We start from the raw sequence: 57,671 nt of genomic DNA, 5'->3' as shown, positions 1-57,671 counted from the left end.
TTCCTCGTCGTCACTGTTCGTGGTCCGCTGCAATCGGGTCGACCGGAAAAGGACAGCAGCATTGTCGGAGCCTCGCGATACCGTATAGGTCTGAGCTTTTGCGGAAGGAGGTGGCTGATGAGCGCAATGGGCTTCGATCTCGATGTCAGTGTCGACCGGGCGTGGGCAGAATTTCAACGTCGCCTCGGCGATCACATTTCCATCATGGTCGACGGCGACGTTCTTGCCGTGGAATCGTCCATCGGCGACTTCGATCCAGCTGACGGCGCAGCGCCATGCGTTCAGTTCCTCGTGTGGGACGAGAACACAGTCCGCTGCGAGGTTCCTTCCAACGACTTCCTTCATCCGCGCTATCGACTCGAAGATGCCGACGAACAAAAGTTGATCGCACTCGGCTGGAATCCGCCTTCCGAGAATCTGGAGGATCCGAACAACTCCCCCGCCTTCTGCGTCGACAAGGCGCAGAACTGGGCCGATCAGCTCGCAGCGATGACTGTCGCTGCATTCCGTGATGTGTTCGGTGTGCAGCACCCGGCTTTTCTATCCAGCGATCTCACCGGCAACGAGCAGACTCCGGATTTCGATCCGTCGGTCGTCGAGTCGACAGAACTTCCGACCCTCGACCCCACCGCGGCCTACATGCCCAACGACATCGACCATCTCAAGGAGTTGGTCACTCTCGCTTTGCTTCCCATGCTCGGCACTCTTCCCGAGCGAGACAGCGACGGCGACATACCCATTCGTGTCGGTTCGACTGTCATGTTCGTCGGTCCACTTTCCGAGTCCATGGACGTGCAGTTGTTCTCGCCGCTCGTTCAGGACATCAGCAACCGCACCCGTGCAGCCGAGGTCATCGCCGATCTCAACCGCAAGTGGTCGCGCATCAAGTTCGTCTTGATCGACGACCGTCTGTCGGTGTTCCTCGAGGTGGCGGGTTCGCCATTCGTTCCCAAGCAACTCACCGATACGTGCGCCGCCCTGACGTCGTTCCTGCGTACCGTGGACGACGAGTTCGCCGCACGCGTCGGCGGAGACCTCTTCTTCGCGAACAAGAGCGGTGACTCCTCCTCGCTGCAGCCCGATCTGACGGCCGAGGACCTGCCTCCCGAACTCGAGACCCTGCTGCACCTCGATCTGGACGTGGCCGAGGATCTCGACGCGGTAGCCGATGTCTGTGGTCGTGATCGCGATCTGATTCTTCAGCTCCTCCACATCAGCAACGAATGGCAGATTCAGCTGCGTAGTCAGGCTGTGGACGCCCACAGTCGCGGAGACGCCGAAGAGGCTGCGGGATACGAGGATCAGATCGGCGGGTGGGAACTCATGGTCGACCGTCTGCGCGGGGCCTTGCGACTGGTGGTCCTGCCCAATTCTCGAACCGAGACGCCGGCAAAGCCGCAACCTGAGCAGATGGGCTTGTTTGCCGATCCCTTGCAACAGAGCCTCTTCGACGATCCGTCCTGACAACACGGATCGGCTTTCCCGCTATTCGAAGTGGGATTTGAAGATCTGTCCGTGGACGCCCACGGTTCGATCGACTACCTGCGAGACCGTGAAATCGGCTGCGGCAGAAAGATACGCGTAGGCCGTCGCTCGATCCATACCGCGATCATGCTCGAGGAAGTCGAGTGCGTTGACCACCGCGCGCCGCATGGCACCGTTGAGGTCACTGTTCTGCCCATCGACCGAACCGTTGGGGTCGGACAGGCCGATCGGAATCCACGCCTCCTCGGTCTCGGCGAACGGGTATCCGAAAGCCACCGATGGAGCGTCACCGGAATCCTTCTTGCACACGCTGAGTCGGAACGTGCCGCGCAGCGATCCTTCCATCGCCGTCAGCGCCGCCTCACCGTCACCCATGGCCATGTGGGGGTCACCGACGTAGAAGAGGGCGCCTTCAGCGAATACCGGCAAATAGAAGGTTGATCCGACACCGAGATGCCTGATGTCGATGTTTCCGCCGCCCAGGGTCGGAGGAATCGAGTTCGACGACGGGGATGTCGGGTCTGCATCCGCAGAATAGGCAACTCCCATCATTCCCATGAAGGGCCGCAGGGGAAACCGCACCTTCGACTGTCCGAAAGGCATCACGCCCTTGCCGTCTTCGATCGCCGTGAAAGTGGAAACACCGCCGTACTTCAACGGGTCCTTTGTTGCGCGCCCGTCTGTGGCGACCGGCGGCATGACTTCGTCCAGAGTGATTCCCGCTGGAGCGGTTCCGTCTGCTGTGACGGCGAGAGCGCCCTTGCCGTGTCTGCTCGACACAACGCCGTACGGCACGCGGGGAATGGCTTCGAGAGTCTCGATCTTGAGTACGTCTCCAGGCTGGGCGCCTTCGACGAAGACCGGGCCGGTGACGACGTGCGGTCCGTCCTTGTCGAAGTTTCGTTCGGTTCGGTTGTATTCGGCCGCAACGGCAATCGCATCCTCGAGCACGTCCTTCTCGGAAACGCCTTTGCTACCGAAGTATTCGAGAGGATTGCGCCCTTGATCCTCGAGAATTCCCTCGTGCGAGAGGGCGTCGATCGTGACGGTCTGGCCCGACTTCATCCGCATCACCTCGCGGGTGTGGATGTTGGGCACATAACCCCACATGACGTCCGACGGATCCGAACTCAGATAGTGATCGCCACTGACGTTTCCGCTGCCCGGTTGCAGAATCGGAATGCCATCGGCGAACGGTAGTGCAGAGGAGGACGATCCAGCCGGTGACGCGTTCGAGTGCGCGCATCCCGAAGCCACACCGGCAACTCCTACGCCCGCACCGAGGGCAGCGACTGCCCTCATGAATCCGCGTCGGCCAAGACCTTTCGTCAGGTCTTCGGCTGCGTTGCGGGCAAGCGTGTTTTCCATCGAGTTTCCTCCGGAGTGCGTGACGATGTGCGACTGCGAAGAAAGCTAGACCCGATTTGTTACTCGTTCATTACCATTTCATGGCAGGAAAATACAGTTGACTGAGAATGAATTCAGCGACGGCGAAGCCGCCACAGCGACGTCGTTTCACGTGCCCGGGCGGCGTGAAGCGCATCGGTTCGGTCACTGACCTTTGCGTGCGTCGGTTTGACGTCCATGCGGTCGACAACAGTGAGCCCACCGGCCGCAATCAGATCGTGTAGTTCGGATCGCGTTCGGAGACCGAGGTGTTCGGCAATGTCCGAGAGGATCAGCCACGCTTCTCCCCCGTCGTCCAGATTCGCTGCGACACCAGTCAGGAAGCCCTTCAGCATCGCTCCAGCGGGGTCGTAGACGGCGTATTCGATGGGCGAGGTGGCCTTGGCCGGAATCCAGGGAGGATTGCAGACCACCAACGGAGCGGTGCCTTCGGGAAAGAGATCGGCTTCCACCACGGTCACCTGATCGCCGTAGCCAAGCCGCGACAGGTTGGTGCGCGCGCATTGCAGTGCCCGGGGGTCCTGGTCGGTGGCCGTCACCGTCTGAACTCCACGCCGCGCCAGGACGGCAGCAAGAACGCCGGTGCCGGTGCCGATGTCGAAGGCCGATTCCGTCGACGGCAGTGGCGCAGACGCGACAAGATCGACATACTCCCCGCGGACGGGTGAGAACACTCCGAAGGCGGGATGCACTCGTGCGTCGAGAGCCTCGATGAAAACACCTTTGCGGTGCCACTCGTGAGCGCCGATCGCGCCGAGGATGTCACGCAACGAGCGAACCGAAGGCTCACCGGTAATCCCGAAAGCTTCGGTCAACGCGACTTGCGCGTCCGGGGCTCGCCGGAGTGGAATCGACAGATCTGCATCCAAGGGAATTAGCAGCATGCCGAGGATCTGCGCGCGGCGTCCTTGGGTCTGCCGGTGGAGATGGAAGGCTTTGGCTGGGTCGGCGGACGCTCGGCGCGGCTTGCGGTCGATGCGCGACGCGACGGCCTTCGACAGTTGGCGAGCGTTCTGAAAATCTCCGCGCCACAACAACGCCGTGCCTTCGCATGCCAAGCGATAGGCGTCGTCGGCCTTCATCGTGTCGTCGGCGACAACGATGCGCTTGGGCACCGGGGCGTTGCTCGTCGAACCCCAACGGGCCGATTGCTCGACGTCGTTCTCGGTCCACACTGCGAATTGTTCAGTCATGTAAGCCCTTCCGGCGTCCGACGCATAGCGGCCGGTCTACCGGCTGATGTGGTCCAGATCTGCAAAATCTGCTCGTCTGGTGTCCACACTAGTCGGGACCGGCCGCGCTACATGACTGCGAGAGGGATGTCAGCCCTTGGCTACGCGAGCTGCCTCGGCGATCCGAGCCTCGGCGACCGCGTCAGCAGCCTCGCCGGCGAGGATTCCGTCGTTCTTCGACTTCGCGAAGATCTCGGTGACCGTGTCGAAGATCGTCTCGACCTTGAGCTTGACTTCTTCGGCCGAGTTGCCCTTCAGCTCGCCGGCAACCTGGATGAGGCCGCCGCCGTTGGCGACGTAATCGGGGGTCCAGGTGATGCCGCGGTCGCGGAGAATGTTCTCGACCTCGGGCACGGTGAGCTGGTTGTTGGCAGCGCCGCAGACAACCTCGGCCTTGATCGAGCGTGCGGTCGTGTCGGTGAGGGTTGCGCCCATCGCGCAGGGTGCGTAAACGTCGAGATCGGCGTCGATGATGCTGTCGACGATGCTCACCTGCGGGAAGTCAGCCTTGACGCGGTCGAGCGCTGCGGCGTTGACGTCGGTCGCGAGAACGGTCGCGCCGTCTGCGAGGAGGAGCTTGATCAGCTCGTAGCCGACCTTGCCTGTGCCTTCGACACCAACAGTCTTGCCTGCGAGCGACGGAGTGCCCCAATGCGACTGCGCCGCGGCGCGCATCGACTGGAATACGCCGAGGGCCGTCATCGGAGCGCTGTCGCCGGAACCGCCGACCGTAGCGTTGCGGCCGACGACGAAGTCGGTGTTACGACCGATGATGTCGAGATCGTTGGAGTTGGTTCCGACGTCACCAGCGGTGATGTAGCGGCCGCCGAGGGTCTGGACGAATTTTGCGTAGGCGCCGAGCAATTCGTCGGTCTTGGCCGTTGCGGGGTCGCCAATGATGACAGCCTTGCCGCCGCCGAGGTCGACGCCGGCAACCGCAGCCTTGTAGGTCATGCCGCGCGAGAGGCGCAAAACGTCTGTGACTGCGGCGGATTCGTCGGAGTACGGGTAGAAGCGCGTTCCGCCGAGCGCGGGGCCGAGCGTCGTGGAGTGGATGGCGACGATGGCCTTGAGGCCGCTCGCGGGATCCTGGAAGAAGCTCACCTGCTCGTGGGGGTAATCGCGCAGGTAGTCGGCGCGATCGAACACGCCCGCAGTGTCGTCATGGGAAACAACGGAGTTCACGGGCTCGGCGGTGAGAGTCATTGTGGGATAGACCTTTCCGAAGGATAAACGGGGCGCAGTCGAAATATTGGGGCGAATTGGCCATTGGGTACTATTAGGGACAAATAACCCAAAGAGAATCCCGCTGAGCAATTCGTGGAACCAATGCTCTGCCTGAGTTACGATTTGGTCAATGCAAATCTCTTGAACTAGTCAATTCGATCATCCAGTGACTCATATCACTGAGGAGAGGTTCACAAAGTGCTCAGCATCGACAAGCTCGACGTCCAGTTGCTCGGTCTGCTCAGCAAGGACTCGAGGATGAGTGTGGCCGAGTTGGCCAACTCGTTGGGCGTCGCCCGCAACACCGTCCAGTCGCGAATGAAGCGCATGGAATCCAACGGACTTCTCACCGGGTTTCGGCCGAATCTCAATCTCCCCGAGGTCGGTATCCCGATTCAGGCATTTGTCGGTCTGGAACTCGAGCAGGGCAAGATCAGTGCAGTCGCTCGGAGTCTGACCGAGTTGCCCGAGGTGATCGAAATTCACGCCACGACCGGTCGCGAGGATTTGCTCGTTCGCGTCGCCACCTCGACGCACGCGGCCCTGCAGAAGTTGGCCGAGCAGATCGTGTCACTTCCAGGCGTCACGCATTCGACCACGACCATCGCTCTGACCAATCCCCTTCCGTATCGAATTCAGCCTCTCCTCGAGCACCTCACCAATGACGCCGGCTGGGGTCGTTCGACCGCCTTCCCCCGTCAGCAGGACTAGGACGGGTGGTCGCGTCGATGCTTCCAAGTGCGCTAGTTTCATGGTTATGAGTGAGATCCAGGGACAGCGCATCGCGTTCATTCAGGCGACGTGGCATCGCAACATCGTCGACCGTGCACGCGACGGATTCACCGACGCGATCGTCGAGCTCGGCTACCCCAAGGACACGGTTGATTTCTTCGAGGTACCGGGAGCTTTCGAGATCCCGCTGCACGCCCGGCGGTTGGCCAAGACCGGCCGCTACCAGGCGATCGTTGCCGCAGGTCTGGTCGTCGACGGCGGTATCTACCGGCATGACTTCGTGGCAACGGCCGTTATCGACGGTCTGATGCGCGTGCAGCTCGACACCGATGTTCCGGTCTTCTCGGTGGTTTTGACGCCGCACCACTTCCACGAGCACGCCGAGCACGTCGACTACTTCAGCACGCATTTCGTGAAGAAGGGCGCCGAGGCTGCTCGCGCGGTCGACGCCACCGTCAAGTCGTTGAAGGCCCTGCCCACCAGCTAGTCGTTACCCAAGTCTCGCTGAGTCGAATGCCATCGACTCAGCGAGATTTTTTGTGTCTATCGAGGGGTGTCGACGCTTGCCAGTGCGGAGACATTCGAGTCGTCGACTTCGCCGTAGCGGTCGACGCATTGCTGGAAGAAGTCCCGCATCTCGGTGACCACCTGGATGTGGCTGTTCAATGACTTCTCCAACGAATCTTCACCATCCTTAGCTTTCTTGGAGAACTTCTCGGCCAGGTTGATTCCAGATTGGAGCGTTCCCATTCCAGAAACATTCGCAATCACGAACAGATTTCTGCGCATCTGATCGAGTTCGCCAAGAAACCCTTCGCATGCCGCAACCACATCACGTGCGATGTCTGGCTCAACTTCCAGTCGCGAGTCGTCAGACCCATTGCTTCGATCAGACCCACTCACCGAGACCTCATTTCGGTAGCGTCGGTTCAAGATTGACCGACAGACGCTGCACAACAACACAACTGGACTCTTGCCGAGCCTCAGACAGCTTTCGTTCTACGTTGAACCAGATTGAGCCGTGTTCGACCGAGAAAGCAAGGTAGCAACCATTGTTGTCCTCGTTGTCGACGCGCTGATACTCGATACCACGCCGCCCACCGACAGTGAGTTCCTCGAACCCTCGGAAATCAGGATTCCGTCGAACATCGTCGACGGTGTACGACGATGAATACACGGTCAAGAAATACCAGGACCCGCTCCACCCACAGATCTTCCATCCTGGCTGCTCCACGCCCGCCGCACCAGCTTCCTCAGTAGCCGGATCAAGCCCCACTTCTTCCAACACCGAGTCCGGAATGTCCTTGCACGGATCGAACAATCCCTCTTGGCCGGATGCAGGCTCAGCCGCCCCCTCCACGACTGAGCTGCATCCTGCCGCAGCCCACACCAACACCCCAGCCATGAGCAGTCGCCCAACCCCCACCGACCCCCGCATGACACCCCCTGTTGATGTGGACCCACTGTATTGGATGCACCGGAGGCTCGATCGGTTCCCGCAATCACGAAATTCCCAGTTCAGGTTCGCCGGTTCACTCAGAGCGCATCTTCAGCGATTGACGCTCAGCTCAGCAGTCGCATACTGGAGAGGTTGACTACGACTTCGGGAAGGCACCGAGTGAGCGCACCGAAAGCCCCGGCCAAACCAGCGATCCTCAGCGTCGACGACGATCCTGGTGTTTCGCGTGCCGTCGTTCGAGACCTTCGCAAACGGTACGGAGAGAAGTACCGAATCATTCGTGCGGAGTCCGGCGACCAGGCTCTCGAAACCTTGCGTGAAATGAAACTTCGCGGCGATGCAGTCGCTGTGATCGTCGCCGATTACCGCATGCCCGGTTTGAGTGGAATCGAGTTCCTCGAACAGGCAATGGACCTGTATCCCGTAGCTCGTCGCGTTCTCCTCACCGCGTACGCCGACACCGATGCTGCGATCGACGCCATCAACGTCGTCGACCTCGACCACTACCTCCTCAAGCCTTGGGATCCGCCGGAAGAGAAGCTGTACCCCGTCATCGATGCGCTGCTCGATGCCTGGGCAAGTTCGAGTCATCACCCCGCCGAGGAAACCAAGGTGATCGGCCATCGTTGGTCCGAGCGATCATCCGACGTCCGAGAGTTCTTGGCACGCAACCAACTTGCCTATCGCTGGTACATGTCAGACGAGCCGGAAGGCCAACGACTGCTCTCGGCTGCCGGTACCGACGAACTGCGGCTTCCCGTCGTCATCGCATCCAATGGGGATGTCCTTGTCGAGCCCACTGACGCCGAACTCGCCGACAAACTCGGGTTGAGTACCACCCTCTCCGAAGACTTTTACGATCTCGTTGTCATCGGCGGCGGCCCTGCGGGTCTGGGCGCTGCTCTGTACGGCGCTTCGGAGGGACTTCGGACGGTCCTCATCGAACGGCGGGCGACTGGCGGTCAGGCCGGCCAGAGTTCACGAATCGAGAACTACCTCGGCTTCCCCGACGGAGTGTCCGGCGCACAGTTGGCCGATCGGGCGAGGCGCCAGGCAACCAAGTTCGGCGCCGAGGTCATCACCGCGCGAGACGTCACCGGTTTGGAAATCAACGGCTCGGCCCGCACAGTGCGTTTCGACGACGGTTCGTCGGTCGACGCCCATTCGGTCATCTTGGCGACCGGTGTTTCCTATCGCCAGCTTTCGGCGCCGGGACTCGATACATACACCGGCCGAGGGGTCTACTACGGATCGGCCGTCACCGAAGCCGCTCGGTGCAGCGAGCAGGATGTGTACATAGTCGGCGGCGCCAATTCGGCAGGGCAAGCTGCGGTCTATCTCTCCCGCGGAGCTAGGTCCGTCACCATTCTCATTCGCGGCAACTCGCTCGAAGCCTCGATGTCCTACTACCTGATTCAGCAGATCGAAAAGAATCCGAAGATCACCGTGCGCACGTGCACGGAGGTAGTCGGCGCTGAGGGTGACGATCACCTCGAACGAATTACACTGCGTAACAGAGCCACCGGAGAAGAAGACACTGTCGATGCTCAGTGGTTGTTCATCTTCATCGGTGCCGCTCCCCTGACCGACTGGCTCGGAGACGTGGTGGTCCGCGACGGAAATGGCTTCGTTCTTGCCGGCCCGGACCTTCCGTCCGAAGGCGTCACACCGGACGGGTGGCCGCTCGACCGCGCACCACATCATCTCGAAACCAGTGTCCCCGGAGTGTTTGTCGCCGGGGACGTACACGCCGAATCGGCCAAACGCGTCGCGTCGGCCGTCGGAGAGGGCGCGATGGCCGTGATGTTCGTCCACCGCTATCTCGCTCAACAATAGGGAGATTCGATGTCCATTCCTGAATGCAGCCCAGACTTGCTCCGCACCCTGTTCCTGTTCGAGAAGCTCACCGACGATCAGCTCGAATCACTCTGCCAGGCAGGCCATATCACCGAAATCGATCGAGGTCAGGTCTACCTCGAAGGTGAGCCTGCCACCTGCTTCTACGTCCTCATCGAGGGCGAGGTGGTGCTGTCCAAGCTGTCGGGCGGCGAAGACATCGAGATCAACAGGACCACCCAGCGCGGCGTCTACTCGGGAGGATGGACGGCGTATCTCGGCGATCGGGTACCGCAGGTGTACGCCGGTTCGATGCGGGTGACGACGCCCTCGACGTTTTTCGTCCTGGACGCCGACAAATTCGGCAATGCGATGCGCGAGTGGTTTCCGATGGCGGTTCATCTACTCGAAGGTGTTTTCTTCGGCAAGAAGAACACCCAGCAGATCATCGACCAACGAGAACGGCTATTGGCGCTTGGATCACTGTCGGCGGGATTGACTCACGAGCTCAACAACCCTGCAGCTGCGGCGGTTCGAGCGACGGCGTCGTTGCGTGAGCGTGTCGCAGGCATGCGCCACAAACTGGGAATGGTTGCATCGGGCACCTACGACCGCGATGCCCTCGTCACTCTCATGCGACTTCAAGAGGAAGTTGCAGAGGTTGTCGCCAAGGCGCCGACGCTCACTCCCCTCGAAGCCTCGGATCGAGAGGATTCGTTGGGTGAATGGTTCGAGGATCATTCGATTCGAGAAGGTTGGGACCTGGCTCCGACCTTCGTGCAGGCTGGACTCGACACCGCTTGGCTCGAGAACGTTGCTGCAGCCGTTGACGAGTCCGTACTCGAAGGCGCAATTCGCTGGCTGAATTACACCATCGAATCCGAACTCCTGATGAACGAGATCGCCGACTCCACAACGAGGATCTCGACGCTCGTCGGTGCGGCCAAACAGTATTCACAGATGGACCGCGCTCCCTTCCAGACCATCGATGTCCACGAATTGCTCGACAGCACGTTGATCATGTTGGGGCAAAAGATCGGAAGCGGAATCGAAGTCGTCAAGGAGTACGACCTTGCGTTGCCTCCGATCGACGCCTATGCCGCCGAACTCAATCAGGTGTGGACCAACCTGATCGACAATGCGGTGTCTGCCATGGACGGATCGGGAACACTCACCGTTCGGACAAGCCGCGATGGCGACCGCGTGTGCATCGAGATCTGCGACACCGGCGCCGGGATTCCCGATGACGTCATCGACAGGATCTTCGAACCCTTCTTCACGACTAAGCCTGTCGGTGAGGGAACCGGTCTCGGCCTTGATATTTCGTGGCGAATTGTGGTTGGCAAGCATCGTGGTGAGCTGCGGGTCACGTCTGAGCCCGGTAACACCCGGTTCAGAGTTTTGTTGCCAATCGCGGGCCCACCGCGGGACACGCGCGACGACTAGTCGCCCTTGCACGGCCGGTAGGCAAAGCGCACGATGAAATGACCGACTTCAGTCAGCGAGAGGGTGGACCATGACCGACGGACTTCCAGCGGGGATCGATCCGAGCGTGCCGCCTAGTGGCGCGGGATGCGTCGAATGCGATGCGAGCGGCGGTTGGTGGGTGCACCTGCGTCGATGCGCGCAATGCGGTCACGTGGGGTGTTGCGACTCCTCACCGTCACAGCACGCGAGCAAGCATGCGGCCGCGACAAAGCATCCGTTCATGCAGAGCTACGAACCCGGTGAGGATTGGTTCTGGAGCTTCGAAACCAACGAGGCGTACGACGGACCTGAATTGGCGGCGCCCACTTCACATCCCGTAGATCAGCCGACGCCGGGGCCTAAGGGTCGTGTCCCAGCCGATTGGCAGCAACACATCCACTGACTCAGTTCGGTTGGTCGATCGACCTCAAAGTCGAGACGTTCGACGACTCCTGATCCAATGCGTTGTCGATGCAGGCTTGAAACTGAGCCTGCATTGCCTCCACGACCGCGATATGACTCGCCAACACATCGACGAGCGCATCGTGGCCACCGACGGCCTTCTCCTCGAACTTAGCCTGTAGCGCCTGTGCGGATCCTAGGGTTCCAAACCCTGTCAATTGACCGAGTAGTGCGGCGGAGTTCAGTGCTGCCTCGAACTGCGCGCGGAGTTCAGCGCAAGCCGCGATCAGCTCGCCGGCGACTTTGGCATCGAGATACAAATTCGACATGTGACTCCTGTGTTCGAGGGTGTAGCTGCAATCAGGACCGCTGTCACGGGAGCAATGGAATCACTGTCTCGGCAATTCGTTCCACCAGCGTGCACGGCGTCTCGGCGCGCGCCGCACCGACCTTGGCGCCGACGCGGATCATCGCGGTGGATTGAGAGGTCGCGAACGCGACGTTGCAAGCAGAATCTGTTTTGTCATTGCGTTCCTGGTATATCAGGACTTCGCGCCCGGCGATTTGGGCTCGATGAAGGTCGCGCATGACTGGATTCTGTTCGACCTCTACGAGCGGATGATCGGTCGATGTCAGAGACAAGAAGTACCACCCACCGTTCCACGAGCAAATGTTGAAACCATCGATATGCGTGTCAACGATGTCAACCTCTTTTGTTGCCGGGTCGACTCCGACTTTCTCCAATTCCGCATTGCCGAGAACCTCACACGGATCAAACATCCCAATCACATCGACAGGGAAAGCCTCACCGTCGACCGTCGACGAACAACCCCCAACCAACAGCGCGGCCGCGACCAAGACCACTGCACCCCTCACTCCCACAGCACTCCCCCTCATTCGCTGCCCGGACACTCCAGCGACACTTCGCTGCCTCAATTTGGCAGGTCGACCGACCTCAAAGTCGAGACGTTCGACGACTCCTGATCCAATGCGTTGTCGATGCAGGCTTGAAACTGAGCCTGCATTGCCTCCACGACCGCGATATGACTCGCCAACACATCGACGAGCGCGTCGTGGCCACCGACGGCCTTCTCCTCGAACTTCGTCTGAAGCGCTCGACCTGATGCGAGCGTCCCTAAACCACCAACCCAACTCAGTTTCGCAGCAGCAACAGACAAATGCTCCAACGTCATTTGGTATTCGCCGCATGCCGTAACTAGCAATCGCGCCGTGTCCGGATCCAGCGAGAACGAAACCTCGGTCCCGGAGTCCTCATTTGAACCCATGCGTAGCACCACCTTCATCAAGCGAGCGATTCATCTGGGGAGCTCCGGGAAGAGTTTGTCGGTAATCGTCGAGGCGAGGTCACACGGGTCGATCGGCGTCTCACCGAAATCTGGGGCGATCCGAACGATCAGCACCCCCTGATTGGTCGGCCAAGCTACTGAGCAAATCTGTCCGGTCGCATCGTCACGCTGCCCGAATTTGATAGCAGGGCCGCCATGAACACTCGCAGCCCTTACATCGGCATTGTTGGTGTTCGCTTCGACTTCGTCGAGAGTGTGGTCAGTTGACCAGACGCTCAGCGAGATTCCCGTCCCATCCCATGAGCAGATTTCAAATCGTGGAATCTGAACTCCAAGAATCCCGCCTTCCTCAGTCGCCGGATCAACGCCGACATACCGCAAGGCGCTGTCGCTAATGCCGCTACAAGGGTCAAATAGCCCAACAGCCTCGTCGGCTCGTACTGCATGCCCCTCGACCGTCGAGGAACAACCCCCAACCAACAGCGTGGCCGCGACCAAGACCACTGCACCCCTCACTCCCACAGCACTCCCCCTGATTCGCGACCCGCTCACAGTATTGGACGCTCCCCAGCACAGATCGGTTCCACGACATTGCATTCCGTTGCAACCCTTCACCCACGCCGATAATCGGCCTAACGTCGATCTACCAGGGGATTCACAACGAAGTGAGGTGCGGATCAATGAAGGCAGCACGGTTCCACGGGCAGAAAGACATCCGGATCGAAGAGATCCCTGAGCCCGAATTGCGGCCAGGAACAGTCAAGCTGAAGGTCGCATGGTGCGGAATCTGCGGCACCGATCTCCACGAGTACCTCGAGGGACCGATCTTCATCTCCGCACCCGGACACCCGCATCCTCTCTCACACGAGAATGCGCCGGTCACGATGGGCCACGAGTTCTCCGGCACCGTCGAAGAGGTCGGCGAAGGTGTCACGGACGTCGAGGTCGGCGAAAATGTTGTCGTCGAGCCGTACTTCGTCTGCAACGAGTGCGCCCCGTGCAAGGCGGGCAACTACCACCTGTGTACGAAGATGGGGTTCATCGGCTTGGCTGGCGGAGGTGGCGGGCTCAGCGAGAAGGTTGTCGTCGACCGTCGCTGGATCCACAAGATCGGCAACATCCCGCTCGACGAGGCAGCTCTCATCGAACCGTTGAGCGTCGCCCATCACGCCGTCGTACGCAGTGGAGCCGAAAGCGGCAACGTCGCCATCGTGGGCGGAGCCGGACCGATCGGACTCCTCGTTGCGGCAGTCCTCAAGGGTCTGGGTGTCACGACGATCGTCACCGAACTCAGCGAAGCCCGCAAAGCCAAGGCCCTCTCCAGTGGAGTCGCCGACTACGTCATCGATCCCACCACCGAAGACGTCAAAGCGCGCGTCCTCGAACTCAGCGGAGGCATCGGCGCAGACATCGGTTTCGAGTGCGCAGGCGTCAACGCAGTACTCGACACCATGCTCGACACGGTCAGGCCTGCTGGAGTTGTTGTCAACGTGTCGATTTGGGGCAAGCCCGCGACCATCGACATGCAGAAGCTGGTCCTCAAGGAGATCGATCTACGCGGAACCATCGCGTACGTCCGTGACCATGAAGCGGTCATCAAGATGGTCCAGGACGGTGTCGTCGATCTGGCGCCATTCATCACCGGTCGTATTCAGCTCGAAGAGTTGATCTCCGAAGGATTCACCACTCTGATCGAGCACAACGACACTGCGGTCAAGATTCTCGTCAGGTCGTGACTGGACGGGGCACCTCGGGACCCACCGCAGTCAGCGACCCAGGTGCGCGCCCCTTGCCCCATCCGATCTTCTCTCGGTAGCGGCCGATGTGATCGTTCTCGATCGCATCGGCCGTTTCCAACGGTGTGGATTGCGGATGCACATACAGCGCATCCGTCGGGCAATATGCCTCACACATGAAGCAGGTCTGGCAATCCGATTGGCGCGCAATCACCGGGACGCCCGAGGGTGTCCGGTCGAAAACATCTGTAGGACAAACGTCTACGCACTTGTCGCAACCGATGCAGTCAGGCGCGGACACCAGCTCGATCATGACGCCACCAATGCAGACCCGACAGGTTCCGACGTTCGGGTCCACACCGAATCCAAACCTCCGGTGAGAACGTGATGATGCTGCGTTCCATCGAGTTCGGGATAATCGTCACGCTTGCTCATTCCCCGAGTCTCGGTCCGCGCCAACGTCGAGTGGTACATCCAGCGACCGACGGCCGTGATCGCGGCAGCCTGCCGCGCCGCCATCCGACCTGCTGGATCCGCGCCCAGATCCGCACTCACTGCACCCCACAGCGATTCGAGCTCAGCGAGCGCTGCGGATACCCGATCACCGCTGCGGAGGTAGTTCTTGTCGAAGGGAATCAGCTGCGCCTGAGCAGCTTTCACCACATAGTCGGCAGTAAACCCGGTTCGTGCCGGATTACGCAATCCGACGGTTCCGGCTCCGCGAAGACCACTGGTAGACCCACGTCCGACCGACAGCGCATAGCGCGCAGCACCGGTTCCCGCCCACGAACCAGAAGACATCGCCCACGCGGCGTTGTGACTTCCCCCGCCGGTAAACCCTCCGCAGATTCGCTCTCGGGTCGCAGCGTCCCCGGCGGCAAACAGACCTGGAACGGATGACGCGCAATCGTCATCGACGACGTTGATTCCCCCAGTCCCGCGAACAGTGCCTTCAGCGAGCATGCCGACCTCGAATTTGTCGGTGAAGGGATCGATTCCGCGGCGATCGAATTGCAGGAAGAAGTTGGGTTGCCCCAGCCTCATTCGACGCTGCACCTCAGCGTCGGCCCGATCGATCTGCGCGAAGACCCGCTCGTTCCGCAACGTGCTGGCGATGACGGACCTCCCCTTAGCCGAACCGGCACCTTCGAGCACGCTTCCGTCTGCGTGAAAGAACGTCGCGTACGCGTAGTAAGCCGTCTTGGTGATCGTCGATCCGGCCGCTGCGATTCCGTACGCGTTGGAGAACTCCATGCCGGAGAACTCGGCTCCGACTTCGGCTGCCATCAATGCACCGTCACCGGTATCGACGTTGGTGCCCAACGCACCGGACAGAAACGCACAACCTCCGCTGGCGACCACTACCGCGCCTGCCGAGACTCGGTAATCCTGTTGCTCGTGGCGTTGGTAGCCCGCAGCTCCGCGAACTCGCCCGGCGTCGTCCACCAACAACTCCAGCGCCGGCGAATGGTCGAGGATTCGCACCCCGGCTCGACGAATCCAGGTGCGCATCCGCCGCATGTACTCAGGTCCCTGCAAGCCGGTGCGTATCTGCTTGCCCGTGGTGGGGTCGACGGGGAACGGATATCTGCCCTCCGCCGCGAGGAGATCCATGTTGGAGTAGGTCTGCTCGAGGACGCGGTCCATCCAATGGTGGTCGGCCAGATATCCGCCGAGCGCCTCGCGTCCGGCCTTGGCCAGCTCACGGGCAGTCGTATCCGGTTCGACGTACCAAACACCCGTTCCGGAGGGGGCCGTTGCGCCGCTCGTTCCGCAGTAGCCCTTGTCGACCAGGACGACGTCTGCACCGGCTTTGGCCGCGCGCAACGCTGCCCACGCGCCGGCGGGGCCACCACCGATCACCAATACATCGGTGGAGAGTTCGAGGACGTCCGTCACTGGCCAGCTCCTGTCAGAGGTCTACGCAACACTTCTGTTGCCGTAATATTCCTCGGACGAACTACCCAGCGCCACAGTCAGAATCACTGTGAACTCAACCGCTCACCGTTGCATCGACAGAGCGCTACGACGCTTCCCGCTCCTCGTCGGTGCACAACGCGGAGTACTTGGCGAAGGCTTCCTGCAAGGTCAGCGATTTGCGTCGCTCGGCGATGTCGCGGGGCTTTCCCTGTGCAACACATCGACGAGCATGCTCGATCACAGCTTCACGAATGACGCTGGAAATGTCCGCGCCCGTGAGCTCTTGGAGGGTCTCTAGGGCCCTCAGTTCCTCTACGTCGAATCTCACCGTTACCGATCGTCTAGCCACGCTCAGGATGTTACTTGCGGGTACACCAAATTTGGTGAGTTACATATGCGTCGAGTCGAATATCTTTGGGCGCCAAAACCTTCGAATTCCGATCTACGTGGGTAAATAGTTTTCCACTCACGGCACTCATGTAATGCAACGCACACGGCGCTAGCCAGCGTGCCGACAGACACTGTCGCTGTCTATGCTTGCGAAACACTGCCTTCGATCGGAGATATACAGCGTGAGCATCGACCATATCGTTTCCGCAGTCGACGGCGATGCTGCCGAGCGAATCAAAACGGCCCTGACCCAGAGAGCCGCAACCTCGACGGACACGACCACGCTGGTGTTCGACGGCGTCCGGATCGAGATTCCACCGTCGGTCGGCGACGCCGTCGTGCAGCTCCTGACCTACCTCGCTGCCGGGGACAGCGTCGCCCTCGGGCCCGTCGCAGAACTCCTCACCACCTCGCAGGCAGCAGAGATCCTCGGCGTTTCGGACACGTATGTACGTAAGCTCGCCGACGCCGGGAAACTCCCGATCGAACTACGCGGCACCCACCGCAGGTTCCGCCTCGATGACGTGATGGCTTACCGCGAGCAGTTCCCCAAACGCGCCTAGCTCTTCGCGTACATTCCTTCGATCTCTTTCGAGAACCGATCGACGACGACATTGCGCTTGATCTTGAGCGTCGCTGTCATCTCACCGTCTTCCTCGGTCAGATCGCGATCGAGAATGACGAACTTCTTGATCGACTCTGCATGTGAGACAGCGGCATTGGCATCGTCGACGGCCTTCTGCAGCTCCGCTCGAAGGTCCTTGTCGTCACGTAGTTCGGCGACGGTGGCACCAGAAGGCTTGCCGTTCTCGGCCTTCCACTTCTCGAACACCTCGGGGTCGACGGTCAACAGCGCCGTGATGTAGGTCTTCCCGTCGCCGACGACGACTGCCTGCGAGACGATGGAATGCGAACGGATACGGTCTTCCATCGGGCCGGGCGAGACGTTCTTGCCGCCCGCCGTCACCAGAAGATCCTTCTTTCGTCCGGTGATGGAAAGGTAACCTTCGCTGTCGAGTTCACCGAGATCACCGGTTCGCATCCAGCCGTTGACGAATGTCTCTTCGGTGGCCTTGTCGTTCTTCCAGTATCCCTTGAAGACGACTCCACCGTTGAGTTCGATCTCGCCATCCTCGGCGATGCGAACCCCGTTGCCGCCCATCGGCTGTCCGACGGTTCCGATCTTCTGAGCACCCGGGACGTTGACGCAGTGCGCCGCTGTAGTTTCGGTGAGGCCATAGCCCTCGTAGATCGGAACTCCGAGCCCACGGAAGAAGTGCCCCAGCTCAGGAGTGAGGGCGCCGCCACCGGAGATCGCGAACCAGCACTCGCCGCCGAGAGCCTCACGAAGCTTCGAATACACGAGCTTGTCTGCCACTGCGTGCTTCGCCTTCAAGATCAGCGAGGGACCGCCCTTGTCGAGAGCTTGGCTGTACTCCTTGGCGGTAGCTTCTGCGAAAGCGAAGATCGCGCCGGGGACCTTCCCACCGGACTCCGCCTTGCGTGCTGCGCCGTCACGAACTTTTTCGAAGACACGCGGAACACCGAGGATGGTGTTGGGCTTGTACCGCTCGAATTGAGTTGTAATGGTGGCAAAGTCGGACCAGTGCGCCTGCGACGCGCCAGCTTCGAACGTCGCGAGGGACACCGCGCGAGCCAGCACGTGAGCGAGCGGCAGGAAGGTCAGGACTCGGTTTCCCGGAACCGCCACCTTGCCGATCGATGCCGTGAGAATCCCGCGCACCTCGGACAGGAAGTTGCGATGCGTGAGGATGCATCCTTTGGGGCGGCCTGTGGTGCCGGAGGTGTAGACGAGTGACGCCAGATCGTCGACCTTGATGCCCGCGAGTCGCTTCTTCAACTCGGTGCCGTCAACGTCGGCGCCCTGTGCGGTCAGCTTTTCGACTGCTCCGTCGTCGATCTGCATGACGGCCTTGAGAGAGCTTGGCGCGTCCTGGAACAGCTGCTCGTGCGCGCCGGTTTCGACGATCGCGATGACGGCCTCGGAGTCTTCGAGGATCCAGCTGACCTGCCCCTGAGACGACGAGTCGTAGATCGGAACGGTAGCGGCGCCGGCAGCCCAGATGGCGAAGTCGAAGAGCGTCCACTCGTATCGGGTCGCGGAGAGGAGTGCGACGCGGTCGCCTGCCTGCACGCCAGCGGCGATGAGACCGTTTGCGACGCCGGTGACCTGCTCGGCGAACTCTTTAGCCGTTACATCTACCCAACCCTCTCCCTTGGGGCGGGAGAACACCGTCAGTTCGGGCGTGCGCTCGGCGTGAGTGAAGACGGTGTGCACCACGGACTCATTGTCGGAGATGGTGAACTGGGCTTTGGCGCTGTACTCACTCACAGGGTGTCATCTCCGTTGGTCTGCGATTCGATGCTGATTCTGAAGCGGTGGAGTGCGCGGGCGAAGTCTGCGACCTCGGACTCGGTCCAATCGTGCAGCCTGCCGGCGACTTGGTCGAGCCGACGCGCGTCGGCGGCGTCGAGGTATTTGCGGCCCGCCTCCGTCAGGTGCAGCGGATTGCCCTGGCGAACGGATCCCGGATCGGCATATACCCAGCCTGCCTCGATGCAGCCGCGCACTTGGCGCGAGATGGTCGAGCGGTTGACGCCGAAGACTTCGGAGATCTCCGTGGCCTTGCAGCCGTCGTTGCGGCCGATAAAAGAGAGGAAGGAATGCTGCGCGATCGACGGGTGGTCATCGGAATGCCGATCCCCCGTCATCAACTGCCGCGTCAGGTGCACCAGCTCGTCATGAACGGCTGGTGGACCGGTGAGCGCCATTGCTCCGTCGTGTTGCACTGGGCAACTATAACGCTGCCCCCAGTCCCGATTGCAATATGACCGCCGCCACCGACAAGAAGTCCGTCGGTGGCGGCGTGAAAAGTTAGACCAGATCCTCACCGTTGCGGCGAGCAGTTGCCCAATCCTTGAAGAATCCCTTGCTGATGACTCCCAGCACGACCAAGACCAACGCCGGCCAGATCAGAACATAAATGGTCAGTAGAGCTGTACTCATTCGTATTCCTTTCACTTGTCTCGACGGTTACTTTCCGGACGCTCCCACGGCAGGAAGCTCGTCATCGTCGAAGTCTCCCGTCCGCTGCTTGATCAGTTCGAAATCGAACGTCTCACGCTGATTGACGGACATCGCAAAGCACACGACGGTACTGACGGCATAGGCCACCAAAGATCCGCTGAGCGTTGGGTAGTCGTGGAGGAAGCCGATTGCGAACGGCGCGGACAGCACGATCGCCAGGCCACCGACGATCTGCGCAACCTTCAGGCCGAAGAATCCAAATGCCATGAGCCCCAGCACCACTCCGATACCGACAACGGCAACGATGTCGGAGAAAATCCCGAACATCCCATCCATCGGCACCCAACTGAATCGGACGGGCAAGAAGGCTACAAGCGCCACCAGCACCGACACAGTGAAGGCCTTGTTGGTGACCTTTCCCCAATAGAAGCTCGCGATAACCGGGAACACCAGCGCGCCCCACAGCGCGCCGACGAACACCAACAGATCAAGAATGCTCAGTTGCAGACTTGCCAAGGAGATAGCCGCCGCCGTGGCAACTATCATCGTTACTCGGCCGATGAGCAGCATCCGTCGAGGGTTCGCATTGGCCTTGCCTGCGACGGCTTGGCCGTAAACGTCGGTCATCACGATGGATGAGAGCGCAGCAAGGTCCGAGTCTGCCGTCGATGACAGCGCGCCGATGATCATGACAAAGAAGACGGCCAGCAAAATTCCGGGCAGGTACGACGCGGCCATCTGCGGAATCAGATTGTTGACGTCACCATCCATCGGCTCGATTCCGAGGTATAGAGCGAGAACACCCAGCATTCCGACACCAATGACCGTTGCGCCGTATCCGACGGTTGCGGTGATGAAGGTGGGCTTGATCAGGTCTTCGCGGACCGCGAACAGACGTTGGGCAATGGTCTGGTTGCCGATTGCGTAGGCAAGAACTGCTGCGATGTACGGCGCGCCCTGCTCGAAGAAGGCAACGCTCGAGAAGAAGTTGCCCTGCTCAGCAGTGAGGTTGCCTGCCCCGGATTCGAAGGCTGCCGGGAACCCTGCCGCAAAGAAGATGAACGGCACCAAAACCGCTACCGCACCGAGCATTCCGATCAGCTGAACGAAGTCGGTCAACACCGAAGCGCGGAAGCCCGACCACAGTGTGTACAGCAAAACGCCCAGCGCAACGATGAACACACCCTGGATGAAGTTGAACGGCGAAAGTAACGCGATCAGCAGACCACCAGCGAGGAAGTTCGACATCAAACTGATGAGACTGCCGACGATATTGGAACCCGCGAGCATCAGCTGACTCGAGCGTCCGTGCCGCGCGTACATGACCTCAGCCAGCGTGTGGGCTTTCGGTGCCACTTTACGAATTCGCTGGCCGAACGGATAAATGAAGAGAATCATCAACGCGCCCCACAAACCGTAGTGAATGGGGCCGGAGATTCCGTAGGTGTAGCCAGAAGTGGCAGATGCGTACATCGACGACGCCCAAATCCAGGTGGCCGTCATACTCGCGGCCGAAACACCAAATCCTAATTTGTTTCCGGCGGTCATAAAACCGTCGGCATTTTCCTGTTTCTTACCAATACGAAGAGAAATCAGAAATGTTCCACCATAAAAAGCAACAAGCAGTGAAACAATTACCAAGGTACTGAACTGGACCATGTCGGACCCCGTCACATGCCACATCCTTCGCACATAATCGGCAGAGCAAAGCACAAAACCCCTGTTCAGGATCTTTGCGCTTCGTTTCTGCACGCCCTAGGAGCGACCGCCATACCAACACCGGTCACATATTCAATTGACTAGCAACACGCACTTCGTCTTTTCGGAAACCCAACCTCCACAAAATAAATCTTCTGCGCAAGCTTTTGGCTCGACCACGCAATTCAACAACTGAGAATCGACCATAGCATGATGGCAATTTCGAAGAAAAACTCCGATATTTTCCCACCCGAAAATATTCATGTTTCCGCCGCAGTAAAATCGTGCGCTTCCAGCGCATATAACAACTCCGCATCGATTGAAATCGATGCTCGATTCGATCGCATACCTACATCGACAGGACCATCCTGGCAAACCGTCGGCCCCACTCGGGATCGGCGGAAACATGCTGGTCCAGCGGATTGGAGACAATCGCCCCGATCATTCGCAAGTACACGAGAGTGTCTCGCACCATCCACGTCCAATCGTCGTCCCCGAGTCGTGTTCCGTCTGTTGTCGACCAACCCAATGCCGTGAGGCCTTCGATCATCACTTCACTACGTTCGGACTCCGACAAGCCGGCAGCCAACGTAAGGAACAGAATTCGGCCGGCTTCCTGCGCCAACTCACCCTTTCCCAACGGCATGGCCGACACGATGTGACGCCACAGCTCGCCTTCATATGCAAGCACTGACGCGCCGAGTCGAGTCAGAAGCAATGTGCCTCGGAGTTTCCGGACAAATCTCAGTGTCTTTGCGACTTCAACGAGTACTGCTAATTGCGAGTCACTCCCTGCCGTGACACCGATCCAGTCGCTGCCCCAATCGAGTTCGTCTCGGGCGGCCGCAACATGGTCCGAAGGAAGTGCCCCGGACGCCGTCAAAACAATCCCACCACCTCGCGCGGAGTTCAGCAGCCACAGCAGTTGGCGGGTTGCTCCTTCACGCATCACCTCGAAATAGTTGTCATATCCGCCACGAAGCTCCGATTTGGCAACTGCGGCAAACAGTTTCGGCGCGGAATGAACCGACAGGCGGCGCAAGAACTTCTCGAACACCGAGCTTCCCACAGGTGGTGACTTATGCAGTGCCACTGCAATGGTGACTGCTGCATTGGACTCTGCGGGAACAAAACGTTCGGGATCGAACAGTCCGGTACTCGCCTGCACATTCAGGAACTCGCGATACCCGATCGGACCGCCAGAATCCTCCGGCGGGCACGCTCTCTCGCCGTCGAGACAGGATGGCTCAGGAATCGGCTGGTCTTCGACAATCTGCTCGAGAACCAACGTGTGACTCCACCTTGCGCGGGCGTTGTACTCATAACGGACGTACTCCCCTACCGCGGTAACTGCCTCGTCGATCCGGACTTCGTCCTCACCAAACTCGTCTTCCTGGTATCCGTCGCGCTCGATCACATCTGGCGCGATATACCGATCTGGGCCATTGTCCGTTGAATGATGGACACTCACCCACTGATGAGCGTGTTGATCTCCCCACCCCATCACCGCCTGCACAATCGAATGAAGTTGGTCCAGTTCGATATTCGACGGAACCGAAAACCGTCTCCAAATAGGCGGCGTGATGCAATCGAGTTCGATCCGCATGACAAAGTTCGCCACCTCCGGCCGTCGACGCTGATTCCGCATCTGCCTCGGCGTAAGGACCTTCATCTGGCTTTGCGTCGCTTGATATGCAGGTACCAAACGCAGATGTGAAGCTCGCCGAACTCGCTGACCCGTCATGTATGGAGGCTAGATCTACCTACCGACAGCCGAGATACTCACTGCCACAAGGTTGCCCGATTTGTCGGGGCTCGCATCTCGTCGCTGGTCGGCTGTCAAGTCCAGATCAACACGGACCTACCCAGGCATCTTTGATCATCCACTGCGCGGAAAATAGTGTGCGCCGATTACCGTAGACCTGACAGCTACCGCACGAAAACAGTGCCCAGCGCCTGCTCGGACTGGCACAGAACATGAGGATCCATGAGCGACCAAGACACGACCGCCGACCAGCCCCTCCACATCAACGGCGCAATTGCCTTGGTGACGGACGAGCGCGACGAGTTGGTTCACCTGTGCGTCCAGACCCTCGCCGAACTGCTGGGCAGTGAGCCTGCCACCGATGACGACGGCGACATTGTCGTGCCGGTTCACGGATTTGTCGCCTACGTGACCGTCGCCGACGACGGACCCCAGATCAACGTTTGGTCTTCGGTTCTGACCGGCCTCGGCAATCCCTCGCACGCTGCGACTCGACTCATCGAACTCGCGCAGGAATGGCCGCGCCTCCGCTTCGCCTTCAGCGGCGACCACCTACTGGTCTCCACGATGCTCGACGCCGATCCCTTCGCTCCGCAGCATCTGCTGAACCTGATCGACGAGGTTCACGACTTCACTCACGAACTCGACGACGATTTTGCTGAATCCTTCGGCGGAGACCTCGACTGCGACGCCGATGACGACAGCTACGCCGGAGACTGCAATCCCGGCGGTTGCGGCGGTGACTGTGACTGTGCGTGCGGCGATGATGCAGACGGCGTCGACGGTGATCTTGGTATTACACAAGTTAAGTAGTCTGGCTCATCTTCGATCTGCTCCGCAGAGCGCTCGCTGGCGAAGTCACGAAGCGACATAGATCTGCGTGCGGTGCCAGTCCAGATAGACAACATCCGGACGCTCCGCCTTGTCCGGCAAGATCAATCGGTCTCTCAGAGGTGGCTTCCCGAGTGCGGCGCGAAGCGGACCTTCGATCTCCATATCGCTCTCGACGCCGGGCGCGTAATGGAGGTTCAAGTCCTCATCGACGGTGATGAGCCCCGTATCGAAGGCAATGTCATGTGTCGGACACGCGGTGAAGCCGTTGCGACGGTCAAGTCGCTCTTTGTCAGTGCTGTCTCGCCAGGGCTTGATATGGCTTGCAGTAAGGAGGCGCGGCCGGCGTCGGCCACCGATGTTCGCGCTAAGGCCACAGAACACGCAGCGGTGCTCGTGATTGCTGAGTACGCCAGCGGCGAACCGATGCTGGCCGATCCGAACCCTCGAGGTCAGCAATCGCTGGGTGGTCGCGATGGGGATATCTTTACGCTCGCTAGACCACTTTTCGAGCGACTGCTCCAAGGATCTCTCGATCTCACTTTGGACTAACTCTTCTTGTCCCGCCAACCACAGCGTTTCGCCGTTTTCCAATTCGAGGAAGTCTGGCAACGCATGTTCGTCAATTCCGTGGGAACGCGCCGACCGCAGAATTCGAAGGTATACGTCCTGCATCAACACGCTGTCCGAAAGCATCAACGACGCGACTTCGACCTCATATCGCCCGCCATGACTACGTGTTCCATCCAGGTTCGCCATCTTTGCGATAAAGCTCGTGGGCGGACGTTTGAACAAACTCGCAAGATGCTGGACCGGCATTCCCGCTCGATGTGCAGAAGAGCTACCGAACCGGCGATGGTCAACCAACAGCGATGCGCAGAGCGACAACACGACCTCGCTCGGAACGAACGGCACCTGTCGGCTTCCCTTCGGTACCTCCTGACGTGCGAGTACCGATTTCCACTGCGCCTCCAGCGCGGCGGGCGATGGGTCAAGAAACTCGGAGATCACCGAAGGTGCCACTATGCGCCTTCCTGGTAAGCGTCCAACCCGCAAGTTCACACACTAGCCGGCGCCGCGCGGAATCATTCGAAGCCACTCGTGTGGTATCGCCATCCACTGATGAAGGAGTCGGGCGAACCAGTGCGCCAATCTGGCGGCCCCAAGGACCACAACGGCGCGCTGAGAGGAGGAGCCCCTACCGGAACGCACTGCCCTTCGAGGTCAGTGCCTTCACCCGCTCGACGGTCCAGACCGCCAGCACATCGACCTTCCGTTTACGGCCGGTCTCCTTGTGCGTGTCGATCTCCTGCTCCGCGATGATGTCCTTGATCCCGTCTGCATCGAGGGCTGAAAGACGCTCCAGCAGCGCTGCTTCCCCATCGACCTTGAAGACATCGAACGGGTCGAAAGCCCCCGGCTCCCGCTTCACCTTCGGTACAGCAGCACGACGACGCGGCGCCGGCGCAGAAGCAGGTACCACAACGGCGGATCCATCCGACGGAACTGCGAAAGCGCTTTCGATTGCCTTCGCGAAGCGCGGGGTACGGGCAGCTTCCTCTGCAACTACCTGAACCAGTTTGGCCAGCAACACCGATGCCGAGGCATTGGTTGCTCCCAACTTGAGGAGCGCTGCACCGGTTTCCTGCACCTGCACGCGACGACGCGCCTCATCGATACCCGCACTCATAGCTTCGCCTGCGCTTCCGTGAGAATGTTCTGCGTAATTGCACGCATCTGATCGAACTGACCTGCATTGCCGTACTTCACCTTCAAAGTGCTGTACGGGTGAAACTCCGCCGACGCGGCAATCTGATTCGACTCCGCGAGATACTCCGGCAATACGTGAGGGACGTTGGGATCGCGTCGAAGATTTCGCACAGTCGTGCGGTGCACCGCCGAGTTGGACTTGTACTTGGTGATCACCAACCCGAGTTCGAAGAGTTCACGGCCGAGTTCTTTGCCGAACTTCGCGATGTGCGTCTGGATCTGCGGAATGCCGTACGTGGAGAGCACATCCGGGATCGTGGGGATCACGTAGCCGTCAGCCATGGCCAATCCGTTGAGTGTGATCGGCCCGAGATTCGGCGGGCAATCGATCAGAACGTAGTCGTAGTACGGCATCACCGGGGCGACGGCATCCCTCAACAATTCAACCGGCTTGGTGGAGTTCCGATCAGCAACCCGAAGGGCACTGATCTCCTCCTGTAGCTCGATCAAATCGAGAGATGAGGGAAGCAGATCCACACCCGTCACTCGCTTGACCGGAGAAACTCCGCGCTGAATCGAGGCTTCAAGATCGAAGTTCGACGTGCCATCGACGGCGTCGCGGAAAATGGTTGCGCTGGTCAGCCCTTGCTTGTTGAGTTCGAGCCAGTGATCCTCACTGATCATCATCGTCGTCAGATTGATCTGCGCATCGAGGTCGATCAACAGCACGCGCTGACCGAATTCGAGCGACATGAACTCGGCCAACCCCGCGGTGATCGTCGTCTTACCGACGCCGCCCTTGAGGTTGATCGTCGCAATCGTCTTAGCCATCAGAACCCATTCCTGTCTCCCACCACAACACACCTAGTTCGCATCGACGATCGCCCCTGTCCCTGACTGCTTCACCCGAAAACCGATTCGCCCCAACGGCTCCGCCGCGTGCGGAAGCGCGTACGAGAACAACGTCGCAAAATCGCGCGAGTCCACGGGACCAGCCTGTGCCCGTTTCAACTGACGAGGAGCCGGATCGTTCGCCAATACCAGAATCAATGCACCGCGAGTCTTCCGATGAAGAGCACCCGCAAGCGGTCCACCGTTCTTCTTCGGGCTGCCCGCAATGTGCTCGATCGCATCGCGCTCACGGACGGCCGTACCGGTGAAACCTGTTCGGTACTCGCGTTCCTGACGCTTGCGATTGACGATCGGAAGTTTCTCGTGCCAACCCTTGATCTCGATCGGCTCCCGGGTCTTGGGGTACGGCAGCAGAACTGCAAAATCCTCGAGCAATCCGGATTCGATTGCGGTCGAAAGCGCTTCGCGGTGGGGACCGAAATCCCACCCGTTCGCCCACTCGAACTGGTCGACTGCCTCCAACACCACATGGGCAGGGACAATGCCGTATCGCGCAGTGAACGATCGCGAAACATCATCCTTGTCAACGAAATTGAAGGACCCTGTTTCGCCCAACGACTTCAATAATGGTGCAACCGCGTCGAAGTGCCGAGCGTTGATCGAACCGTCACCTCGCGGGGGCTGCATCGTGAAGCTGAAACTTTCACCGCCCATGCCTCGATAAACCAGATCGGCGTTGAACATCTTGTTTCGAGCCGTTGGCCTCAGCCACGGCAGCTGCTGAAACACCATCGGCGGCACATCGCGTGGAGTGACCCACGGTTCGCCCTTCTCGTTCACGCCGCTGAACCGAGTGAGCTCGTTCCGGAACTCCTGCTCGTCCCGAACGATCGCCTCGAACGCCTTGTACATGTCGTAGTCCGCGCCGGCGGGTCCGCCAACCGTGCGGCCGATGAACAGGCGCACCAAGTCTCGGTACCCGGGGCGGAATCCGAACCATCGTCCCATCTGCATCAATGTGTCAGCTTGGCCCGTTCGACGCGTGTAATAAGTGATGGTCAGGCCCTCGACCGTGAAGCCGCGACTCAGCTTCGTGCCGCCGACCAGAATCTTCCACACGCCGCGTTCCTGGAAATCGAGGGAATCCTGTTTGTAGTCCTTCTCGGCCGCGCCGTTGACCACGATAACGGGGCTAGTTCCCTCGGAAATCTTGTCGTAGGCAGCGCCGATGAATTCCTCCAACTCGGCAAACGAACCAGGATTCTCCAGTTCACTGCCCCGAGCCGCACTCACCACCGCAAAGTCTTCGGCCCAGAGCTTGTCCAGCCGGGAAAGACTCTTGGCCTGGCTGTATCCGGCCGATTTCCACAAGGCCTTGAAGTCGTCGGCTACGGCGTCATGCTCGGCCTGCTTCACCGATTCGTGCACCAGCATCGTGTGGTGCCGATACGGCTTGGCGCCCTTCGATTCCCGGAATAGCTTGATCGCCCCCGTCAGGACAAACGAGTCGAGCGCTCGCAACTGCTCGGCTGAGCGATCCTCGTCGCACTCGGCCCGGAGATCCCGTACGTACGCTTTCTGGTTCGAATTGGCCGGAGTCTTGTCGTCGTCTTCGAGATCGTCTAGATCGTGGAAGTCCGCACCACCCATGTACGGGCCGGGCCGCTCGAGACTGACGATGAAGTCCGAAGGAAAGACGTTGACGCTGTCTTCCGGATCGACAAACACATTGGCAAAAGGTGTTGCGGTGTAACCGATGTACTGGGCACGCTCGAGTAGACCGAGGATCTCAGCAATCTGACCGTTGATCGCCGTCCGCTCGACCTGCTCGGTTTTCATCTTCTTCGGATCGATCGTGTTCACCGATGCCTGATCGGCTTCGTCGTCGATGATCAGGGCAGGAATCTGATCGAGTTCGGTCGGCACTTTCTTCAGATCGGCCACCAGCTTCTTGAGGCTGGAGACGTTCTTCTTCACGACCGCGATGCGAATATTGCTGGGGTACAGATTCTTCGGATCATTCAGCGGAAGGGAGTGATCCACGGTTTCGAAGTGCAGTGCGCTCAGGCCCGCGAGCAGGCTCTTGTAGTCAAAGGTCGAGGTGGTGAGTCGACGGATAGCCGGGATTTCATTGGTCTTGTTCGGATCGATTTCGTGTTCGAGAAAGTTCCCGTTTCGCCAGTCCTCGTCGTTGGCGTAGTCGTCGTCCACGCCTGCACTGATGTTTTGACGACCGACCAATTCCATGTCGAGGCGTCGCTGAGTCTGGCTCCGGAGAATCTCGATAGTGCCGGTCAGAACGATGACCAAGCGGTACCCAGCGTCGATCGCCTTGGCCACTACGCCACTGAAATTCGCCGTCTTCCCGCTCTGGACGTAGCCGACCACCAAACCTTTGGACTGATACGGCTCGGGCCGCGTCGGATCCGCAAGCCGGTGCACAACCTCAGTGGTTGCAATGTCCAGCTTTCCGATTGTCGCCTCGTCCCAGTTCTTGTCGGCTAGAATTCGCTTGTAAGCGCGCCAATAGAAGTCGTGCTCGCGGCGGCGTTCGGAGGTGTACCAGGGGTCCCACGGCTGCTGAGCCGCAATGACAACGGGCCCACCTTCGCGAGGGAAGTGCGCATCCATCTCGGCGTGGGCGTCGACCGGCAATCCCAACGAGTCGTAGATCCGAGCCCGCCGTTCCGGACTTTGCGGAACAGTCGAGCCTACCCACGTCTCGACACTTTCCGCATCCCACTGCCGTAGACGCGAGGTGAGCGCCGTTCGTACACCGACAGCACTCTCATCGAGGAACACATCGATGATGTCCGCGATGGTCAGGCCATCCGGATAGCTCGCTCGCAGGCGCGCGTTGACCGGGTAGAGCACGTTCTCGGGCGGAAACCCGTCACCGAGTTCACGCGCAACCGCACGGAATACTTCATCACTCACTGCACTACCTGCTCCCGGTGCGCTGCCACTGCGGAAATCAACACTTCCTGCCACGCCTGCATCTTTTCCCTCTGACGAGCGCCGATTCTCGTTCCTTCGAACATCTCACTCACCAACAGGAAGACAAGAGTCTTGAGCACCGGAGCATCAGCCGGGTCGAGACTGCGACGTCCGAGCAGATCACGCCGAAAACGCGCATTGATCCACAAAGTCCGAGTCTTGAGGTCGACTTCGAAGAACTGATCACGCGCCAAGGCTCGCCAACCCACAGCAACAGGATCATCACCGACGCTGAATTCGAAGGCGTCGCTGAAGGAATCGAGCACGTCTTCCGGAAAGCCGGACGCCGGCTCGATGACGCTGATCGGCCGAGGTGCAGAACTTCGGGCTGCCCGCACGACGCGCTCGGCATCGGTCAGATACGAACGGAATCCACCGTTGCAATCCGTGAAGACGGCCCCGTCGACGGCAGCCGACGCAGTGGCGTCGAGCGTCACCCCCGATTTCTCGGGATTGATGGTGATGTGCTGCAGCAGAGAATCGTTCAGATCGACAGCAATTCGTGCCAATCCGTAGTCCGGTCGGCCCCGCACTATCGCGTTCCAGCCGCCGATCTGCAGGAGTCGATCGTGCCGATAGAAGTAGAGCCCCTGCTGGTCGCGGCCGGGGGCGCCGTGGATGCGAAATTCCGGTGCATTGCTCCGGGCGGGCCACATGTGAGCTTCGGCGGTTACTGTGGCACCGGCGATCGACACGGTAAGTGTCCGAGGGTAGTTGGGGTCGCCGGTGCGCGGATACCGGAACGGGTCGATGGCACTGACTGTGCGCAGCGCGCCGGCGCGTCCCGCTTCGACGTCGAAGACATCCACAGTCAGAGCGATCCGGCCGGATTCGATGAGACGGTGAAATACGACGCCGAGGTGACTGCGCACGTCGTTGATGGTCTGTTCGAGCCAGCTGGTCTGCTCGTCCGCGTGCGCGGACATGAGAAATGTTGTGATGCCGCGCCATTCGACAACAGTTCCGGTGTCGAAGGGAAAGCGGGGCGTGACTGCGTCGAAGAATTCTTCGGCTTGCCGGTCCTCGATCACCGAAACTGACTGACGCCCCTGCACTGAGGCCGAGTCGATCTCGCGGCCCTGCGTCGGGTGCCCGGACTTTCGAGACCACACTCGGAGCAACCGAGCCTGACTCAACGACGCCGCCTTCATCCCTACACCGAAATGACCCAGGTCCCCGGCGGCATAGTCGCGTCGGCGGCCGTAGGTCATCGCGGAATCAATGGTGTCACTGTCCATGCCGGAGCCGTTGTCGATCACCATCATCGACACGATCCGTGTGCCGTCCTGAACGAACCTGATCAGCACGTGGGAGGCCTCGGCGTCGAGGCTGTTGTCGATCAGATCGGCGAGCGCTGTCGCGATGGTGTGGTGCAAGCCGATGGCGCCGGCGAGGGACTCGTCCGCAGCAAGGATCTTGGTGCCCACTATGCGGGTGTCCGCGACGTCAGTCATGGGAAGCATCCTTACCCTCTACCTCGTCGATTTCGGATGCTTCGCCGCGCCTCCATGCCGCCTCCAGGAAGTCCAAAACCACGTCTTCACCACGATCTTCGTACGCGCGCAGTATCTTTCGTGGACGGTCTTCGCCGTCCAGACACACGGCTTCGGCGAGAATCCGCACCACATGTCTCTCGGCAGTTCGCAATGGCTCGCGATTGCCAACCTCTGCAAGTGCCTGACGTAGTGGGTCGATGTCAGAGTGAACGATCGCCGGTCGGACCACGCGGAAGGTTCCGTCTTGCCACAGCTCGAGCAACACGTCTTCGCCCTCCACAGCGGAGAGTTCACGCAGGAATCGGCGGATAGTGCCGAACGTCGGCTGCGCTCCGGTCCACCGAACTGCTTGAACGCCGAGATGGCTCTCCAACTCGATGGTCTCACCGCGCACACAGCCGGCAGCGACTGCAACACCGGCGGGTACAGCAAATCCGGAGCCCCGCAGATGATCTGCGGTCACAGTCAGTCGATACCGCCACGTACTACCTGACCGGTACAGGCGGCGAGTCAACTCTGGCGTCTTCGCAGTGTTGCGTGTCCGCTTGCGCCGGACTATCCCGTCACCACCAATGTTGAACTCACTGGCTTCTTCAGCCTCTCCCGAAGAAACCGGTTCCTCCCCAACGGAATCCGCGCTTCCCCAGGCGTGCAGCCGCCACACTGCGCCGTCGAGCGCCACGCGATCGTCGGCCTCGAGCGCGCGCTCGATCGACCGCTCACTGCGATCGGACTTCAGTAAGTCCACTAGCTCGACGACGGACTTCGGCGATCCGACGGCTTCGAGCGCGCCGACTGCCAGATCGGAGATCCGACGCGCACGCGTCAGCGCAGACTCCGCCACAACGACAACGCCGCACCACGCAAGCCACTTCTCCAGTTCGCCGCGTGACATCGACACCACTTCGGCGACGTCGTCGAGTGCAACCACACCGTTCGGGGACTCAAAGTCCTCGAGCAAGGTCTGAGTCCGTTTCTTGGCCTCCGCGACGCCCGGAGCGGCTGCCCAACCGTCAGTCACCTCGAAGTAGTCGTCGAGACGGTCCAGAACCAACCACAGCGGAACTCCGTAACCAGGCACCTCCGCCGCGATGCTCGGATGCACGTCGAGGAGGCGATCAAGCGAAGCTACCGGCTGAATCTCGACGCGCAGGCTGGCAAGCAGGTTCCCCACGGCTGTCCCGAATCCGCACGCCGCGTTGAGTTTGGCTTTCACGTCGGCCTCGATCTGCCCGACCCGCCCCGAGCCCACTCCGAGCTTGGCTCCGATCGCTCCCCTACGCTGCGGCACTCGCGCTACGATCCGCTCACGCAACACCAACGACTCCCGCTCGTCCAACTGGGAGAAGAGATTGTCGATTTCGTCAATCGCGTCGGTACGGTCGGTGTCGGGCAAGTCGTTCGGCGTCAGAGCCGAGATCCGGGCGGCGACTTCCTGAATCGAGGCCGGAGATTCGTCGTCGATCTCGACGGTGACGAGTGGTCTGCTGTCCTGACCTCGGACCCGTCGCCACATAGCAAGCTGAGCGAGATCGTCGAGCAGCGCTGTGATCGCGGGTGGGGCACCTGCTTCCTCAGTGGCCTCGACGCGGGCGAGCGGAGTCGTCATGACCGCACAGACCAACAGGTTGAGCACTATGTCGTGCACCGTCTGTTCGCTCGTTCCGCGCACGCCGAAGATCTCAGCGGTCGTGTGCATCAGCAGTCCGCCGATTGCTTTGTCGGTGGTGAGCCGAGACAGTGCAGTCACTGCGCGAGTATCCAGACTCAACGCCTCCAGCGGGAGATCTTCACCAAGTAGCGGAAAGCTCGCTCTTAATACCGCTGCCGCGTGGTGAGCGATGTAGAGGGACGCCAGCTCGGAGAGAACCTTCTCGAGATCGACCTCGAGAACAGTGAACGACGGCGCTTCGCTGAACCACCAATCAGGTGACGGTGCCAGCGGCTCGAGCAGCGCAGCACGATCGGATACGTAGTCGTCCAGCCAAGGAAACAGATCGACCCACAGCGTCTGACTCAGCTCGTTCGCGGGAAGCGAGTTCACACCCAACGTCAACGCACTACTCCCACTCACGGATACCTTCATTGCGGTCAAAACCGACCGCGATGTCGGTAACAAGTTACTGCAGCTCGTGAGCGGTCGCAGCGCCGGACCCGCTTACCCGACAGTCAGACTTCTCCGCTCAGTCGACGGCGGTGAAACCCTTCGCCCGATCTTTGTCGGCCGAGGTCCACAGCGTCGTCGACAGTTCGGCCTTCACCAGCGGGATAACCTCTTCCGCAAATCGGCGCAGGGTGTCCTTCTGCTGCTCGAAGTCGAGCACGTGATTGACCGACACCGATTGGAAATCGTGGCCGTAGCTCTCGTGATAATCGAGGATCTTCTCGGCGACTCGCTCCGAAGACCCGACCAATGCCGGCCCACGGTCGACGGCTTCCTCGATGGTCCGGAAGCTTGTCGACTTTCCGACCGCTTTGGGATCGTGCTTGCGTTTGTCGGCCTGCGCAACGGCGCCCTCGTAGATCGGACGGAACTCTTCGATGGCCTGCTCGGTCGTGTCGGCGAGGAACAATCCGCCCGAACCCGAACCGACATACGCCTTGGCCGGGTCATGTCCGTACGCCAGGTACTGCTCGCGGTAGTGGTCGATCAGCACTTTGTAGTTCTCACGAGGCTGGAAGGCGTTGGCGGTGACGATGGGGTCGCCCCACTTCGCCGCGAGTTCGACGGCCTCGAACGAGGTAGCCGATCCGTGCCAGATACGGAACGGGCCGTCGAAAGGACGCGGTAGCGTCGTCGCGTCCTCGAGCGAAGGCCGGTGCGTTCCCACCCACTTGACGTTTTCCTCGCTGATCAGCAGTTTGAGGAGTTCGTAGTTCTCGGTGAGGTACTCGTACTGCTTGGCGATGTCCAGACCGAGGAGCGGGTATTGAAGAACCTCGTTGCCCTTGCCGATCACGATCTCGAGGCGTCCCCGGCTGAGTTGATCGATGGTTCCGAAATCTTCGGCGACTCGGATCGGATCAAGTAGCGAAAGGACCGTGACACCTGTCGACAGCAGGATTCTGTCCGTGGCCTGCGCAATCGCCCCCAAAACGACGGTTGGCGCCGACGAAAGAACCGGCCCGGCATGGCGCTCACCCACCGAGAACGAATCGATACCCAGTTCTTCGGCGAGAACCGCCAGTTCGACGACGCGGTTGAGCCGATCGGACGGGGCAACTTCCTCGCCGGTCACTGGATGGGGTGGGTTGAAAATGATGTCCAGAACCTGAAAACGCATGACCCGTCTTTCTCGATAACCGCACAGCGCGCCTGTCCCTCGGAGGCTAGTGCGCGACTCGTCGACGGATTCACCATCCGAGGACGCCCCTGACACGACGAGATCACGAAAAACCCTATTCAACAACTACTTTCGAATCAATGACACTATTCGGTCGATAAAACTCTCCCCGATCCGAAGTCGCCCGAAAACATGCCGAACTCCCGCCAGGCAGGACCTGTGTCACCAACCAAACGAGCGCACGGTAAACATGAAGTACTAAGAGTGCGTTCCCTTATCGTTAAGAGGTACTTGTTATGAACGGTGCGGCGGCCATCGGTGATGGCATATTCCAGATTCCTGTCCCGATCACGGACAACCCGCTCGGGCACACGCTCGTCTACGCCATGGAATCCCCCGGCGGACTGATCTTGGTCGACGCCGGATGGGGCGACGACAACGGCTGGCAGGGCCTCAACGCGGGGCTCGCCGAGATCGGGCATTCGGTGACCGACATCGAGGGCGTCGTGGTCACGCACTTCCATCCGGACCACACCGGACTGTGTGGACGGGTCCGCGAGGCATCCGGCGCCTGGATCGCCATGCACGAGGACGACCACTACTTGTTCGATCAGATGGCCACTGCGCGTAACGAGGAGTGGATGGCGTACCAGCTCGACAACATGGAACGTGCCGGAGCGCCCGCAGCTGACCGTGATGCATTCCGACTGGCTGCCGCGGGTGAGTCTCCGGTGGGCCCCGAGTCCGCTCCCGACCGCCTTCTCGCGGACGACGAAATCATCGCGCTCACCGGCCGCGGCCTCCGCGTTGTCTACACCCCCGGCCACACGCCTGGTCACGTCTGCTTCTACCTCGACGACGCCGACGTCATGTTCACCGGCGACCACGTCCTGCAGAAGACGACACCGCACGTCGGCAACTTCGTGTACCCCCTCGACGAGCGTGATGCCCTCGCCGATTTCCTCGACTCGCTCGCACGGGTGCAGAACATGAACATCACCCGCGGTCTCGGCGCACACGGCATTCCGATCGACAACGTCGGAGGTCGCGCCGGCGAGCTGATCGAGCATCACCAGGAGCGACTCGATCACCTGCTGCAGGAGTTCGCCGACGACAAGCTCACCGTGTGGGACGTCGCGGCAAAGATGAAGTGGTACAAGCCGTGGGCCGAGATCTCCCCGATGGGAAAGACGATGGCGTTGTCCGAAGGTGCAGCTCACCTTCGCCATCTGGTTGCCCGAGAGCAGGTCTCTCAGGTTCCCGGCTCCGAGCCCGCGCTCTTCGCTCGCTCCGTCTGAAAGATCAGGGCCGACAAGCACTCCGCTCGTCGGCCCTGATCTCTATTCCGCTTCGGCCTGATCGACTATTCGGGTCGACGCCGATCGCGGGACCACCACCACCGGAACCGGTGAGTACCGCACGATCTTCGCTGCCCGACTGCCGAGGAACACCCGCGCCAGTGGACCTGCCTTGCTCGAGCCGACAGTCAGAACGTCACCTCGGTCCCACTCGACGCCCTCGAGCGCCTCGGCCCAGTTACGACCATGGCTGATAACCGATTCCATGACGTCGGGTATTTCGGGCAGTGCACGCACGCGCTCGAAGGCAGCGTTGGTCTCGCGCTCGACCACCTCGGCCCACTCAGAGATGATCGGTGAATCCCCCTCGGTCCCGAGTGTGGTCGTGTACTGCGCGTTTGCGCGAACTGCAAACGCCGCCAGTCTGAGTCCGGCATCGACACGCGCAGCCACGGTCGCGGCGGCGAGCACCAGATCGTCTTGATCGGGTGTGCCCGAGTAGGCGGCGGTGACGCGGCGAACCACCTCACCGGGCTTGCTTCGAAATCCCCTCGGCGCCAGCGCGACCGGGACGTCGGAGCTATGCAGCAAGCGGGAGGTGACACTGCCGAGAGCCACGTGACCGAACACCCCGGCCGTAGACGAATCCAGGACGATCATCTTGGCTTCGTGCTCGTGAACGAGATCGAGCAGGCCACTCGACGTCGACTGAGCCTCATGCACGACATAGGTTACGTCGACGTCGGAGGGCATGTCTGCCCGCGCTTTCGCCAGTGCCGCTTCGGCTTCGGCTCGCAATTGCTGGTGGTATTCGGCGTCGACCCGCGCCATTCCGGGCGGTGGCGGCGAGGGAATCACCGCGCAGATCACCAACGGTTCACCGGACGAGCGCGCCAACAGCGTTGCCAGATGGACGGTTCCGGAGCTGTCACCGTCGGGTGCGTATCCCGCGAGCAACGTCATGACTCGGACTCCGATCCCAGTTCGGCGCGGTTCTTCGCCCCGAGGCGCGAGTGCTTCATACCGTAGGCGAAGTACCAGATGATCGCGACGGTCACCCAGATGAGGAACACGTAGATCGTGACGGTTCGGAGGTCCTTGATGATCCACAGACAGCCCAGGATCGAGAGGATCGGCGTCACCGGATAGCCGGGAACTTTGAAGCTGCGCGGCAGGTCCGGGTCACTGCGCCGCAGGATGATGACCCCGATCGAGACCACAAGGAAGGCCACCAGGGTTCCGATACTGGTCATTTCGGCGAGGAAGTTGATGGGAATGAAACCGGCCAGAATGCTGATGACGACGCAGACGATAATGGTGTTGGGCACCGGCGTCAGAGTCCGCGGGTTCACCTTGTGGAAGATCGACGGAATCATGCCGTCGCGTGACATCGCGAACAGGATGCGGGTCTGACCGTAGATGACCACGAGCGTGACGCTGCAGATCGAGATCACCGCACCAGCGGCCAGAAGTGTTCCCGGCCAGGTAGATCCGGTCACCTGTTCGAGGATGGCGGACAGTCCGGCTTCCTGACCTTCGAACGATGCGGAATCCTGTGCACCGATCGCGACGGCGACAACGGCGATGTAGATCGCGGTGACGGACACGAGCGCAATGAGGATCGCGAGAGGGAGATTGCGACGAGGGTTCTTCACTTCTTCGCCGGCGGTGGACACGGCGTCGAGGCCGATGTACGAGAAGAAGATGATTCCGGCGGCGGACATGACGCCACTGAATCCGAACGGTGCGAAGTCGGCGAAGTGATTGCTGTTCCATCCGGCGATGCCGACCACGATGAAGAGCAGCAGAATTGCGAGTTTGATCGAGACCATGATGGCGTTGGCCTTGGCCGATTCACTGGCACCGCGAATGAGCAGAACACCGCACAGGCACACCAGGATCACTGCGGGCAGATTGATGATGCCGCCCTGCTCCGGCGCTTGTGACAGCGCGTCGGGGATCTGGAACCCGAAGAGGTTGCCAAGTAGCTGGTTCAAGTACTGCGACCATCCGACGGACACCGCCGCGGCCGAGACTCCGTACTCGAGAAGCAGACACGCGCCGACGGCCATGGCCGGAAGCTCTCCGAGCGTCGCGTAAGCGTAGGAATACGACGAGCCCGACGCTGGGACAGCTCCGGCCAACTCCGCGTAACAGATCGCTGTGAGTCCCGCGACGACACCGGCAACAACGAAGGAGATGATCACTGCCGGACCGGCGACCGGGACCGCCTGCGAGAGGACGAAGAAAATACCGGTGCCGATCGTGGCGCCGATGCCGAACATGGACAACTGCGCCAAACCGATACTGCGGGTCAGCTCACCGCCGTTGGTATCTGCGCCGGTCTCCTGGTCTATCTGCAAAGCCGGCTTGCGCCGAAGTACGTGTTTGACGAGAGTAGCCATCGACGCTCCTCTAGAGTGCCTGGTAGGAAACTGTTGTATCCTCATACTGCACGTAAGTGTCCTGCGACACAACAGTTGGAGCAAAGTTGCCCAGCTCACGCCAACCGTCCGGTCTGGAATGCCCGGATCGTGAACCACCTTCGGAGAAAACGGGGAGATCATGACCGGACCGACCATCACCGTCGACCTGCGTCGTATCGAACAGAATGCGCGCGTCCTCGTCGAAGCGTCCAATGCCAAGGGTATTGCGGTGGCGGGCGTCAGCAAATCTACATGTGGCTCCCCCAAGGTGGCGCGAGCAATGGTCCGCGGCGGCGTCGCACAGATCGCCGACTCCCGCCTGGACAACCTGGCCCGCATTCGCCGCGACGGCATCACCGTTCCCCTGATGCTGATCCGCGCACCGTCGCTGAACGAGATCGACGACACGATCCGCTACGCGGACATCAGCCTCAACTCCGAGTTGACGACGATTGCTGCTCTGGGCAGAGCAGCACGAACGCGAGGAGTCGTCCACGACATCGTGCTGATGATCGACCTCGGAGATCTCCGCGAAGGAATCCTGCCGGCGGAGGCGTTGGACGTAGTCGCTGAAATCCTTCCCATCGAGGGCATCAGACTGATCGGAATCGGCGCGAACCTCGCGTGCGTCGGTGGCATCCAACCGACCGTCGACAACCTGTCGAATCTGGTCTACCTAGCCGACGAAATCACGAAGCGGTTCTCGATCGAACTGCCGATCGTTTCCGGCGGCAATACGTTCTCGCTGCCACTACTCGAGACGGGCACGATGCCCGAGGGGATCAACCATCTGCGTTTGGGCGCCAGCATTGTTCTGGCCGAATCACCTACTCCCCCCGGACTGTACGAACTGCTGAACAACGATGCCTTCACTCTCACCGCGGACATCATCGAGGCCAAGGTCAAGCCGTCGCGGCCGTATGGAGTCTCAGGCGAAGACGCATTCGGCCGACGCCCCGTCTTCGACAACGAGGACAAGCCGAGCCGACGCCTGATCTTGTCCATCGGCCGCGAAGACATCTCGCCGGAAGGCTTGACCCCGATCGATCCGCGCCTGAAGGTGATCAGCGCCAGTAGCGATCACCTCCTCGTCGACGCCGGAGAAACAGGTGACGAATACCGACTGGGTGGCACCGTCGACTTCACGATCGATTACGGCGCGCTCTTGATGGCGATGACATCGCCCTACGTCGAAAAGCGATACGTTCTGGGCACCGAACCGATCGATGCCAATGCGACCGTCGAATTGATCGACCTCGAAACTACCGGCCTGGCAAGCCATCTCCTCGATCACGGTCTACGTGAGGACATGTCCGGAATCGGTTTCGACTGCATTCAAGCAGAGAATGCCGCTGCGGATCTCACAACGCTGCCGCTGTGGCTCACTGCCGAAGCCTGGCAGAACACCAGAATTCCGATCGCCACCGAACCCGGAACCGATTTGGGTGCAATCATTTTCGCTTCACACGGTGACATCGAACAATTGCTGTCGTCGGCGGCGGATCTGCACGGCCCCAGTTTGGAGAACACCGTCTTGGTGGGCGTCAAGAACGCCACGGTCGATCACAAGCGCGCACTCGACGAGTACGGGGTATTGCTGGTGACGATCGACGAGATCGATCGCCATGGCATGGCGGCCTTGATGCCTCGCGTCCTCGCCGCGGCGGGCCAGGGTGTGAACGGCGTCCACGTCCATTTCGACATGGACATCATCGACGGACGTGTTCTCGGAGTCGACGACACGACACATCTGGGCGGCCTCACATTCCGAGAAGCGCACCTCGCCGCCGAATTCATCAGCGAGACCGGTCTGACGAGATCGATTTCGATCGGCAGCGTCGCGGCAGCGGATTCCGATCCCCTCGGACGGCAAGCGACCTTCGTCGACGGACTGGTTGCATCGCTGCTCGGGCGCAAGGTGGTCAAAGCCTGACGCTGTCGGCAGCCCTTGCGAGAATCGTCCGATGATCACGCGGAGCTCCGGTCAGCACGTATTCATCGCACTCGGCACGCCATGGATCGATGCCGTGGTCGCGTTTCTCGAACCCCGAGCCCGTGTCGATCCCTGGATCATGCACGGAAAGATGGCCATCGGTGACCTGCTGGTCACGGTTCTCGATACCACTCCTCGCACGCTGCTCTGCATCGAGACCGTGGCTGCGCCCTTCGACGGCACGTCGCCGATGGAAGTCGATGAACGCCCGTACGAACTCCACGGTTTGCCCACCGTTCCAGAACTCGAACAACGATGGTCCATCACGTTTCCCACGGATCCTGGGCCGGTCGACGACGCACTGGCCGACCGGATTCTCACGGCCGGCCAGTCACACTATGCGCACTACTTCGGCGACATCGACACGCTGGATCCGACGTCCACAGCTGCCCACGCCCGAACGTTGATGAACGAGCGGGGCAACTGCACAGGTTGCAGCTCACCGATGCCGTTGCGAAAGTTCAACAGCAGCGATCGCCTTCACTTTCATTCCGCATCACGGATCTTCAGGCAGGCTGAACCTGGTGACGACTACCCAGCCGTCCTGTGCCGCAAGTGCACCGGAAGGATGGCCACGTCTGGGCACACCAACTTCATCGACTACATGCTGGCGAAGAATCCGTCGTGCCCACTCTGCGGTGCACACAGAACCGCTCAGTGTGCACCGGGGATGCCGGTCCATCCGTTCGATCACCTACCGTGGCTCGCCGTAACTGGCTGCGTCGTGGGACCGGACACCCCGGAATGGACGTGCCGAGCGTGCAGTCACTCATGGGGACAGATGTTCCCGCCGGATCACCCGCAGCACGACTGATCAGTTCGCGGCGAAGCCGGGAAGCCGATCGATGTCCGCGATGATCGAATACTCCGCGGCGTCACCCTGGAGGATTCGACTCTGCTCGCCGTGGACGTCGACGGGGACGTCGCCGGCCAATGTCACTCGGTGCACACTGCGCGCCTGAGTCCCGTAGTCGGCGATACCGTAATGCTGAGTCGCCTGGTTGTCCCAGATCGCCAGGTCGCCGGCCGACCAGTTCCATCGAACAGTGTTTTCCAACTTGATGATTCGTGCCTGCAGGATCTGGTAAAGAGCTACCGACTCCGACGGTTTGAGCCCGACGAACTCCTTGAAGAAGTGACCGAGCAGGAGGGTCTTCTCCCCCGTCGCCGGATGGATACGCACCACCGGATGTTCGGTCTCGTAGATCTCACGGGTGAATTCGGCGTAGTAGGCCTGGCGCTGCGCGTCTACCGGGTTCGCCTGATCGACAACCTCGGCATAGTCGTAGGCATTGGTGTGAACGGCCCGCAAATTCTCGACCAAGACCTTGAGTGAAGACGGCAGTTGGTCGTACGCGGCGGTGGTCGACGCCCACGTGGTCGCTCCGCCGTACTCGGGAATGGTCGTCGCTCGCAGAATCGAGGCTTTCGGGATGCGGTCGACAAACGTCACGTCCGTGTGCCAACTGTTGGCGGCTCGGTCGAGCACCAACAGCTTGTCGCCCCTGGACTTCACCGTCGGATGCGGGGTGGTCTGGGTGCCGAGGGTTCCGGCGAATTCGTACTGCGACGTGTCGTCGAGATGATGCTGCCCACGGAAGAACACAACCTTGTGCGCTGCCAGCGCATAGTTGATCGCGTAGGCGGTCTCTTCGGACAGATCCCCCGAGAGGTGTACGCCGTCGATGCGGGCGCCGATCAGCTCACCGACCTTGTGGACAGTGATTCCGCCGGCAGCGTAGATCTGCTCCGGGGTCTGGGTGACACGTTCGAGTTCGGTGACGGACATGGCGATCTCCTGTGAGTCGGTCAAGCCTACGGGCGCGGCAGTCGTCATGGCGCTGCCTACTGTGAACACTCAATCATTTACGCTGCGGGCTCAAATACGGTTGAACTCGAGGTGATCTCAAAGTTCGCCGCTCCCTCGCCGGAGAATATTGCCGCTCACTGGGACGAGGCCGTCGTCGTTGTCGTCATGAGCTGTAGCGTGCGATCTGCCGCACCCACGTCTACGGAGGACAGCATGCAACCCGAGGGCCCTGCCGAACAGATTCGTTCAACGCTCGCTCGCATCGCGCATCTTGCCGATACCGGCTCGGTCGAGGATTACGTGGAGCAGTTCACCCGCGAGGCCGAATGGAACATGCCGGCCAACCCCGATCGCGGTATCCCCGCACAGGTACGACGTGGCCGCGAAGAAATTGCTGCTGGAGTAGTCGAGCGTCGAGCCGCCGGCATACAAGGCCCGGGCACATTCACACGCCACGTCACCACGGCGATCGCCGTGGACGTGACCTCGGAAACGACAGCCCGCGCGGATGCGGTGTGGACGTTCTACGTCGACACAGCCACGTCGCCCGAACTCAGCGGCGTCGGGAGCTACGCGGACGAGTTCGAACTCGAAGACGGGCGGTGGCGACTGTCGCGACGAGTGATCTCGCGCGGCTGACGGTCAGTCTTCTTCGCCGGTGATCGCCTCACACCAGTCTTCGACCTGATCGATCCCCTCTTCCGTCCATTCCGGGCTCATGTCTTCGAGTGCATCGAAGACCACCTCGCAGGTCAGCATCTCTGGTGAACCCTCCGACCCCGCTGCCTCGGTTCGCTCCGCAGACGCTGTCGCAACTGGGCCGGCGGCCAGCGCAACCGCCACCGCGCCTGTTCCGACCATCGCTTTCACACGCATCGGTTCTCCTCCTTCACTCTCGCTTCGGTCCTCGGGGTACCCGACTCGCCCCGCCCTACCCATCGCCGTCACTCATGTCCGACTTTCGGCGCCGACGGCATAGACTGAGCTCGTCGCCACCACGCTCTCGCAGCGTCGGGGGCGACAGATACACAGCTGGATCAGAATCGGAAGGCATCCCATTACAGAATCTCCCGCTCCGCACGACATCTACTTCGTACCCCCGGAGCAGGACACCCCCAATCCCGTGGAACCGGCGTCGGCCGCGTCACGCGCACGGATGGGCGAGCTACCCGAGACCGTCCGATTCAAGAATCGTTTTGCCCTCGCGATCACGACCACCACGCCGCTTGAGGCGATGGTCGAAGATCTCCTCTTCATCCGTGACATCCTCGACGCCGCAGGAATCGAGTATCTACTCGTCCGCGGAAACGACGAGCGCCCCGTGATCGCGGTGAGCTGGACCGAGCGCAAAAACCTGCGGCAGGCACTTGTCGAGGGATGCGCAAACGCACCCTTCTATTCCAAAACCGTCGACGCGAAGAAGAGCCCAGCGCTCCTTGTCGCGGACGGTGCCCTGTCGAAAACCAACAAGTCACGGATCTTCCGCTTGTTCCGTCCGCGGGTTCACGTCGCAAGCGGCATGAACTACGGCGCGAACATCGGCGTTCAAATCGAACTGTGGTCGATTTCCGACGAAGAAATCGTCCTACCCGTCGAGAACTCACTGACACGACGAACCGTCCTCCCCGAAGAAGCTGTCCGAGGAACCGTCGAGCGATTCGGCCGGATCTGGCCGACCATCGAGAACATGTTCGCCGATCATGCCTCCGATATCAGCTTCGATATCGATCTGGTCTTTTCCTGGGTCGACGGCTCTTCCAAGGAGTTTCAGGCTCAGCGCGCCAAGCGCATGCAGAACTACATCGTCGGAGAGGGCGACGAATCAGAAGCGCGCTTCCGTCAGATCGACGAGCTCAAATACGCGCTTCGATCCATCCACATGTACGCGCCGTGGATCCGGCGGATCTTCGTCGCAACCGATTCCGATCGTCCGGACTGGCTTGCGGACGATCCGCGAGTCACGTTCATGCCCAGCGAAAAGTTCTTCGCCGATCCAAGTGTGTTGCCCACCCATAATTCTCAAGCTGTCGAGTGCCAGCTGCACCATATTCCGGGTCTGGCGGAGCATTTCCTCTACTCCAACGACGACATGTTCTTCGGTCGCCCCGTCGGCCCCGATATGTTCTTCTCCCCCGGCGGGATCAGCATGTTCATCGAGGCCGACACCAGAATCGGTTTGGGACACAACGACAACGACCGCAGCGGGTTCGAGAATGCGGCTCGCGTCAACCGCCGTCTGCTACAGGACCGCTTCGGTCTGATGACCACCAGACATCTGGAGCACGCAGCGACGCCACTACGCAAGAGCGTGATGGCCGAGATGGAACGCGAGTTCGCCGAAGACTTCGCGGCCACTGCAGCAAGCACCTTCCGCGCGAGTTCCAATATCTCGGTGACCAATTCGCTGTACCACTACTACACGCTCATGAGTGGACGGTCGGTGGTGCAGAAGTCCGCCGCCGTCAAATACGTCGATACGACGGTCAAGGCCGGTTTGCGCGACATGGACTCACTGCTCGCCAAGCGCTCCATGGACTTCTTCTGCCTCAACGACGGCAGCGCTCCGGAGATCGATCTGGAACTTCGCACACGCAAGATCACGGAGTTCCTGGAGAGCTACTACCCCATCCCGGCGCCCTGGGAAGCCTAGACGAAACAAGGGCCCAGCCGATTTCGGCTGGGCCCTTGCTACTTCGGTCGATCAGCGTGCTGTCACATGCTCCCGTTGCACCGGAATGGGCAGTCCGAGATTGTCACGCAACGTCGTTCCTTCGTAGTCACTGCGGAGGACACCTCGATCCTGCAACAGCGGCACCACGTCGTCGACGAACTCGTCGAGGCCGGTCGGCACGAGGTGCGACCCGAGGATGAATCCGTCCGAACCGTCGTTGCTGACAAACGAATCTATTTTCTCGGCAACCTGCTGCGGTGTACCCACGATCGGTCCACGCTCGAACTGATCGATCACCACTTCGCGCAGATTCAACTTCTTGCTCTCGGCGACCGCGCGCAATTTTGCCACGGTCGCGAAACGATCCTGGTGAATGAAGGCGCGCCCCTGGATGATCGGCGGAGCCTCGGGGTCTGGTGCGATATCGGGTAGGGGCCCTTCGGGGTCGTACTTCGACAGATCGAGATTCCAGATCTGTTCGAGCAGAACCAAAGCGGTCTGGCCGGTGACCTGCTGGTCGCGAATCTCTCGATACTTCTCGATTGCGTCCGCCTCGGACGTGCCGAGAACAAAACTCGCCGACGGCAAGATCTTGATGTCACCCGGGTCGCGTCCGGCCGCAACGGCACGAGCCTTGATGTCACGATAGAAGTCGGCTGCCTCGGGCAATTGACCATACGGTGAGAAGATCGCGTCGGCATTACCGGCAGCAAAATCGCGCCCCTGCGGCGACACCCCGGCCTGCAGAATAACCGGGCGCCCTTGCGGGCTACGCGGCACCGTGAATCGGCCGTTCACGTCGAAATGTGATCCATGGAAAGCAAATTCACCGGCATCCGGTCGCGCGAGAAAGCGCCCTGATGCCTTGTCGGCCACGATGTCGTCGCTTCGCCACGAATCCCAGAGTTGACGCACCAGCGCTACGGTCTCCTCCGCACGCTCGTATCGTTGCGCACGATCCAGGTATCCGCCGCGACGAAAGTTCTGGCCGGTGAATGCGTCGAACGAGGTGACGACGTTCCAGGCGGCACGTCCTCCGGACAACTGATCGAGCGTCGCGAATTGTCTTGCCAGCTCGTAAGGCTCGTTGAACGTGGCGTTGATGGTGCCTGCCAAACCGAGGTGTTCGGTCACTGCTGCCAACGATGCGAGCACGGTGAAGGTGTCCGGCCTACCGATGATGTCCTGATCGAAAATCTGTCCTGCACGCTCACGAAGGGCAAGGCCTTCGGCGAGGAAGAAGAAGTCGAACTTCCCACGCTCGGCGGTTCGAGCGGTGTGTTCGAAGGAATCGAACTCGATCTGGCTGCCCGCCTGCGAATCCCACCATGCAGTGTGATGGTTGACGCCGCCGAGGTAGGCACCCAGGATGACCTGCTTACGCTTCTGAGAACTCATGAAAATGTATTCCTCGTCTGTCAGGCGGCCGGAGTACCGGCGGCGTAGCGGTTGGGAACGTCGATGGGTAGGCCAAGCAGTCCGCGAAGATTCGTCTGCGGATACTCGGTGCGGAATACGCTGCGTCGCTGCAATTCAGGTACCAGCTCACCTGCGATCGCGTCGAGGTCGTCCACGACGACGCCCGGCCGCAACCGGAAGCCGTCGATTCCCAACTGCTGCCACCGGAGCAGAAGATCTGCCAACTCAGCCGCGGTGCCGGTGAAGGTCAGCGCGTCCGAACGGTATTCGGCGCCGGCCTGCGCGTCGAGGCGAGCGAGCCGTTCCTTTCCGGTTTCTTCCGGAGCATCGAAGAATACGACGATGTCGGTGAAGACCCGAAGCGGTTCGCCGGTGCGCTGCACGTGTTCTTCGGCTACTCGCACTTCACCCAGGATTGCCGTGACCTGCTCGTCGCCGAACGGCGTCACGAACACCAGATCGGCCGTCCGCGCCGCCAGCTCGTACGCGACCCGCTGATGAGCCAATGCGGTGACGACGGGATGCCCCTGCGGCGGGCGCGGAGTCACCGACGGTCCACGGACCGAGAGGTACTTTCCCTCGAAGTCGATGTAGTGCAGCTTGTCCCGGTCGATGAATCGGCGCTGCTCCACATCACGGATCTCGGCGTCGTCCTCCCAACTGTCCCAGAGTCTCCGGACGACGTCGGCTGCCTCCGCAGCTTCGTCGAACAGCGCGTGCACGAAGTCCGGAAGGACGCCTGAAACGATCGACTGACGGTCGGCATCGGTGAGCGCTGGGATGTCGCGGCGCCCGAACTGTGCTGCCTCGGATTCCGACGCCGACACCTTCACCTGCCATCCGGCGCGACCGCGCGAGGTGTAGTCCAGCGTGGCAACGGCTTTGGACACGTGGAACGGCTCGGTGTGAATGGTGGTGATGGTAGGGATCAAGCCGACATTGCTCGTGATCGGTGCCAGTCGGGCGGCCACGAGATGTGCGTCGAGCCGAGCGCGCACCCGGTCAACCGCGTCGTCGACGGGCGCGAGTGGGTCCGCAGGAACCGAGAGACTGTCCTCGATGGTGACGAAATCGAGCAGACCGCGCTCGGCGGTCGTCACCACGTCAGTCCAGTACGACGCGCTGAACAGCTCACTGGGGCGCGAGTGCGGCTCTCGCCAGGCCGCTGGGTGCCAACCGGCACCGTCCAGCGCTACGGCGAGATGCAACGGAGCAAGATGAGAAGAGGGGGTGGAGGTCATCGGCGCATACTCCTGTTCGAGAACTACTCGGGAGCGCACAGTGCCGACCGCAGAAACCGTCAGCACCCGACTGACGGTTCTCGTGGCGACTGCCGCTTGCGACACGCACCGCGCGTATCGCCAGGTGTGATTCCGGGGCACCCCATCGGCAAGAAGGGTTGCCGTCCAGCTAGCCGGTCCTTGTTGCTGGAGCTCTGCACCTACCTCGACGGTAGTGAGTACGCGACCGCCCGGCAATCACCCAGAACTGCGCGTGGGTGTCGGAAACCGCCTGCCACCTCAGATGATCGAGCGTGCCGCCTTTTCGCTCTCGAGGATTCGAATGCCGGCAGCACTGAGCCTCCGGGCACCCTCGGCCGCGTCGACGGGCTCACCGACCGTCACGTGCGCGCCGAGTGGAACGACCGAATGAACAATTGTCTCGTCGTACACGTGCACCAGATTGCACCCCTGAGCCCCGTCACGACCACGCTGACCACCGACTTCCACATTCAGGTCCTGGGTGTAACACGTCGACGACGCCACGGAAACCGGAATGCCGGCGAACGTCGCCGTCGTCGAATAGTGCAGATGCCCAGCAAGAATCGCCCGGACGTCGCTGCCACGCAAGACGTCCGCCAACCGGGACTGATCGCGCAACTCCACCAGAACCGCGAGATCCTGAATGCACGGAACCGGCGGATGATGCAGCGCCAGAATTGTTCCGTCGGGCGCCGGCACCGCCAATTCTGCGCGTAGCCAATCCAATTGGCCATCCGTGATCTCACCGTAGTGATGCCCGGGAACCGACGAATCCAGGGTGATCACCCGCAGTCCGTCAAGGTCGTAGACGTTGTCGACGGGATCATCGGTGGCGTCCTCGCCCAACAGCAGAGATCTGAACGTAGGGCGGTCGTCGTGGTTGCCCATCGCCCAGACGACCTGCGCATCGATCTCGGCCGCCACAGGTTCCACGATGGCTTTCAATTCCGCGTATGCGTCGGGGTGTCCCTGGTCGGTCAGGTCGCCGGTGAATATCAGTGCATCCAGGCGTGCGCCCGAGGCCACGATCCCGCTGAGCACTTCCCGCAATCTCGTCGACGCATCCACGGCGTCGTACAACTCCCCCTGAGCCACCAGATGCGTGTCACTGAGGTGCACCAGGAAATGCTTCGGACGCGGGTACTCGGCATTCCGAACGCTCATCGGTCTCTCGCTTCCGCTTGCCGACGCGTAGGCGCCGGTGCGGCACCTACTGATCGTCGAGACTAGTCAACCGACCAACAGTGACTGATCGGGGCACGCCCGACGAACACGAAGCGAACTCCCGCGGCGACCCTCGGGATCGAGTAGTTGAAGCTGCGAGTAGTGTGTGGACAGTGTTGTTCCTGACCAGTCGGCGTTACGTCGACCTTCGCCTGCAGGCGAGCGCAATGTGTACGCGCTCGCTCTGACCTGACGCGTACCAGGAAACATTTCTTCGAATCTGCCCGGCCTCTGGTGCCGCGCTGCGTTTCGCTCCCTTGATTTTCGAAAGGCATAGTCATGCCCAGCTCCACCTCCACCGGCGTGCCGGAAAAGTCCACGTCCCGTTTTCCGTCCTGGGCGACGGCATTCGGACCGCAGATCGTCGCCGGTCTCGTACTCGGCGTCATCATCGGTCTCGTCGCCCGGGCAATGCCTGATGCGGCCGACGGCAACGTCAACTGGTTGGTCGGCACCGTGCAGACCATCGGCTCGAGTTACGTCAAGCTGCTCACCGTTGCGGTGATCCCGCTGGTGTTCACCGCCATTGTCAGCTCCATCGCCAACCTGCGCCAGGTCGCCAATGCAGCTCGCCTGGCCGTGCAGACCTTGCTCTGGTTCGCGATCACCGCTTTCATCGCTGTGATCATCGGCATCATCGTCGGCCTGATCACCGATCCCGGTTCACGGACCGACGTCGCCGCCGAAGCAGCGAAGGAACCCAAGAGTTCCGGCTCGTGGTGGGCGTTCATCACCGGACTGGTTCCGAACAACTTCCTGGGGTTGGGTGCAAAGACTTCCGTCGCCGAAGGCGTGGCGACTACATCGCTGAGCTTCAACGTCCTGCAGCTGCTCGTCATCGCCGGTGCAATCGGTATTGCTGCACTCAAGATCGGTCCCAAGGCTGCGCCGTTCCTCGAGTTCAACGCTTCGCTGCTCGCGATCGTACAGAAGGTCCTGTGGTGGATCATCCGCCTCGCCCCGATCGGCACCGCCGCGCTGATCGCCAACGCTGTCGCCACCTACGGCTGGGATGCAATCGGCTCGCTGGGCGTCTTCACCGCCGCCATCTACATCGGTCTGGCCATTGTCTTCTTCGTGGTCTACCCCATCCTGATTGCCGCACACGGTCTCTCGGTTCGAAGCTTCTTCTCCGGTGTCTGGCCCGCAACTCAGCTCGGGTTCGTCTCGCGCTCGTCGATCGGCACCCTGCCGCTGACCGAACGCGTCACCGAACGCAACCTCGGTGTTCCGCGTGAGTACGCCTCGTTCGCCGTTCCGCTCGGTGCCACCACGAAGATGGACGGTTGCGCCGCAATCTATCCCGCGATCGCGGCAATCTTCGTCGCCGGCTTCTACGACGTTCCGCTGACCTTCACCGATTACCTGCTGATCGTCGTCGTTTCGGTCATCGGCTCGGCAGCAACGGCCGGAACTACGGGTGCGACAGTCATGCTCACACTCACACTCTCCACCCTGGGTCTTCCCCTTGCCGGCGTCGGACTGCTCCTCGCAGTCGAACCGATCGTCGACATGGGCCGTACCGCAGTCAACGTCACCGGCCAGGCACTGGTCCCGGTCATCGTCGCAAAGCGTGAGGGAATCCTCGACAAGGAGCGCTTCGACGCTCCCCGCAACGGTGATCCCTTCGCCGAGGAACTTGTCGACGCGTAACCCTCGATGACTACAGCAGCGTCCCCGCACCTGAGCAATACGGTGCGGGACGCTGCTTTTCACCCCAGATTTCACCCTTACCGAAATAAACCATTTGGTCGTTATGACCAGTATGCTCAGCCGGCACAGCCCTCAGAAGTGGAAGGGCTGCCCAGTTGAACACGAGGTCACATGAAGCTCCGCCGTCTGGCATTCAGCGTCGCAGGTTGCGCCGCAATCACTCTGGTTGCCGCACCCGCCGCTCAGGCATCCACGGTTTTCGATTTCCTACCGATCGAGATCGCACGCATGATTCCGACTGGCTCTGCCGACGCAGTCCAGCCGTTCCTTCCCCCCGGTCTTCGCACCGCCGGCGCCGCCCGCTCCGCAAGCGCCCCAGAACCAGCCGGCGCCGCAGAACACTCCCGCACCAGCGCGGTACTACCAGAACTGCACAGCCGTTCGTAATGCCGGCGCAGCTCCGTTGTACCGGGGCCAGAACGGATACGCCCCGCATCTCGACCGGGACAACGACGGCATCGCCTGCGAGTGATCCAACGCTCGGGTTGTGGTGCATCCACAACCCGAGCACTGTTGTCGAACCGTCAGACGCCCAATGCCCGGGACAGAGTCGGCCACGCCTTCGGCAGTCGTTCACGCCAATACGCCCACGCGTGCGTGCCGTTCGGCTCGTAATCCACCTGCGCCGGAATCTTCAGCTCCTGCAACCGAGCGTCGAACATCTTGGTGCAGGCGTGGGCGGCAACCTCGATGCCGCCGCCGATCACCAGACGCTCGAGCAGTTCAGGAGTCTGCAGCGTCTCGTCAGATCCGGGACGACCGTTTGCAGTCGACACGTAGATTTCCTTGCCACGCAACTTCTCTGCGTTGATCAACGAATCGTGTGCCTCCCACTCCGGTCCCCCTGGCACACCCCAGATGTTGGCCGGATCTCCGCTTCGAGACGATATCGTGGCCTGGACGGCAGTTCGGCCGAGCGGATCCATCGTGGAATAGCAGCCGCTGAATACGGCAACGCCGCGGTACATGTCCGGAAAGCGTTGGGCGAGCATCATTGCGCCCATCGCGCCCATGGAATTGCCGGCAATCGCGTTGATTCCGTTGGTCTCGAGTCGCGCGTCGATCAGCGGTGGCAACTCCTCGGTGATGAAGGTTTCCCACTTGTGCAGTCCCAGCCGCGGATCCGGATTCTCCCAGTCCGAGTACAGGCTCGCGATTCCGCCATTGAGCATCACGACGTTGACGTTCTTGTCGGCGAAGAACGCCGGGGCGCCGCCGATCGTCATCCATCCGCTGCTTTTCTCTCCGGCGTCGACACCCTCGAGCATGTACAGCGCTGGGCGCGGAACCGAATTGTCAGCGGGTAGCAAAATCTCGACGCCGACCTCGCGTCGAAGTGCAGGCGACGCCACCGTCAGCCTGACAGCCTGCGGTGCGGTCACCTTCTCGCCGACGATGGCCGGGACGACGATGTCGTCGCGCAGCTCCGGCTTGGGGCCCGGATCCTCCTGAAGCGGTCCTGGGATCGTCGACCCCGAACTCACGCTGCCCTCGACGCTGCCCAGACTTCCCGAGCTTCCCGAGCTCCCGGAACTCGGCGCTGCCGTCGACAGTCCGCCCAACTGCAAAGAAAGTGCACAGACGGCCAAACACACCGCACCTGTGCGCGCAGATCGGATCCACGCACGCCGCTCAGTCCTCATGAAACTCCCAAACCAGTCAAAGATGTTTCCGTGAACATACCGTGCAGTTCGGACTTTCTTGGACAAACGACCACGACAAGATCTGTCGGTCACCGCTACTAGGCTGGCCCCGTGCAACCGGATTCAGTCAGGGCCCTCGACCTCGACCGAATTCGCGCTGTCGTGGGCACAACCACCTACGAACGCGGACTTACCTACCTGCGGCAGAATGCAGTCGAATCCATCGCATGGAACGACACCGCTGACACCTTGACCGGCGCTGTATCGGGAACTGCGCGAGAGCCGTACACCTGCACGATTTCGGTAAGTCGCAGCGCGGCCGGTAAAGCAACGTTCACGCGTGGCCTCTGCACGTGTCCCGTGCGGATTAACTGCAAGCACGTAGTCGCGTTGGTGCTCGCAGCGGTGGCCGAGGCGAACAAGACTCCACAACACCTCGGATGGGACAGCGCGCTCGAGGAGTTGCTCCGACCAGACCCCGACGGCCGCACAACTCCCGGACTCGGCATTCAATTCATCGCGCGAACCAAAGGCGCATCGACACGGCTCCTCGTCAAACCAGTGCAACCAGGAGCGAGAGGGTGGATCTCCGGCGGACTCGCCTGGAACAAACTCGGAAGCACTTTTCAGTTCCCTGCCGACCACATCCGGGTTCTACGCGACATTCATCTCCTCCACAGCGCCGGCAACCATTACCGAAATCAGAATGCAGCGGAGATCGATCTTGCCGGGTTTCCGAGCCCGCAACTCTGGTCGCTTCTTGATGAGGCGATCAGCGTCGGCGTTTCACTCGTTCACTCGAAGGCCGGCCTCGGCAACATCTCCCTACTCGACGACGCCAACATCTGCCTCGACGTCCACGGAGCGGAAGACAACAACCTCCGTCTCACTCCCCGAATTCAGACCGATGGGCACATCATCACCCATTCCGACTGGGGACTTGTCGGTACACCGGCACATGGAGTCTTCGCGCTCGACGCCGCCAACGCGATCACGCTCGCACCGCTGCACACGCCGGTCACCCACCAATTGAGGCAGTTGATCGACTCCGGAAAGTCAGTCGACATACCCGCCGAGCATCGAGATGCGTTCACTTCGCGGTTCGTGTTCAAACTCGGAAGCCTCGCTCCCGTCCTATCTTCCGACGGTGCTTACAACCCACCGACTGTGTCCGGTCCTCGGCTACAACTGATGGCCACTTACGAAGGCGACCACCGCATCGACATCGAGTCGGCATGGAAGTACACCGTCGATGCCGACGAACTGATCATTTCTACCGCCGATGCAACCACCGACGAGTCCGAGGTCCGCAATCACGCTGCCGAAGATGCCATCACCAACAGCCTCGGCGCGGCCGCGGCGAAGGCCACTCTCGCGGGAACTTTGACCGGCCTCGATTCCATGCAGTTCACACTCGACCTCCTGCCCCAACTCGAAGCGCACGACGCCATCGACCTCACGGTTGCAGGAACCCCCGCCGACTACCGGCCTGCAGACGACGCTGTCGTGATCGGCCTCAGCACATCAGCCCCCGACGGGGACAGCGGATCCGACTGGTTCGACCTCGATGTCACCGTCGATGTTGCGGGACAAAGCGTTCCGTTCACAACACTGTTCTCTGCTCTGAGCAAGGGCGAGATTCACATACTGCTACCGGACGGCGCCTACTTTCGGCTCGACGCACCTGAACTACTCGGCCTGCACCGTCTCATCACCGAAGCGCGGTCGCTACTCGATCGGCCTACCGGCAAACTCGCGATCAGCAAGTTTCAAGCCGGGCTGTGGGAAGAATTGACGACACTGGGAAGAGTCGAACATCAGGCAGCAGCTTGGAAGAAGCAGATCGCAGGATTGCTCGGCGGTTCCGGGATCGATCCCGTCGACGTCCCCGCCACGTTGACGGCAACACTGCGCCCCTATCAGGTCGACGGATTCCGCTGGCTCAACTTCCTCCGGCAGCACAGCCTGGGCGGCATACTCGCCGACGACATGGGCCTGGGCAAGACCCTGCAAACTCTCGCAATGATCTGCACTGCACGGCAATCGAATCCAGCGGCGCCGCCCTTTCTGATCGTTGCTCCCACCAGCGTGGTCTCCAATTGGAAATCCGAGGTGGCCAAGTTTGCACCAACCCTCCACACCGCTGTCATCACGGATACTCTGCGGCGCAGAAGAACCGACCTGGCAACACTCGTCGACGGGGCGGACATCGTCGTGACGTCGTACGCTCTCTTTCGCCTCGACACCGATGCGTATTCGGCGGGCGTCTGGTCCGGACTGGTACTCGACGAAGCCCAATTCGCCAAGAACCACAAGTCCAAGGTCCACAAGTGTGCGACGGCAGTGAACGCACCCTTCAAACTCGCGATCACCGGCACTCCCATGGAAAACAATCTCATGGAGTTGTGGTCGCTCCTCGCGATCACTGCACCAGGACTGTTCCCCAGTCCCACCACCTTCACCGACGTCTACCGCAACCCCATCGAAAAGGAAGGCGACACAGAGCGATTGGCGCAACTTCGGCGGCGCGTCAAACCGCTGATGGTTCGGCGCACCAAGGAACAGGTGGCTGCAGACTTGCCGCCGAAGCAGGAACAGATACTCGAGATCGAGTTGCATCCGAGCCATCGCGCGATCTACGACACCCACCTGCAACGCGAACGGCAGAAGATTCTCGGACTGCTCGACGACGTCGACAAGAATCGGTTCACGATCCTGCAATCGCTGACGCTGCTACGCCAACTCAGTCTCGACGTCTCGCTGGTCGGCGAGGAAAGCGGACCCGTCCCATCGGCCAAGGTCGACGCTCTCGTCGAGCAATTGGACGACGTCATTGCCGGCGGACACCGTGCGTTGATCTTCAGCCAATTCACCGGGTTCCTCGGTTCTGTCCGCAACCGACTCGACGAGGAAAGAATTCCGTACAGCTATCTCGACGGTTCGACGCGCAATCGCGGTGAAGTGTTGGAGGAGTTCAAGTCTGGTGCAGTCCCCGTCTTCCTGATCAGCCTCAAGGCTGGTGGTTTCGGCCTCAATCTCACCGAGGCCGACTACTGCTTCATTCTCGACCCCTGGTGGAACCCGGCCGCCGAGGCACAAGCGGTCGACCGTACTCACCGCATCGGGCAGACACGAAACGTCATGGTCTACCGCCTCATTGCCAAAGACACCATCGAAGAGAAGGTCATGGCGCTCAAAGCCAAGAAGTCGGCATTGTTCTCGAATGTCATGGACGCCGAAGGCACACTGGGCACCGGACTCGACGCCGAGGATCTTCGCGCGCTGTTCGAGTGAGGTGCCTATTCGGTCGAACCGCACCTACCCGCTCACGGTAATGTGAGTCGCGAACGGACAACACAGAACTCCCGAACGAAGAAATCCACTTCGTTCGAACGAGAGGAACCTGAATGGGCGTCACACTTGCCAAGGGCGGCAACGTATCTCTGTCGAAGGCCGCACCCAATCTGACCAAGGTCGCAGTCGGTCTCGGCTGGGATGCACGCAGCACCAGTGGTGCCGACTTCGACCTCGACGCCAGCGCGTTGGTCACCGGCCCGGAACGCAAGGTCCTTTCCGACCTTCACTTCGTCTTCTACAACAACCTTCGCTCGCCCGACGGATCCATCGAGCACACCGGCGACAACCTCACCGGTGAAGGTGACGGCGACGACGAGGTCATCAACGTCGACCTCCCGGCTGTACCGCCCAACGTCACCAACATCTTCTTCCCCGTCTCGATTCACGACGCCGATGCGCGACTCCAGTCCTTCGGACAGGTCACCAACGCCTACATCCGCGTCGTAGATCTGTCGAACGGCTCCGAACTGGCACGCTACGACCTCTCCGAAGATGCATCCACCGAGACAGCCATGCTTTTCGGTGAGCTCTACCGCCACAATGGCGAATGGAAGTTCCGTGCAGTCGGACAGGGATACGCATCCGGACTCGCCGGAATCGCCCGCGACTACGGCGTGAACATCTGATCTCTATCGGTACACGAAACGGGGTTCGATTCGGCATTGCCGGATCGAACCCCGTTTCGGTTGTCTGTGTCGACGCGCGAGTTAACGCCGCAAGATCGCCCTCGCGAGGTGAACAGCGCAGGGCGAGTCCGCTTTGCTGCCGAACTTCCCCAGCTCGTACCCCGTAGCGCCGATCAATCCGAGCACCTCTACGGTGCTCCCTGACGTGTCACGTCTGGGAGTCTGAGCCCCAGCCATCAGGATGCTCGACGACCGAATCGACTCCAGCGCTCCCGCGACGAAACGATGACGATCCGCCGGCGACATGCCGGCGGCTACGGCAAGGAGGACAAGGAGTTCCACCGCTCTCTGCGAGCCGCCGGGCGCAACCGGAACTCCCTCGACGATCACCGACCACGTCATTGACGCGTCCCGCTCTGCCGACTGTCCCCGCTTCGTCAGAACAATCTGCCCTTTGTGCGTTCGCACCAGGCCGAACTTCTTGAGCACTGCGAAGAGTGATCGCCCTTGGGGAAGGTTTACAGGTCCCAGTTCAGGTTCGTCGAGCATCGCGTCGACCGTCGTGAAGAAATCATCGGCACCGATCCCTTCGACACCGATCAGAGCCAGAACCGCTTGAATGCGTTGGCCCGCCTCGACGTGGACCAACTCCCCGATTGCCGACTGATCGTCAATGCCTGCTCGGGCGAGGACCGCGTGCAGTTCCGGGACTCGCGAGGGTCCCAGGCATTCGACGAGCTTCGCAATGTCGTACGACGCAGCGATCTCGTCCGGTCTAGGACTATGCAGTCGATTATTGACCTCAGCGATCTCGAATCGTGTCGGCTCGAAATCAGTTTGTGGCCATTCGAGGGTCCATTCATGGGAGCGCAGCTTCTCCGAAGCGAGAACACCGAGGAGCTGCTCGTACTCGCCAGGTCCGACGCATTCCTCCGGCGGACAAGCACCGCGACCCGCGGCACACACAACTTGGAACCCGTCGGGCAGTACTTCGGAAGATTCAAGTGTCAGCGTGTGGCGCCAGTTCCCGAAGCGTCCGTAGCGATAACTGATTTCATCGCCAGGCGAGACCATGACCTCGTCCAGGCGTACCGCGGACTCTACGATCGCCGCTCGGCCGGCCCGACGCTGCTCGGCGTTGCTCCCGGAAGCTACGTACTCTTCGACCTCGCCGGGAAATCGGCTGCCGGACTTGGACCACGCGTGCGATTGACGGCCACTCCACCCCATTGCCCGTTGAACCACCGAATGCAGGTCATCCAGATTCAGATCCGACGCGACGAGGATTCGTCGCCAGATCTGAGTGGAAACATTGTCGACACTGATACGTATCGCGTATTGCGCCGGTACCGCGCGCCTCTTCGAACGCAACGATCGCGCAATCTGAATGCCCCCACGCCCTCCGCCAGCTTCTTGCACAAACCTTTGCAGTTCTTCAGGTTCCGTCGGAACGAGTCGCAAATGCGACACCCTCGAGCTGCTCAACCCCACCATGAGACTCAGCCTAGGCCAAAGCGCTAGGGACGAAGGCACAAAATCGGAGAGTACTTCGGACTTATGAGACGGTTCACAATCTATACCTTGGCTAACAAGTCGCTACGTGCATCGGCGACGGCATCTTCCTCGCCCAATCCCTGCCCTGATGGTGTGAACGTACCGTTCCCCTCGCCCTAAGAGGGTGAGCGTGTCGTTCACTCGATCCCGGACGGGGTGGTGAGTCGGCGGCGTGCCCGCCCTTGATGGTGTGAACGGTACGTTCGGTCGATCTGAGGCGACGAACGTACCGTTCACTCGATCCGGGGGGTGCCGGCGACGGGATGTTTCGGGGTGTTTTGGGTACGAGAAAGCCCCCCAACCAGTACTGGTTGGGGGGCTTCTCTAATGCGTGTTCGGCGGTGTCCTACTCTCCCACACCCTGTCGAGTGCAGTACCATCGGCGCTGAAGGG

General features: G+C 60.8%; 50 protein-coding genes, 1 pseudogene and 1 riboswitch. Of the genes and pseudogenes, 18 read left to right on the top strand and 33 right to left on the bottom strand.

Annotated elements, in window-relative coordinates; translation table 11 throughout:
- The first annotated feature begins 117 nt into the window (after window positions 1-117).
- Window positions 118-1,464 carry a T3SS (YopN, CesT) and YbjN peptide-binding chaperone 1 gene (locus RhoBH5_RS26370; protein WP_270008977.1) on the top strand — a complete coding sequence of 449 codons (1,347 nt, stop codon included), beginning with the start codon at window positions 118-120 and terminating at the stop codon, window positions 1,462-1,464.
- 21 nt (window positions 1,465-1,485) lie between these two features.
- Here RhoBH5_RS26370 and RhoBH5_RS26365 read toward each other — a convergent pair whose 3' ends face one another.
- The 3 genes from RhoBH5_RS26365 to RhoBH5_RS26355 all read right to left on the bottom strand — a co-directional run bounded on the left by RhoBH5_RS26365 (window position 1,486) and on the right by RhoBH5_RS26355 (window position 5,330).
- Window positions 1,486-2,853: an acetamidase/formamidase family protein gene (locus tag RhoBH5_RS26365; protein WP_215516006.1), complete on the bottom strand. Its 1,368-nt coding sequence runs from the start codon at window positions 2,851-2,853 to the stop codon at window positions 1,486-1,488.
- A 113-nt stretch (window positions 2,854-2,966) separates the two neighbouring features.
- Complete coding sequence (locus tag RhoBH5_RS26360; protein WP_270008976.1) at window positions 2,967-4,085, bottom strand: class I SAM-dependent methyltransferase; 1,119 nt, start codon at window positions 4,083-4,085, stop codon at window positions 2,967-2,969.
- 129 nt (window positions 4,086-4,214) lie between these two features.
- Window positions 4,215-5,330: a Glu/Leu/Phe/Val family dehydrogenase gene (locus RhoBH5_RS26355; protein WP_270008975.1), complete on the bottom strand. Its 1,116-nt coding sequence runs from the start codon at window positions 5,328-5,330 to the stop codon at window positions 4,215-4,217.
- A gap of 219 nt (window positions 5,331-5,549) precedes the next feature.
- Here RhoBH5_RS26355 and RhoBH5_RS26350 point away from each other — a divergent pair, with 219 nt between their 5' ends.
- Together RhoBH5_RS26350 and RhoBH5_RS26345 are read left to right on the top strand one after the other, a co-directional pair.
- Window positions 5,550-6,062 carry an Lrp/AsnC family transcriptional regulator gene (locus RhoBH5_RS26350; protein WP_003941343.1) on the top strand — a complete coding sequence of 171 codons (513 nt, stop codon included), beginning with the start codon at window positions 5,550-5,552 and terminating at the stop codon, window positions 6,060-6,062.
- A 46-nt stretch (window positions 6,063-6,108) separates the two neighbouring features.
- Complete coding sequence (locus tag RhoBH5_RS26345) at window positions 6,109-6,570, top strand: 6,7-dimethyl-8-ribityllumazine synthase (protein WP_003941401.1); 462 nt, start codon at window positions 6,109-6,111, stop codon at window positions 6,568-6,570.
- Between the two features lie 56 nt (window positions 6,571-6,626).
- Here the strand turns inward: RhoBH5_RS26345 and RhoBH5_RS26340 are convergent, their stop codons facing one another.
- Window positions 6,627-6,833, bottom strand: a complete 207-nt coding sequence (locus RhoBH5_RS26340; RefSeq protein ID WP_270008974.1) for a hypothetical protein — start codon at window positions 6,831-6,833, stop codon at window positions 6,627-6,629.
- Between the two features lie 160 nt (window positions 6,834-6,993).
- The gene (locus RhoBH5_RS26335) at window positions 6,994-7,521 is read right to left on the bottom strand and encodes a DUF3558 domain-containing protein (protein WP_270008973.1); all 528 of its coding nucleotides are present in this window, start codon (window positions 7,519-7,521) and stop codon (window positions 6,994-6,996) included.
- Between the two features lie 180 nt (window positions 7,522-7,701).
- Here RhoBH5_RS26335 and RhoBH5_RS26330 point away from each other — a divergent pair, with 180 nt between their 5' ends.
- The 3 genes from RhoBH5_RS26330 (at window position 7,702) to RhoBH5_RS26320 (ending at window position 11,248) form a co-directional block, all read left to right on the top strand.
- On the top strand, window positions 7,702-9,378 hold the full coding sequence (locus RhoBH5_RS26330) for an FAD-dependent oxidoreductase (RefSeq protein ID WP_019749255.1): 1,677 nt from the start codon (window positions 7,702-7,704) through the stop codon (window positions 9,376-9,378).
- A 9-nt stretch (window positions 9,379-9,387) separates the two neighbouring features.
- Window positions 9,388-10,824 (top strand): ATP-binding protein, encoded by a 1,437-nt coding sequence (locus RhoBH5_RS26325; protein WP_003941311.1) that lies wholly within the window; start codon window positions 9,388-9,390, stop codon window positions 10,822-10,824.
- Window positions 10,825-10,894: 70 nt separating this feature from the next.
- Window positions 10,895-11,248, top strand: a complete 354-nt coding sequence (locus RhoBH5_RS26320; RefSeq protein WP_058227704.1) for a UBP-type zinc finger domain-containing protein — start codon at window positions 10,895-10,897, stop codon at window positions 11,246-11,248.
- Between the two features lies 1 nt (window position 11,249).
- Here RhoBH5_RS26320 and RhoBH5_RS26315 read toward each other — a convergent pair whose 3' ends face one another.
- The 4 genes from RhoBH5_RS26315 to RhoBH5_RS26300 form a co-directional block, all read right to left on the bottom strand.
- Window positions 11,250-11,576 (bottom strand): hypothetical protein, encoded by a 327-nt coding sequence (locus tag RhoBH5_RS26315; RefSeq protein ID WP_058227705.1) that lies wholly within the window; start codon window positions 11,574-11,576, stop codon window positions 11,250-11,252.
- 43 nt (window positions 11,577-11,619) lie between these two features.
- Window positions 11,620-12,111: a DUF3558 domain-containing protein gene (locus tag RhoBH5_RS26310; protein ID WP_270008972.1), complete on the bottom strand. Its 492-nt coding sequence runs from the start codon at window positions 12,109-12,111 to the stop codon at window positions 11,620-11,622.
- Between the two features lie 68 nt (window positions 12,112-12,179).
- Window positions 12,180-12,533 (bottom strand): hypothetical protein, encoded by a 354-nt coding sequence (locus tag RhoBH5_RS26305; RefSeq protein ID WP_270008971.1) that lies wholly within the window; start codon window positions 12,531-12,533, stop codon window positions 12,180-12,182.
- 30 nt (window positions 12,534-12,563) lie between these two features.
- Window positions 12,564-13,058 (bottom strand): DUF3558 domain-containing protein, encoded by a 495-nt coding sequence (locus tag RhoBH5_RS26300; protein ID WP_172403523.1) that lies wholly within the window; start codon window positions 13,056-13,058, stop codon window positions 12,564-12,566.
- A 176-nt stretch (window positions 13,059-13,234) separates the two neighbouring features.
- Between RhoBH5_RS26300 and RhoBH5_RS26295 the strand changes: the two genes are divergently transcribed.
- Window positions 13,235-14,290 (top strand): 2,3-butanediol dehydrogenase, encoded by a 1,056-nt coding sequence (locus RhoBH5_RS26295; RefSeq protein WP_003941279.1) that lies wholly within the window; start codon window positions 13,235-13,237, stop codon window positions 14,288-14,290.
- Here RhoBH5_RS26295 and RhoBH5_RS26290 read toward each other — a convergent pair.
- The 3 genes from RhoBH5_RS26290 to RhoBH5_RS26280 form a co-directional block, all read right to left on the bottom strand.
- Window positions 14,280-14,603, bottom strand: a complete 324-nt coding sequence (locus tag RhoBH5_RS26290) for a 4Fe-4S dicluster domain-containing protein (RefSeq protein WP_134999619.1) — start codon at window positions 14,601-14,603, stop codon at window positions 14,280-14,282. The two genes, RhoBH5_RS26295 and RhoBH5_RS26290, sit on opposite strands and share 11 nt — an antisense overlap.
- Entirely contained in the window at window positions 14,600-16,189 is a 1,590-nt protein-coding gene (locus RhoBH5_RS26285; protein ID WP_270008970.1) for an FAD-dependent oxidoreductase, read from the bottom strand. Before RhoBH5_RS26285 ends, RhoBH5_RS26290 begins: the two co-directional genes overlap by 4 nt.
- Window positions 16,190-16,313: 124 nt before the next feature.
- Window positions 16,314-16,559: a hypothetical protein gene (locus RhoBH5_RS26280; protein WP_020908376.1), complete on the bottom strand. Its 246-nt coding sequence runs from the start codon at window positions 16,557-16,559 to the stop codon at window positions 16,314-16,316.
- A gap of 223 nt (window positions 16,560-16,782) precedes the next feature.
- On the opposite strand from RhoBH5_RS26280, the gene RhoBH5_RS26275 reads away from it, so the two are divergent.
- Window positions 16,783-17,163: a helix-turn-helix domain-containing protein gene (locus tag RhoBH5_RS26275; RefSeq protein WP_007726046.1), complete on the top strand. Its 381-nt coding sequence runs from the start codon at window positions 16,783-16,785 to the stop codon at window positions 17,161-17,163.
- Here RhoBH5_RS26275 and RhoBH5_RS26270 read toward each other — a convergent pair.
- The 5 genes from RhoBH5_RS26270 to RhoBH5_RS26250 all read right to left on the bottom strand — a co-directional run bounded on the left by RhoBH5_RS26270 (window position 17,160) and on the right by RhoBH5_RS26250 (window position 22,953).
- Window positions 17,160-18,953: an AMP-dependent synthetase/ligase gene (locus tag RhoBH5_RS26270; RefSeq protein WP_270008969.1), complete on the bottom strand. Its 1,794-nt coding sequence runs from the start codon at window positions 18,951-18,953 to the stop codon at window positions 17,160-17,162. The genes RhoBH5_RS26275 and RhoBH5_RS26270 overlap by 4 nt on opposite strands.
- On the bottom strand, window positions 18,950-19,393 hold the full coding sequence (locus RhoBH5_RS26265) for a MarR family winged helix-turn-helix transcriptional regulator (RefSeq protein WP_007726042.1): 444 nt from the start codon (window positions 19,391-19,393) through the stop codon (window positions 18,950-18,952). The genes RhoBH5_RS26270 and RhoBH5_RS26265 overlap by 4 nt, the downstream gene beginning before the upstream one ends.
- Window positions 19,394-19,496: 103 nt before the next feature.
- Complete coding sequence (locus RhoBH5_RS26260) at window positions 19,497-19,628, bottom strand: putative transporter small subunit (protein ID WP_003941363.1); 132 nt, start codon at window positions 19,626-19,628, stop codon at window positions 19,497-19,499.
- A 27-nt stretch (window positions 19,629-19,655) separates the two neighbouring features.
- Complete coding sequence (locus tag RhoBH5_RS26255; protein WP_270008995.1) at window positions 19,656-21,308, bottom strand: sodium:solute symporter family protein; 1,653 nt, start codon at window positions 21,306-21,308, stop codon at window positions 19,656-19,658.
- 388 nt (window positions 21,309-21,696) lie between these two features.
- Window positions 21,697-22,953, bottom strand: coding sequence for a plasmid pRiA4b ORF-3 family protein (locus RhoBH5_RS26250; protein WP_270008968.1), 1,257 nt, complete (start codon window positions 22,951-22,953; stop codon window positions 21,697-21,699).
- A 381-nt stretch (window positions 22,954-23,334) separates the two neighbouring features.
- Here RhoBH5_RS26250 and RhoBH5_RS26245 point away from each other — a divergent pair, with 381 nt between their 5' ends.
- Entirely contained in the window at window positions 23,335-23,925 is a 591-nt protein-coding gene (locus RhoBH5_RS26245; RefSeq protein WP_270008967.1) for a T3SS (YopN, CesT) and YbjN peptide-binding chaperone 1, read from the top strand.
- A gap of 45 nt (window positions 23,926-23,970) precedes the next feature.
- Here RhoBH5_RS26245 and RhoBH5_RS26240 read toward each other — a convergent pair whose 3' ends face one another.
- The 7 genes from RhoBH5_RS26240 to RhoBH5_RS26210 form a co-directional block, all read right to left on the bottom strand.
- The gene (locus RhoBH5_RS26240; protein ID WP_054825839.1) at window positions 23,971-24,966 is read right to left on the bottom strand and encodes an HNH endonuclease; all 996 of its coding nucleotides are present in this window, start codon (window positions 24,964-24,966) and stop codon (window positions 23,971-23,973) included.
- A gap of 175 nt (window positions 24,967-25,141) precedes the next feature.
- Window positions 25,142-25,633 (bottom strand): hypothetical protein, encoded by a 492-nt coding sequence (locus RhoBH5_RS26235; RefSeq protein WP_042447940.1) that lies wholly within the window; start codon window positions 25,631-25,633, stop codon window positions 25,142-25,144.
- Window positions 25,630-26,484, bottom strand: a complete 855-nt coding sequence (locus RhoBH5_RS26230) for a ParA family protein (RefSeq protein ID WP_003940667.1) — start codon at window positions 26,482-26,484, stop codon at window positions 25,630-25,632. Before RhoBH5_RS26230 ends, RhoBH5_RS26235 begins: the two co-directional genes overlap by 4 nt.
- A 33-nt stretch (window positions 26,485-26,517) precedes the next feature.
- The gene (locus RhoBH5_RS26225) at window positions 26,518-29,442 is read right to left on the bottom strand and encodes a Z1 domain-containing protein (RefSeq protein ID WP_270008966.1); all 2,925 of its coding nucleotides are present in this window, start codon (window positions 29,440-29,442) and stop codon (window positions 26,518-26,520) included.
- Window positions 29,439-30,956 (bottom strand): ATP-binding protein, encoded by a 1,518-nt coding sequence (locus tag RhoBH5_RS26220; RefSeq protein ID WP_007729274.1) that lies wholly within the window; start codon window positions 30,954-30,956, stop codon window positions 29,439-29,441. The genes RhoBH5_RS26225 and RhoBH5_RS26220 overlap by 4 nt, the downstream gene beginning before the upstream one ends.
- On the bottom strand, window positions 30,949-33,072 hold the full coding sequence (locus RhoBH5_RS26215) for a hypothetical protein (protein ID WP_235808486.1): 2,124 nt from the start codon (window positions 33,070-33,072) through the stop codon (window positions 30,949-30,951). Before RhoBH5_RS26215 ends, RhoBH5_RS26220 begins: the two co-directional genes overlap by 8 nt.
- 109 nt (window positions 33,073-33,181) lie before the next feature.
- Window positions 33,182-34,282 carry an LLM class flavin-dependent oxidoreductase gene (locus RhoBH5_RS26210; protein WP_054825837.1) on the bottom strand — a complete coding sequence of 367 codons (1,101 nt, stop codon included), beginning with the start codon at window positions 34,280-34,282 and terminating at the stop codon, window positions 33,182-33,184.
- A 296-nt stretch (window positions 34,283-34,578) separates the two neighbouring features.
- On the opposite strand from RhoBH5_RS26210, the gene RhoBH5_RS26205 reads away from it, so the two are divergent.
- Window positions 34,579-35,580, top strand: coding sequence for an MBL fold metallo-hydrolase (locus RhoBH5_RS26205; protein ID WP_054827347.1), 1,002 nt, complete (start codon window positions 34,579-34,581; stop codon window positions 35,578-35,580).
- A 42-nt stretch (window positions 35,581-35,622) separates the two neighbouring features.
- On the opposite strand, the gene RhoBH5_RS26200 is transcribed toward RhoBH5_RS26205, so the two are convergent.
- Window positions 35,623-36,543, bottom strand: coding sequence for a universal stress protein (locus RhoBH5_RS26200; RefSeq protein ID WP_270008965.1), 921 nt, complete (start codon window positions 36,541-36,543; stop codon window positions 35,623-35,625).
- Entirely contained in the window at window positions 36,540-37,985 is a 1,446-nt protein-coding gene (locus RhoBH5_RS26195; RefSeq protein ID WP_003940657.1) for an amino acid permease, read from the bottom strand. The genes RhoBH5_RS26200 and RhoBH5_RS26195 overlap by 4 nt, the downstream gene beginning before the upstream one ends.
- A gap of 160 nt (window positions 37,986-38,145) precedes the next feature.
- Between RhoBH5_RS26195 and RhoBH5_RS26190 the strand changes: the two genes are divergently transcribed.
- Window positions 38,146-39,939 carry an alanine racemase gene (locus RhoBH5_RS26190; RefSeq protein WP_270008964.1) on the top strand — a complete coding sequence of 598 codons (1,794 nt, stop codon included), beginning with the start codon at window positions 38,146-38,148 and terminating at the stop codon, window positions 39,937-39,939.
- Between the two features lie 31 nt (window positions 39,940-39,970).
- Window positions 39,971-40,813, top strand: coding sequence for a hypothetical protein (locus RhoBH5_RS26185; RefSeq protein WP_042447964.1), 843 nt, complete (start codon window positions 39,971-39,973; stop codon window positions 40,811-40,813).
- Here RhoBH5_RS26185 and RhoBH5_RS26180 read toward each other — a convergent pair whose 3' ends face one another.
- The gene (locus RhoBH5_RS26180) at window positions 40,814-41,788 is read right to left on the bottom strand and encodes a TauD/TfdA dioxygenase family protein (RefSeq protein ID WP_003940665.1); all 975 of its coding nucleotides are present in this window, start codon (window positions 41,786-41,788) and stop codon (window positions 40,814-40,816) included. It lies immediately after the preceding gene.
- A 111-nt stretch (window positions 41,789-41,899) separates the two neighbouring features.
- Here RhoBH5_RS26180 and RhoBH5_RS26175 point away from each other — a divergent pair, with 111 nt between their 5' ends.
- Window positions 41,900-42,448, top strand: coding sequence for a nuclear transport factor 2 family protein (locus RhoBH5_RS26175; RefSeq protein WP_230358892.1), 549 nt, complete (start codon window positions 41,900-41,902; stop codon window positions 42,446-42,448).
- A gap of 3 nt (window positions 42,449-42,451) precedes the next feature.
- On the opposite strand, the gene RhoBH5_RS26170 is transcribed toward RhoBH5_RS26175, so the two are convergent.
- Entirely contained in the window at window positions 42,452-42,685 is a 234-nt protein-coding gene (locus tag RhoBH5_RS26170) for a hypothetical protein (protein WP_047269827.1), read from the bottom strand.
- 280 nt (window positions 42,686-42,965) lie between these two features.
- Here RhoBH5_RS26170 and RhoBH5_RS26165 point away from each other — a divergent pair, with 280 nt between their 5' ends.
- Complete coding sequence (locus RhoBH5_RS26165; protein WP_020970156.1) at window positions 42,966-44,459, top strand: stealth family protein; 1,494 nt, start codon at window positions 42,966-42,968, stop codon at window positions 44,457-44,459.
- 51 nt (window positions 44,460-44,510) lie between these two features.
- Here the strand turns inward: RhoBH5_RS26165 and RhoBH5_RS26160 are convergent, their stop codons facing one another.
- The 3 genes from RhoBH5_RS26160 to RhoBH5_RS26150 form a co-directional block, all read right to left on the bottom strand.
- Window positions 44,511-45,878: an NtaA/DmoA family FMN-dependent monooxygenase gene (locus tag RhoBH5_RS26160; RefSeq protein WP_270008963.1), complete on the bottom strand. Its 1,368-nt coding sequence runs from the start codon at window positions 45,876-45,878 to the stop codon at window positions 44,511-44,513.
- Window positions 45,879-45,898: 20 nt separating this feature from the next.
- Complete coding sequence (locus RhoBH5_RS26155) at window positions 45,899-47,245, bottom strand: LLM class flavin-dependent oxidoreductase (protein ID WP_270008962.1); 1,347 nt, start codon at window positions 47,243-47,245, stop codon at window positions 45,899-45,901.
- Window positions 47,228-47,341: riboswitch (SAM riboswitch) on the bottom strand. Its footprint overlaps the gene before it by 18 nt.
- A gap of 78 nt (window positions 47,342-47,419) precedes the next feature.
- Complete coding sequence (locus RhoBH5_RS26150; protein ID WP_214927361.1) at window positions 47,420-48,325, bottom strand: phosphodiesterase; 906 nt, start codon at window positions 48,323-48,325, stop codon at window positions 47,420-47,422.
- A gap of 339 nt (window positions 48,326-48,664) precedes the next feature.
- Between RhoBH5_RS26150 and RhoBH5_RS26145 the strand changes: the two genes are divergently transcribed.
- Together RhoBH5_RS26145 and RhoBH5_RS26140 are read left to right on the top strand one after the other, a co-directional pair.
- On the top strand, window positions 48,665-50,038 hold the full coding sequence (locus tag RhoBH5_RS26145) for a dicarboxylate/amino acid:cation symporter (RefSeq protein WP_003940669.1): 1,374 nt from the start codon (window positions 48,665-48,667) through the stop codon (window positions 50,036-50,038).
- Window positions 50,039-50,209: 171 nt separating this feature from the next.
- Window positions 50,210-50,570: pseudogene (locus RhoBH5_RS26140) on the top strand (excalibur calcium-binding domain-containing protein).
- 52 nt (window positions 50,571-50,622) lie between these two features.
- Here RhoBH5_RS26140 and RhoBH5_RS26135 read toward each other — a convergent pair.
- Window positions 50,623-51,741, bottom strand: a complete 1,119-nt coding sequence (locus RhoBH5_RS26135; RefSeq protein WP_125051585.1) for an alpha/beta hydrolase — start codon at window positions 51,739-51,741, stop codon at window positions 50,623-50,625.
- Between the two features lie 111 nt (window positions 51,742-51,852).
- Between RhoBH5_RS26135 and RhoBH5_RS26130 the strand changes: the two genes are divergently transcribed.
- Window positions 51,853-55,035 (top strand): DEAD/DEAH box helicase, encoded by a 3,183-nt coding sequence (locus tag RhoBH5_RS26130; RefSeq protein ID WP_270008961.1) that lies wholly within the window; start codon window positions 51,853-51,855, stop codon window positions 55,033-55,035.
- A 113-nt stretch (window positions 55,036-55,148) separates the two neighbouring features.
- A complete protein-coding gene (locus tag RhoBH5_RS26125) occupies window positions 55,149-55,724 on the top strand; it encodes a TerD family protein (protein WP_003940660.1) in 576 nt (191 codons plus the stop codon).
- 81 nt (window positions 55,725-55,805) lie between these two features.
- On the opposite strand, the gene RhoBH5_RS26120 is transcribed toward RhoBH5_RS26125, so the two are convergent.
- The gene (locus RhoBH5_RS26120) at window positions 55,806-57,095 is read right to left on the bottom strand and encodes a plasmid pRiA4b ORF-3 family protein (protein ID WP_270008960.1); all 1,290 of its coding nucleotides are present in this window, start codon (window positions 57,093-57,095) and stop codon (window positions 55,806-55,808) included.
- Window positions 57,096-57,671 lie beyond the last annotated feature (576 nt).

It is taken from the genome of Rhodococcus sp. BH5 (genome assembly GCF_027583855.1).
In the GTDB taxonomy this organism is placed as follows: Bacteria; Actinomycetota; Actinomycetes; order Mycobacteriales; family Mycobacteriaceae; genus Rhodococcus_F; species Rhodococcus_F qingshengii.
This window is presented reverse-complemented; position numbering and strand designations above follow the sequence as displayed.

What these genes read in the sequence shown, in the direction of transcription:
- RhoBH5_RS26370 (WP_270008977.1), top strand. Translation starts at nt 118, where the DNA reads ATGAGCGCAATGGGCTTCGATCTCGATGTCAGTGTCGACCGGGCGTGG.
- RhoBH5_RS26365 (WP_215516006.1), bottom strand. Translation starts at nt 2,853, where the DNA reads ATGGAAAACACGCTTGCCCGCAACGCAGCCGAAGACCTGACGAAAGGT.
- RhoBH5_RS26360 (WP_270008976.1), bottom strand. Translation starts at nt 4,085, where the DNA reads ATGACTGAACAATTCGCAGTGTGGACCGAGAACGACGTCGAGCAATCG.
- RhoBH5_RS26355 (WP_270008975.1), bottom strand. Translation starts at nt 5,330, where the DNA reads ATGACTCTCACCGCCGAGCCCGTGAACTCCGTTGTTTCCCATGACGAC.
- RhoBH5_RS26345 (WP_003941401.1), top strand. Translation starts at nt 6,109, where the DNA reads ATGAGTGAGATCCAGGGACAGCGCATCGCGTTCATTCAGGCGACGTGG.
- RhoBH5_RS26340 (WP_270008974.1), bottom strand. Translation starts at nt 6,833, where the DNA reads ATGGGAACGCTCCAATCTGGAATCAACCTGGCCGAGAAGTTCTCCAAG.
- RhoBH5_RS26335 (WP_270008973.1), bottom strand. Translation starts at nt 7,521, where the DNA reads ATGCGGGGGTCGGTGGGGGTTGGGCGACTGCTCATGGCTGGGGTGTTG.
- RhoBH5_RS26325 (WP_003941311.1), top strand. Translation starts at nt 9,388, where the DNA reads ATGTCCATTCCTGAATGCAGCCCAGACTTGCTCCGCACCCTGTTCCTG.
- RhoBH5_RS26320 (WP_058227704.1), top strand. Translation starts at nt 10,895, where the DNA reads ATGACCGACGGACTTCCAGCGGGGATCGATCCGAGCGTGCCGCCTAGT.
- RhoBH5_RS26315 (WP_058227705.1), bottom strand. Translation starts at nt 11,576, where the DNA reads ATGTCGAATTTGTATCTCGATGCCAAAGTCGCCGGCGAGCTGATCGCG.
- RhoBH5_RS26305 (WP_270008971.1), bottom strand. Translation starts at nt 12,533, where the DNA reads ATGGGTTCAAATGAGGACTCCGGGACCGAGGTTTCGTTCTCGCTGGAT.
- RhoBH5_RS26295 (WP_003941279.1), top strand. Translation starts at nt 13,235, where the DNA reads ATGAAGGCAGCACGGTTCCACGGGCAGAAAGACATCCGGATCGAAGAG.
- RhoBH5_RS26290 (WP_134999619.1), bottom strand. Translation starts at nt 14,603, where the DNA reads ATGATCGAGCTGGTGTCCGCGCCTGACTGCATCGGTTGCGACAAGTGC.
- RhoBH5_RS26265 (WP_007726042.1), bottom strand. Translation starts at nt 19,393, where the DNA reads ATGGCGCTCACCGGTCCACCAGCCGTTCATGACGAGCTGGTGCACCTG.
- RhoBH5_RS26260 (WP_003941363.1), bottom strand. Translation starts at nt 19,628, where the DNA reads ATGAGTACAGCTCTACTGACCATTTATGTTCTGATCTGGCCGGCGTTG.
- RhoBH5_RS26255 (WP_270008995.1), bottom strand. Translation starts at nt 21,308, where the DNA reads ATGGTCCAGTTCAGTACCTTGGTAATTGTTTCACTGCTTGTTGCTTTT.
- RhoBH5_RS26250 (WP_270008968.1), bottom strand. Translation starts at nt 22,953, where the DNA reads ATGCGGATCGAACTCGATTGCATCACGCCGCCTATTTGGAGACGGTTT.
- RhoBH5_RS26245 (WP_270008967.1), top strand. Translation starts at nt 23,335, where the DNA reads ATGAGCGACCAAGACACGACCGCCGACCAGCCCCTCCACATCAACGGC.
- RhoBH5_RS26235 (WP_042447940.1), bottom strand. Translation starts at nt 25,633, where the DNA reads ATGAGTGCGGGTATCGATGAGGCGCGTCGTCGCGTGCAGGTGCAGGAA.
- RhoBH5_RS26230 (WP_003940667.1), bottom strand. Translation starts at nt 26,484, where the DNA reads ATGGCTAAGACGATTGCGACGATCAACCTCAAGGGCGGCGTCGGTAAG.
- RhoBH5_RS26220 (WP_007729274.1), bottom strand. Translation starts at nt 30,956, where the DNA reads ATGACTGACGTCGCGGACACCCGCATAGTGGGCACCAAGATCCTTGCT.
- RhoBH5_RS26210 (WP_054825837.1), bottom strand. Translation starts at nt 34,282, where the DNA reads ATGCGTTTTCAGGTTCTGGACATCATTTTCAACCCACCCCATCCAGTG.
- RhoBH5_RS26205 (WP_054827347.1), top strand. Translation starts at nt 34,579, where the DNA reads ATGAACGGTGCGGCGGCCATCGGTGATGGCATATTCCAGATTCCTGTC.
- RhoBH5_RS26200 (WP_270008965.1), bottom strand. Translation starts at nt 36,543, where the DNA reads ATGACGTTGCTCGCGGGATACGCACCCGACGGTGACAGCTCCGGAACC.
- RhoBH5_RS26195 (WP_003940657.1), bottom strand. Translation starts at nt 37,985, where the DNA reads ATGGCTACTCTCGTCAAACACGTACTTCGGCGCAAGCCGGCTTTGCAG.
- RhoBH5_RS26190 (WP_270008964.1), top strand. Translation starts at nt 38,146, where the DNA reads ATGACCGGACCGACCATCACCGTCGACCTGCGTCGTATCGAACAGAAT.
- RhoBH5_RS26185 (WP_042447964.1), top strand. Translation starts at nt 39,971, where the DNA reads ATGATCACGCGGAGCTCCGGTCAGCACGTATTCATCGCACTCGGCACG.
- RhoBH5_RS26180 (WP_003940665.1), bottom strand. Translation starts at nt 41,788, where the DNA reads ATGTCCGTCACCGAACTCGAACGTGTCACCCAGACCCCGGAGCAGATC.
- RhoBH5_RS26170 (WP_047269827.1), bottom strand. Translation starts at nt 42,685, where the DNA reads ATGCGTGTGAAAGCGATGGTCGGAACAGGCGCGGTGGCGGTTGCGCTG.
- RhoBH5_RS26165 (WP_020970156.1), top strand. Translation starts at nt 42,966, where the DNA reads ATGGGCGAGCTACCCGAGACCGTCCGATTCAAGAATCGTTTTGCCCTC.
- RhoBH5_RS26160 (WP_270008963.1), bottom strand. Translation starts at nt 45,878, where the DNA reads ATGAGTTCTCAGAAGCGTAAGCAGGTCATCCTGGGTGCCTACCTCGGC.
- RhoBH5_RS26150 (WP_214927361.1), bottom strand. Translation starts at nt 48,325, where the DNA reads ATGAGCGTTCGGAATGCCGAGTACCCGCGTCCGAAGCATTTCCTGGTG.
- RhoBH5_RS26145 (WP_003940669.1), top strand. Translation starts at nt 48,665, where the DNA reads ATGCCCAGCTCCACCTCCACCGGCGTGCCGGAAAAGTCCACGTCCCGT.
- RhoBH5_RS26135 (WP_125051585.1), bottom strand. Translation starts at nt 51,741, where the DNA reads ATGAGGACTGAGCGGCGTGCGTGGATCCGATCTGCGCGCACAGGTGCG.
- RhoBH5_RS26125 (WP_003940660.1), top strand. Translation starts at nt 55,149, where the DNA reads ATGGGCGTCACACTTGCCAAGGGCGGCAACGTATCTCTGTCGAAGGCC.